Here is a 57,671-nt window from a genome sequence, read left to right on the forward strand (position 1 = left end):
GTGTGCTCCTGCTCGTCGGCGCGTAGCGGCGGCGCCGCCCGGGCGCCGCCGCCGCTACGCGCCGACGAGCAGGAGCACACCGAACGCGAGCATCACGACGGCGACCAGCCCGTCGAACACCCGCCAGGTCAGCGGCCTCTCGAACAGCGGCCGCAGCAGGCGTCCGCCGAACCCGAGGGCCCCGAACCACAGGCAACTCGCCGCGACGGCACCGATCGTCCAGAGCCACCGGTCGTCCGCACCCTGCTGGTTCGCCACCGACCCGAGGAACACCAGCGTGTCCAGGTAGACGTGCGGGTTCGCCCACGTGAAGACGAGCATGGTCAGCACGGCCGTCCGCATGGTCACCACCTGGCCGGGAGGCGCGGTGCGCGTCCGCCCCGCCGCCACCGTCGTGCCGGTGGTCGCGTCGACCCCCGCGCCTGCGCCCGCACCGGAGCCCACGACTCCGTCGTCGGCCGCCTCGTCGGCCACGCGCATCGCGTCCCCCGAGGGCCGCAGCGCACGCCGCGCCGCGAGCACCCCGTACGTGAGCAGGAACGCGGCACCGATGAACCGGATCACCAGGAGCGCCACGGGGAACCGCTCGACCACGGCGCCGACCCCGAGCACCCCGGCGACGATGAGCAGCGCATCCGAGACCGCGCACACCACGACGGCAGCGGCCACCACCCGGAGCCCGGCGCTCACGGCGAGTCGCAACAGGTAGGTGTTCTGCACACCGATCGCGACGATCAGTGCGAGGCCGGTGCCGAGGCCGGAGAGCAGGGGCAGGAGCGTGGTCACGGTCCGACGCTAGGGCCGCGTGCCGGTGTAGTACAGCTCACCTTCCTGCAGGGCCGTAAGCTCAGTTGCATGACCCGGTTCCAGCGCGAGCACCTCGAGACGCTGCTCGCCGCCGTCGACCACGGCACGCTCGACGCGGCGGCCCGTGCGCTGGCGATCACCCCGTCGGCGGTCTCGCAGCGGATCAAGTCGATGGAGCAGCAGGTCGGTCGGGTCCTGCTCCAGCGCACCACCCCGGTGCGCCCGACCGCGGACGGCGCAGTGGTGCTCCGGCACGCCCGGCAGGTCCGGCTGCTCGACGAGGAGACCTCCCGAGCCCTCGGCGGTGGATCGTCGGTGGTGCCGTCGATCCCGCTGGCCGTGAACGCCGACTCGCTCGGCACCTGGTTCCTCGACGCCCTCGCCCTCGTCCGGGCCGACACCGAGGTGGTGTTCGACCTGCACCGCGAGGACCAGGACCGCACCGCCGAGCTGCTCCGCGCCGGCACGGTGATGGGCGCCGTGACGGCCGAGGCGGACCCGGTGCAGGGCTGCTCGTCGGTACCGCTCGGCATCGACCGGTACCGGGCGGTGGCGTCCCCGGCGTTCGTCGCCCGCTACCTCGGCGACACCGGCACCGAGCGGCGGATGCTCCGGCGGCTCGACGAGGTCCCGCTCGTCGACTACGACCGCGACGACGACCTGCAGCAGGGGTACCTGCGACAGGTCCTCGGCCACGCTCCCGGCGGCCCGCGCCACTTCGTCCCGACCTCCGCCGACTTCGCCCGAGCGGTCACGCTCGGGTTCGGGTGGGGGCTGCTGCCCGAGGCGCAGTGCCTCGAGGCGATCGACCGCGGTGTCCTGGTCGAGCTGGCCCCGGGGCGGCACGCCGACGTGGCGCTGTGGTGGCAGCGCTGGAACCTGGCGTCACCCCTGCTCGAACGGGTCACCGACGCCGTCCGAGCGACCGCCGCGTCGCGCCTGCATCCCGCGCGTCAGGTCTGACAGCGCGGACACCAGTAGGTGTCGCGCAGGGTGAGTTCCGAGTCGCCGAGTTCGCCGTGCCGGATCGGTGTCCCGCACCGCAGACACGGCTTGCCGGCACGGCCGTAGACCCAGAACCGTCGCCCGGGGCGGTCGACGCCGGTGGTGACGCGGGCGCTGCGGTCGCGGTTCGCCAGGATCAGTCGGCTGGCGAGCGTGATCGTCCGCGCCGGGTCCGGCACCTGCCCGACCGGACGCGTCGGCAGCACCCCGCGCAGGAAGCAGAGTTCATTCCGGTACACGTTGCCGAGCCCGGCGAGCACCCGCTGGTCGAGCAGCGCCAGCCCGACCGGGCGTTCGGGGTCCTCGGTCAGGTTGGCGAGCGCGAGGTCGGCGTCCCAGTCGGGGCCGAGCAGGTCCGGCCCCAGGTGTCCGACGACCTCGGACTCCTGGTCGCGCGGTACCACCTCGAGCACCCCGAGGGCGAAGCCGACGGTGGAGATCCCCTCGGCGTCCAGGATCGCCCGGGCCTGGTGCGCCGGACGTCGCCAGCGGTCACCGGGCGCGTAGACGTCCCACCGGCCCTCCATCTTCAGGTGCGAGTGCACGGTCAGGTCGCCGATGCGGTGCAGCAGGTGCTTGCCGCGGGGGACGACCTCGTCGACGGTGCGGCCGACCAGGTCGAGCGTCGCGAACGCGGGGACGCGGAAGTCGCTCTTCGTCAGGACCTTGCCCGCCAGCGCGGTGTGCAGGCGGCGGGCAGCCCGGTAGACGGTGTCGCCTTCAGGCACGGGTCACCTCCGACGGGTGCGCGCGCGCAGTCCCGATGGCACGGGTCACCTCCGGCACGTGGTCGCTGCACTGCCGGGAGGCGCGGCTCGCCTCACACACGGAGCCGCAGCCCCTGCGGGGTCGCCGTGAACCCCGCGGCCCGGAGCGCGCCGCCGAGCGGCGTCTCGAGCACGAAGTCCCCGTCGACCCGTTCGACCGAGAGCTTCCGCAGCCCGGTCCGGACGATGCCGGCGATCGAGGCGGCGGCGGCAGCGAGATCGGCGGCGTCGTCGGTGAAGGTGAGCACCGACTTGCCGCCGCGCTCCACGTACACGGTCAGCTTGCCGTCGACGGTCGTGACGAGGGCACCCGCCTTGCGCCCGGGCCGGTGGCCCCGAGCCGTCTTCGCACCGCTGCCGACCGCGGTCTCAGGCGGGGCGGCTTCGACGTCGTCGACCACGAGACCGGGGTCGGCGTCGCCCGTCGGCCACGGCAACGAGGCCCCGAACGGGTTCGCCGGGTCGGTCGCGGCGAGCGTGAGCGCCTCGCGCTTCCGGTCCGGGTCGTCGCGCTCGTCGTCGCCGAGTTCGCGGGCGTAGGTGCGCAGCCGGTCGACGGTCGGGCCGGTGGCGAACTGCGCCGCGCCGAGCCCCTCGACGAAGTACCCGCGACGAGCCCGACCGGACTCCTCGAAGCGCGAGAGCACCCGGTACACCCCGGCGAAGCCGCCACGGACGCCTTCGACCTGCACGGCACCGCGGGTGACGACGCCGTAGCGTTCGAGCAGCTGTTCGGCGGTCGCCGCGGCCCGCACGGTCGAGTCGGACTCGGCCAGCGGCAGGAGCGACCAGCGACCCCCGACGGACGGCGGCCCGGACTGCGTCGGCATGGTCGGCCGCCGACGGCCGCGGTAGGCCCGAGCCCGCGGAGCGCTCGAGCTCTTCGCCTTGCCGCCGAGCATCGAGCGCAGCGGGGCGAACGTGTCGTTCGTGATCTGCCCGGCCCAGACCAGGTCCCACAGCGCGGTGGTGAGCGCCTGGTCGTCACTGCTGCCCACGGCCTGGCCCAGCTGCCGGAAGAAGTACGCGCCACCGCCGGCCAGGGCGCCGAGCACGTCCCGCTGCAGCTCGGTCGTCTCGTCACCTGAGGGCTCGGCGAGCGTCGTCGCCGCGGTGTCGGCCAGGTGCAGGCGCACCCAGCCGTCGTTGCCCGGCAGGGTGCCCCCGCCGGACCACAGGACCTCGCCGGTGGCGGTGAGTTCGTCGAGCATGCTCGTCGAGTAGTCGGTGACGCGCGACGGCAGTACCAGGGTCTCCCAGGCGCTGGCGGGCAGGGCGACCCCGGCGAGCTGGTCGATCACCTGCAGGACGCCGTCGACGCCACGGAGCCCACCGCGGGTCCCGGGGGTCTGCACGTGCTGCCACGCGGGCAGGAAGCGGGCGAGGGTGTCCGGCGAGACCGGTTCGACCTCGTGCCGCAGCGCTGCGAGTGACTTCGTGCGGATCCGTCGCAGGACCTCGGCGTCGCACCACTCGGCACCCTGGCGGTCGGGTCGGAACTCGCCCTCCACCACCCGGCGGTCGGCGACGAGTCGGCGCAGGGTGTCCTGCACGACGGCGATGCCCAGCCCGAGGCGACCGGCGGCCTCCTGCGCGGAGAACGGCCCGTGCGACCGGGCGTAGCGGCCGATCAGGTCGCCGAGGGGGTCGGCCACGGGCTCGACGAACGCCGTCGGCACACCGATCGGCAGCGGGACCCCGAGCGCGTCGCGCAGGCGGGCGGCGTCCTCGATCACGGCCCAGCGGGTCGCCCCGGCGTGCGAGAACGACAGCACTCGGCGGTCGCGCTCCAACACCTGGAGCGTGCTCCGCAGTTCGGCGGTGGCCGCTGGACGGTCGGCGGTGTCGGCGAGCCAGCTCCGGTCGACCGCTTCGTCGAGGTCGAGCGCGCCGACGAGCCGCAGCACGTCCACGAGTCCCTCGGCGTCACGGGCGCGGCGATCCGGCGACAGCCGCTGCAGGTCGCGCTCCACCGAGGTGATGACCGCCGGGTCGAGCAGCTCGCGCAGCTCCGCACGGCCGAGCAGCTCGCCGAGCAGGGTCGAGTCGAGCGACAGGGCCGCTGCCCGGCGTTCGGCGAGCGGGGTGTCCCCCTCGTACATGAAGGCCGCGACGTACCCGAACAGGATCGAGCGGGCGAACGGCGACGGCTGCTCGGTCTCCGTCTCGACCAGGCGGATCCGGCGTCCGGCGATGTCGTCGGCGATCCCGAGCAGGGCGGGCACGTCGTAGACGTCCTGCAGCACCTCGCGCACGGTCTCGAGCACGATCGGGAACGTCGGGTACTTCTGCGCGACCTCGAGCAGCTGCGAGGCCCGCTGCCGCTGCTGCCAGAGCGGCGACCGCTGCCCGGGGTTCCGACGGGGCAGCAGCAGGGCGCGCGCCGCACACTCACGGAACCGCGCGGCGAACAGTGCCGAGCCGCCGACCTCGTCGGTGACCAGGGCCTCGAGGTCGTCGCGCTCGAACACGAACAGGTCGGCACCCGGCGGCTCGGCGTCGGTCTCCGGGATGCGGACGACGATGCCGTCGTCGGCCGCCATCGCGTCACCGTCGATGCCGTGCCGTTCGCGCAGCCGTGCGGCGACCGCGAGGGCCCACGGTGCGTGCACCTGCATGCCGTAGGGCGAGTGCAGGATGAGCCGCCAGTCCCCGAGCTCGTCGCGGAACCGCTCGATGACGAGCGTGGTGTCGTTCGGCACGTGACCGGTGGCCGCGCGCTGGTCGCGCAGGAAGGTCAGCAGGTTGGTGATCGCGCGCTCGTCCAGTCCACCGGCGGCGACGCGGGCGCGGGCGTCGTCGTCCGAGGCGCCCTCGACCTCGCGGACGAACGCACCGGTGGCACGGCCGAGTTCGGCGGGCCGGCCGATGCCGTCGCCCTTCCAGAACGGCACGCGTCCGGGCTGCCCGAACGCCGGGCTCACGACGACGCGGTCGTGGGTGATCTCCTCGATCCGCCAGCTCGTCGCACCGAGGGCGAAGACGTCGCCCACGCGCGACTCGTAGACCATCTCCTCGTCGAGCTCGCCGACGCGGGACGCCTTCTCGCCGACCATGAAGACGCCGAACATGCCGCGGTCGGGGATCGTCCCACCGCTCGTCACCGCGAGTCGCTGCGCACCGGGGCGCCCGGTCAGGGTGCCGTGCACGCGGTCCCAGACCAGCCGTGGCCGGAGCTCGGCGAACTCGTCGCTCGGGTACCGGCCCGTGACCAGGTCGAGCGTCGCCTCGAACGCCGATCGGGGCAGGCCGCTGAACGGGGCACTCCGCCGCACGAGCTCGAACCAGTGCTCGACGTCGAGGGTGTCGATCGCCCCGGCCGCCACGGTGTGCTGCGCCAGGACGTCGAGCGGGTTCGCCGGCACCGAGATCGACTCGATCTGGCCCGTGACCATCCGCTCGACCGTGACCGCGCTGTTGACCAGGTCGGCCCGGTGCTTCGGGAACAGCACGCCGCGGGAGATCTCGCCCACCTGGTGTCCGGCACGACCGACGCGCTGCAGGCCGCTCGCGACCGAGGGCGGCGCCTCGACCTGGACGACCAGGTCGACCTCGCCCATGTCGATGCCGAGCTCGAGTGAACTCGTCGCGACGACGCACCGCAGCCGACCGGACTTCAGGTCGTCCTCGATGATCGCGCGCTGGTCCTTCGACACCGAGCCGTGGTGTGCGCGGGCGAGCACCGGGACGGAGGCGTCCGAGCCCCCGCCGCCCGTCTGCCCGGACCCGCCGATCAGCTGCGCCGGCGGTCGCTTGGCCCCCTGGGGTGCGACGGCGTGCGCCGAGGTGCGGGCCGGTGACTGCGGGCGGCCCCGCGCCACGGGCAGGCCGTCGTCGTCCGGGGACGCCCCCGCCGGCACCAGCACGCCGTCACCGGCGGCGGCGAGCACGCGTTCCTCGTGGATCTCGTTCAGTCGAGCAGTCAGCCGTTCGGCCAGCCGCCGCGAGTTCGCGAACACGATGGTCGAGCGGTGTTCCTCGATCAGGTCGACGACACGTTCTTCGACGTGCGGCCAGATCGACCCGTTCGTCGGCGACTCGGAGGCGTCCGCACCGACCGGCGGCGCCCCGAGCTCGGTCATGTCGTCGACGGGCACGACGACCCGCAGGTCGAAGGTCTTCTGCGCGGGCGGCGCGATGATCGTCACCGGTGCACGGCCGCCCAGGAACCGCGCGACCTCTTCCGGCGGGCGGACGGTCGCGGACAACCCGATGCGCTGCACGGGCTTGTCGAGCAGGTCGTCGAGACGCTCGAGCGACACGGCCAGGTGTGCGCCGCGCTTGGTCGAGGCGACCGCGTGGACCTCGTCCACGATGACGGTGTCGACGTTCACCAGGGTCTCGCGCGCCTGCGAGGTGAGCATCAGGTAGAGCGACTCGGGCGTGGTGATGAGGATGTCCGGCGGCTGGCGCAGGAGCTTCTGCCGGTCGGACGACGGGGTGTCACCGCTGCGCACACCGACCGTGACGTCGGGCGGTTCGGTGCCGAGGCGGCGTGCGGTCTGGGTGATGCCGACGAGCGGGCTCCGGAGGTTGCGCTCGACGTCGACGCCCAGGGCCTTGAGCGGCGAGACGTAGAGCACGCGCGTGCGCTGCTTCGCCGGTGGACGGTCCGTCGCGCTGATGAGCCGGTCGATCGACCACAGGAACGACGCCAGGGTCTTGCCGGAGCCGGTCGGGGCGATCACGAGTGCGTGGTGCCCGGTCGAGATGGCGTCCCACGCCCCGGCCTGCGCGGGCGTCGGTGCGTCGAAGGCGCCGCGGAACCACTCGGTGGTCGCGGGGGAGAAGCGCTCGAAGACGTCCGTCATGGTCCGTCCCATCCTGCCCGCCACCACCGACAGCAGGCCGAGCGCACGTACCCCTTGACAGAGCGATAGTTACCGATCTATCGTAAACACATCGCGATACGACGAAGACGATCAGGTCAGACCGGTCGCGAGCCGACTCAGCACGACGAAAGGACTCCTCATGCGCCCCTCGTATGACGACAACAGCAACACGTCCCCCCGCGACCAGCGCGGGTTCGGCCCGCGCGGCCCCCGCTTCGGCGGCGCGCGGCAGCACCACGGCGCCGGCTTCCCCGGCCGTGACCGCGGTGACCACGACCACGGCGGCCGCGGCTTCGGTGGCCGCGGGTTCGGCCCCGGCTTCGGCCCGGGCATGGGCTTCGGCCCCGGTTTCGGCGGGCCCGGTTTCGGCCGCGAACGCCGTCGCCGCGGTGACGTCCGTCTCGCGATCCTCGGTCTGCTGGCCGAGGGCCCGCAGAACGGGTACGCCGTGATCAAGACCATCGCCGAGCGCACCGGCGGCGCCTGGAAGCCGAGCCCCGGCTCGGTCTACCCGACGCTCCAGCAGCTCGTCGACGAAGACCTCGTGGTCTCGTCGGGCGACGGCCGCAAGACGCTCTTCGAGCTCACCGACGCCGGCAAGGCCGAGACCGAGGCCAAGGCCGACGAGATCGCTGCGGCACTCGACGGGGCCCCGGGCATCCCGGACGCCCAGCGCGAGTTCTTCGAGGCGCTCCGGAAGACCATGGGCGTCCTGCAGATGTACCGCAGCACCGCGACCGAGGAACAGGCCAAGGCCGCCACGGCCAAGGTGGACCAGCTCCGCAAGGACCTGCTCCAGATCCTCGCCGACTGACGGACGTCACCCATGACGGACAGGAGGCCCGGTGCCAGCTGGCACCGGGCCTCCTGTCCGTCGTCGTGCGCCTACACCGCGTCGACGAAGGCCGCCACGTCCGCCAGCTCCGCCGTCGACACGGCGTGCGGCAGGCCCGCGTAGGAACGGTCGGTCACGTCGGTGTGCGCTGCGGCCCACGCCTGCGTCCGGGCGGTGGCCTCGGGCGGGATCACCGGGTCGAGGTCGCCGTGCCCGAGGAACACCCGCGGCCGCACGGCCGACACGGCCTCGTCGCGGGAGTCCGTGACGCCCGGCACGACGAAGCCCGACAGCGACACCGCGAACGCGAACGCCGCGGGCCGGGCGCGCAGCAGCTGGAGCGCCATCGAGCCGCCCTGCGAGAACCCGAGCAACCCGATCCGCGGGTGGTCGGCGGCGACGGAGTCGATCCAGTCGAGCACCTCGACGGTCGCGGCGTCCACTGCCTCTGGTTCTGGGGAGCCGGGCGTGCCGAGCGGGTACCAGCTGAAGCCGGGCCCCCACGGCATCGGCGCCCGGAGCGACGCGACCGTCCACGCGGGTGGCAGCGCGGGGGCGAGGCCGAGCAGGTCGTGCTCGTTCGACCCGACCCCGTGCATCGCCACGAGCAGGGGCGTGCTCCGCCTGTCCGAGGTACTCCGGGTCCACTGCACCAGGTCCGCATCGATCATGTGGACAACGCTAACCATCCCCAACTCCCGCGCCTTCCGCCGAACTCGCCGCCGTCCCTGGTAGACACGGTGCATGTCCTCGCTGCGCACCCCCGATCCCGACTCCGGCTGGCTGTCCGACGAGGAGCTCGCGAACGTCCGCCGTCGTCTGCCGATCTGCTACGTCGAGGCGGTCCCCGTCCGCACCGACGGCCTCGGCGTCGTGACCGAGGTCGGCGTGCTGCTGCGGGTCTCCCCGAGCGGTTCGATCGCCCGCACCCTGGTGTCCGGCCGGGTGATGTTCGGCGAGTCGATCCGCACCGCGCTGTTCCGTCACCTCGAGAAGGACCTCGGGCCGATGGCGTTCCCGCAGCTGCCCTCGAGTCCGACGCCGTTCACCGTGGCCGAGTACTTCCCGCTGCCCGGCGCCTCGGTGTACACCGACGAGCGGCAGCACGCGATCTCGCTGGCGTACGTCGTCCCCGTCACGGGGACGTGCGAGCCCCGGCAGGACGCCCTCGAGCTCACGTGGATGACCCCGATGGAAGCCGCGTCCGACGCCGTCGCCGACGAGATGGAAGGCGGCCGCGGCACGCTGCTGCGGGCCGGTCTGGCATCGGTCGGCGCCCTGCACTAGCCCCGCGCACGACGAAGCCCCCGGGTCCGATCGGATCCGGGGGCTTCGCAGCGCGGTTGCGAACCGGCTTCAGTGCTTGTCGTCCTTGAAGCTGTCGGCGACGCCGTGCGCGGCGTCCTTGACGTCGGTGACGCCCTGCTTCGCCGAGGCCTTGCCCTGGTCGGTCTGGCCTTCGGCCTTCAGGCGGTCGTTGTCGGTCGCGTTCCCGACGGCTTCCTTGACCTTGCCTGCCGCCTTCTCAGCGGCGTTCTTGATGTCATCGATGCCAGCCATAGGCACTCCTTCCAGAAGCGGACGTGTTCCCCGTCAGCCGCTTGCGCGGCATCCGGTGAAGCAGACCGTACGCCCGGTGGAGTACCCCACCCCCAGCCCCCGCCAAGGTTCGCCAGCACACTCACGCAAAACACCGGTGTTCACGGATCACACCCCGGGATGCGGGGGTTCGAAACGTGAACACCGGTGTCGTGCGGGCATCGACGCGCTCAGGCCGCGTGGGTCAAGCGCGCAGGTCAGTGGCGGTCGGCAGCGCCGGCCGGACGGGAGGCGCGGCGCGAGCCACCACGACGGTTGCCGCCCGACTCGTTGCCGGACCGACCCGCGGCGTAGCCGCCCTCGGACGACCAGACGGCCGACGAGCCGCCGCGCACGACGTCGCTGCTGCCCGAGCGGCGGTTGCCGCCGCTGCGGCGGCCACCGGTCGAACCGGCGGCCGCGGCACCGGAGCGCCCGGCGCCCTCGGAACGTGCGCCACGGGCCGGACGGCCCTGACGGCCCCCGGCCGAACCGGCGGACTCGCCAGCCGAGCCGGAGCGCGCGGGCTGCGCCGCGCCTCCAGACCGACCGCCGCGACCACGGCGACGACCGCCACCGTCACCGGCGGACTCGGCCGAGCGCTGCTTGGGCTGACGCTGCTGGGTGGGCTGCTCCTCGGCCACGTGGCGGATCGGAGCGACCTCGCCGACGAGCGCGGTGACGGCCGGGGAGGTCGCCGAGACGTGCTGCGGCGTGACCTTGATCGCGGCTGCACGCATCATCTGCGCAACGTCGCGACGCTCGGCGGGCATCGTCACGGTGACGACGTCACCGGACGAACCGGCACGCGCCGTGCGTCCAGAGCGGTGCAGGTAGGCCTTGTGCTCGGTGGGCGGGTCGACGTGCACGACGAGCTCGACGTTGTCGACGTGCACACCGCGGGCGGCGACGTCGGTGGCGACGAGCACGAGGGCCTCACCGGAGGAGAACTTCGCGAGGTTGCGCTCACGGGCGCCCTGCGACAGGTTGCCCTGCAGGTCGACGGCCGGGATCCCCTGGCTGCTGAGCTGCTTGGCGAGGCGCTTGGCGTGGTGCTTCGTGCGCATGAAGAGGATGCGGCGACCGTTGCCCGAGGCGAGGGCGCTCACGAGGTGCTTCTTCGCGTCGGCGTCGGCGACCTCGAACAGGTGGTGGGTCATCGCCTCGACGGGGCTGTTCGCCTCGTCGACGGAGTGCATCACCGGGTTGTGCAGGAACTTCTTGACGAGCTTGTCCACGCCGTTGTCGAGCGTGGCGGAGAACAGCAGTCGCTGCCCGTTCTCCGGCGTCGCCTGCATGATCTTGGTGACGCCGGGCAGGAAGCCCATGTCGGCCATGTGGTCGGCCTCGTCGAGGACGGTGACCTCGATGTCGCCCAGGTTCACGTGACCCTGCTGCATCAGGTCGGCGAGGCGACCCGGGCAGGCGACCACGACGTCGACGCCGCCGCGCAGGGCGTCGACCTGACGACCCTGACCGACGCCACCGAAGATGGTCGTGGTGTTGAGGCCCATGGCCTTGGCGAGCGGGGCGAGGGCGACGTCGATCTGCGTCGCGAGCTCACGCGTCGGTGCGAGCACCAGGGCGCGAGGGCGACCGGCGCGGCGCTTGCGGCCGCTGGCGGCGAGGCGGGCGACGAGCGGGATCGCGAAGGCGATGGTCTTGCCGGAGCCGGTGCGGCCGCGGCCGAGGACGTCCTTGCCCTGCAGGGAGTCCGGGAGGGTGTCCGCCTGGATGGGGAACGCCATGTCCTTGCCCTGGTCGGCGAGGACGGAGACCATCGGCGCGGGGACGCCGAGGTCGGAGAAACGGATGTCTTCGGTGGTCATGGTGACCTTTCGAGCCGGAGCAGTCCGGCTGTGGGCGCGCTCTGAGGCAGCGCGCGGGCGGGATGCGCGCCAACGGATGTGGCTGGCGCAGTCGCCGCAGCAGAGAAGCCTGGGCACCTTCGTGAGGTGCTCGATCATCGACCAGAGTCCGGGGACAGGTGGTCGGGAGTTCGGGGCGTCCGTACGACGCACGAGGCGATCGGCGCCTCGAGTACGACCAGCATAGCGTGCACATCCCCGGAACAGCGAGGGCGGGGTCGTTCGCCCTGCGCGTGCGAGGATTCCGGGGTGCGCATGCGATCCGTCCTGTTGACCACCGCGATGGCCCTGGTGGCCGTCCTCGGCACCGCCGGCTGCGCCGAGGCCGCCACGACCAGCGCGGCCGGGAGCTATCGCAACCTGCCGACCTCGGGCCGCGTGGACTACCAGCTCGGCGGTGGGTACACCCCGCCCTCCGGCGTGACGATCGTCGAGCGCGACAGCACCGACCGCCCCGCGAAGGGCAAGTACAACATCTGCTACGTCAACGGGTTCCAGACGCAGCCCGAGGCCGCCCGCACGTGGAAGAAGTCGTACCCGTCGGCGATCCTCCGCGACCGCGCGGGCAAGCCGGTCTCCGACCCGGGGTGGCCGGACGAGATGCTCCTCGACACCCGGACCGCGGCCAAGCGTGCCCTGATCACGAAGGTGCTCGCGAAGACCGTCGCCCGCTGCGGTGACCGCGGGTTCGACGCCGTGGAGTTCGACAACCTCGACTCGTGGACCCGGAGCGGCAAGCGGCTCACCCGTGCCGGCAACCTGGCGCTCGCGAAGTCGCTCGTCGCCAAGGGGCACCGGCACGGCCTGGCCGTCGGGCAGAAGAACACGCCGCAGCTCGGGGCGTCCGGCCGGAAGCAGACCGGGTTCGACTTCGTCGTCGCCGAGGAGTGCGTGCAGTACCGGGAGTGCGCCGCGTACACGAAGGCCTACGGCAAGCGGGTCATCGACGTGGAGTACTCGGACACCCTCGAGCGCTCGTGGGGTTCGGTGTGCGGGCTGAAGAGCCGTCCGGCCATGACGATCCTGCGCGACCGCGACCTGGTGACCCCGAAGGACGACGCGTACGTGTACGAGCACTGCTGAGCGCTCGGGACGTTCCTTCCCAGAACGCCTGCAATGCCTGGTCGAATCGGGCGTACCGGGTCAGAACTTCCGACCGGGTACGCCCGGAACGACCAGGTACGCCCGGAAGCGCCAGCCCCGCCAGACTCGCCAGCGCCAGCGCCAGCGCAGCCACCCGCGCCCGCTACGCCGGCCAGGCCTCGCGCAACGCGGTCGCAGCCTGGTCCGCCGACAGCCCCGCCGAGCGCGCCGCAGCGGCCAGGGCACGAGCGGCCTCGGCCACCGCGTCCGGCACCGCCGCTGGCCGCACCACCCGGGTACCGGCGCCCCGTGCGGTGTGCACGAGCCCGGCCTCCTCGAGCAGCTGGTAGGCCTTCGCGACGGTGCCGGCGGCGAGCCCGAGCTCGTCCGCCAGCCCGCGCACGCTCGGCAGCCGTTCGCCGTCCACCAGGTACCCGGCGGTGATCTGTGCGGCGATCTGCGATCGGACCTGTTCGAACGGCGGCACGCGGCCACCGACGTCGAGGGCGACGAGTCCTGTCATGCGTTCCACCCTAGAAGTCGTACTGCTCGCCGACGGGGATCGGGACCGGCACGGTGTTGCCCGGAGGCGCGAGCGGGCACGCCCACGCCGGGTCGTACGCGCACGACGGGTTGTAGGCGAAGTTGAAGTCGAGCACGAGCGACCCGAGGTCGTCGCCGCCCAGGTCCGAGCCCTTGATGGTGTCGAGCAGGTAGCGCCCGCCGCCGTAGGTGCCGCGGGCCTTGCCGGCGCTGGCGTCCTTGACGGGGACGAACACCCCGCCCGCGTAGCCGCCGTGCTTCCAGACGTCGAGGGTGCCGACTCCGGGGACCCGCACGAGTCCGAGCCGGTCGAAGTGGACGACACCGTCGGTGCCGGTCTCGAAGTCGAACTCGGCGGGCTCCGTGGCCTCGATGCGGACCTGGAACCGCCACGCGGGGTCGTAGTCCGGCACCGGCAGGGACTCGAAGTCGCGGGCGTCCTCGTCGAGCAGCGGCGAGGCGGGATGCTCCGCGAACATCGCATCCCGCGTCTCGCGCCAGAGCGCGTGCGCCGTCTGGGGGTCGGGGGTGGCGCGGACACGGCGGTACAGGTCGAACGTCATCCGCCGCCAATCCGTCGTCGCCAGCGTGCTGCGCACGCGGTCGTCGGTCGTCGGCTCCTGGGGGCGCGTCTGGCTCACGTGGTCGAGGCTACGCCCGCTCCGCGGTGGACGGGAGGCCCGACCCGCGTCACGTCACTCGCCGTCGGTCCGCCAGGTGGGCGCGAGGGCGCGCATCCGGAACGCCCGCCACTGCCAGATGACCCACATGCCGGGCCACAGGGCGAGCCCGAGGACGGCCGGTCGCATCCGGTAGGTCAGGCGGTCGAGCAGCAGGGTCCGGCCACCCGGCGCGGGGACGACGGCCATCCGGTGCGACATCGTCATCCGCCCGAACAACCCGGACGTGCCGCCGCCGTTGTCGCGCTGCACGGGCACTCCCCGGACCTCGTACAGGTCGAGGTCGACGTGCGTGTCGCCGCTCGGTACCAGTCCGAAGGCGTCCGCGGTGATCGGGTGCGGGTGCCCCGGCTCCCAGCGCTCCGGGAACCCCTGGGGATCACGCGAGCGGTACGCCAGGAACGGCTTCGTCACCGCCACCATGACGGACGGGGACAGCAGGGCATCGCGCACGGCGTCGACCGGCGCATCGAGGACGATCCGGAGGCCGACATGCATGGCGGTGACGCTACGCCCGCGGGCTGGACGGTGCATCGTGGCGGTGCGAGACGACGCAGCGGGGACGACTCAGGCGTGCCGGGCCGACCGGCGGCGGGACCCCTCGGCGCGGTCGTGCCGCCGGAGCCGCTCGGCCAGCGAGAGCCGCACGGCCGGCCACTCCGACGCGATCACCGAGAACACCACGGTGTCGCGCAGCGTGCCGTCACGGCCGATCGCGTGGTTCCGGAGCACGCCGTCCTGCTTCGCGCCGAGGCCCGCGATGGCCGCCCGGGACTGCAGGTTGTGCCAGTGGGTGCGGAACTCGACCGCGATGCACTGCCAGGCCTCGAACGCGTGCGACAGCATGAGCAGCTTCGACTCGGTGTTGATCCCCGAGCGCTGCGCGGACCGGGCAAGGAACGTGCTGCCGATCTCGACGTGGCGGTTGCCCGGGTCGATGTTCATGAAGGTCGTCGCACCCACCACCCGGCCGGTCGGGCGGTCCCGCACGGCGAAGGGCACCATGCGTCCGGCCTCGTGCTCGGCGAGCCGCCGGTCGATCTCGGCCTCGACCTGTGCCGGGGCGGGCACGGAGGTGTACCAGGTGCGCCACAGATCGCCGTCCGCGACCGCCGCCCGCAGGTCTTCCGCGTGCTCCTGCCCGAGGGGCTCGAGCGTCACACGGTCGCCGGTCAGGGTGGGTACGGGGGCGATCTCCATGACCATGCATCCTAGGGTTGGCGACCCTGGTGGACCCCGGTCGGACGGCGACCCTGTGGAGAAGGACAGCATCGCCCGGGCGGCTATCGTGACGGACGTGGCAGAACGCACCCAGGAGAAGTACCAGGTCCGGTTCGCGTGGGGTCCCGGAGGTGCGGCACGGATCGCCCACGGCACCCACCTGCTCGTCTGGGTCGACGCCCTGCCGCCGACCCCCGACGCCGCAGCACAGCGGCGCGCGCTGCGGAACGTGACCGCCCAGCTGCCGCAGGGGCCGGAGGTCGTGCTCGGCCACCTCGGCAACGCGGCGGCGGTCGCGGAACGGGTGACGAGCCTCCAGGCCGCACGCGGTGACCGGTGCGTCGTCGCGATCGTGGCCGCCGGGCTGCACCACTCCGCAGTCCTCGACGACGCGGCCGAGGCGGCGGGGGAGTCCGTCGACGTGGCCGACGCACCCGACTTCGCCGTCGAGGACCTGCTCGCCGCCGGAGCCGTCGTCGACGCGCTCACCGAGGTCGGCATCGACCACACGTCACCCGAAGCCGCTGCGGCCTGCGCGGCGTACACGGGGCTGCGCCGTGCCGTGCGGCACCTGGTCAGCGCGTCCGAGGGAGCCGCCGTCCTGAGCCGCGACGACGTGCACGCGGCGCTCGCCGCGGGGCCGGACCTGCCCGTCCTGCGGGAATCGGGGGAGCGCGCGTAGCGTTCGCCCCGTCACGGAACCAGCGAGCGAAGGAGCAACGCCATGAAGGCAGTCGTCGGCGACACGGTGATCGCGGAGGCCCCCGAAGAGGACCTCATCAAGATCGAGGGCAACTGGTACTTCCCGCCGTCGAGCGTGAAGACCGAGCTCTTCACCGAGAGCCCCACCCAGTACCACTGCCCGTGGAAGGGCGACACCCAGTACTTCACGGTGAACGTCGACGGACAGGCGCTGCAGGACCGCGCCTGGTCGTACCCGACGCCGATCCCGTCGTCGTTCGAGCGCGTCGGCAAGGACTACTCGGGCTACGTCGCGTTCTGGAAGGACGTCCAGGTCGTCGAGTGACGACCGCCCGTCACCCTGACCGGCTGCGACTCAGCCGGTCAGGGTGAGCACGACCAGCGCGACGTTGAGCGCCACGATGACCGCCGCGATCACCCACGCCACCACGCGGGTGGTCGCGGCGTTCACGTCGGTCCCCATCACGCTCCGTCGCGACGTGTAGACCACCAGGGGCACGATCGCGAAGGCGATCCCGAAGCTCAGCACCACCTGGCTGACGACGAGCAGCATCGTCGCATCGATGTTCAGTGCGAGCAGCACGATCGCCGGCACCAGGGTGATCGCGCGCCGGGCAACGAGCGGGATCCGCACGTGCAGCAGGCCCTGCATGATCTCCGCGCCGGCCATGCAGCCCACCGAGGTCGAGGCCAGGCCGGACGCGAGCAGGCCCACGGCGAAGAGCACCCCGACGACCGGGCCGACGTTCTCGGCGATGGCGCGCTGCGCCCCGGGGATGGAGTCGGTGCCCCCGACGCCCGGCAGGGTGGCCGCGGCGAGGACGAGCATCGCGATGTTCACCCCACCCGCGACGATCAGCGCGAGCCCGACGTCCCACCGGGTCGCGACGAGCACCCGGCGACGCTCCGGCCCGGCGGGGACGTCCCCGTGGCGGTCCCGGGCGAGCGCCGAGTGCAGGTACACCGCGTGCGGCATCACGGTCGCGCCGAGCATCGAGGCCGCCAGCAGCACCGACCCGGAGCCCTCGAACCGCGGCACGAGCCCGGCGACCAGGTCGGCCGGAGACACCCGGGCGAACAGCAGCCCAGCGCAGAAGCCCACCGTCAGGATCGCGAGCATCGCCGTCACCACGGTCTCGAACAGGCGCGTGCCCCGGCGGCTGTGCAGGGTCAGCAGGAGCATCGAGACGAGCCCGGTGATGATCCCGCCGACCACGAGCGGTAGGCCGAAGAGCAGGTAGAGCGCCAACGCGCCGCCGATGACCTCGGCGATGTCGGTCGCGGCGGCGACGATCTCGGCCTGACCCCAGAACAGCAGGCGGGGGGTGCGCCGCATCCGCAGGCCGAGGTGCTCGGGCAACGACTTGCCCGTCACCACCCCGAGCTTGGCGGACAGGTACTGCACCACCACAGCGCTGGCGTTCGCGGCCACGAGCACCCAGAGCAGCAGGTACCCGTACTCGGCTCCGGCGGTCAGGTTGGCAGCGACGTTGCCCGGGTCGACGTACGCGATGGCCGCGACGAAGGCCGGTCCGAGCAGGGTGAGCCCGGCTGCGCGGCGACGCGGGGCACCGGATGGGTGCTCGTCGAGCCGGGGGCTGGCAGTGTCGGTCATGCACCGATCCTGCCAGAGAATTCGGCATGCCGAATCTTTTTCTTCGTCGGGTCGTGGTACTCGCCGGTCGCCGCTCGCGGATGCGTATGTCGGGTGGTCGCGATCGGTCGGCTGGGATGCCGCCAGCCGACGGTTGGTGACCGCTCGGCGGAGGTGAGCGGGGTGTCGTGGCCGCTCGCGGAGGGCGGACGGGAGGCCCGTGGCGGCGCCGCCCCGCGCCTCTCGGTCGGTGGCTGGTTGGGACTCACCCCTCCCGGACGACGAGAGGAGGGTGTCAGCTCGTGGTCACTCCGCGGCGCGGCGGGCGCGGTGCGCACGGACCTTCGCCCGGTTGCCGCACCGCTGCATCGAGCACCAGCGTCGAGTCCCACCGCGCGACGAGTCGTAGAACACCAGGCCGCAGTCCTCGGCCGAGCACCGGCTCAGCCGCGTCGGCCGGCCGTCGGCCTCGACGTCGTCGAAGCCGACCTCGGTGAAGAGCGCGACGGCGTCGCGCGCGACGCTCGACAGGGCCTGCGCCAGGCGGACCCGGTTGGCTCCGGCACGGCGTCGGCCACCCGGGAGGCTCGGGGGCACGTCCGGCAGGGCGGCGAACAGGTTGACGGTGTCGATGTCGTCGGGCGCGGGGCGCGTGCGGCCGGCCCCGGCACGCAGGCCCGCCGCCACGGCGGTGCGTTCCGCGGCGGTGCTCGCAGGCGCGGGGGCGGCGGCCACGGCGAGTCGGGCGATCGCGGCACGCAGGGCCCGGGCGTCCTGCAGCTCGCGGGCGCTGGCGCCGACGTCGATCGGCTCGGTGTGCTCGCTGAGCCACTCGTCCAGGTCGGCCGGGCTCGCGAGCAGCTCCCCGAGCTGCGATCGCGGACGGCGTCCGGTGGGGTCGTCGGCGAAGCCACCCGTGTGCGCGAAGTCGAGCGCGATCCGTCCGGCGTCGAAGAACCAGGAGGAACCGGCGTCCGTGCGGATGTGCTGCCCCGTGTGCATCCGCCCAGGCTAACGGGTTACCGGCGCGCCTCCGTGCGTCGGGACCCTCATGCGGTAGTCGACGCCATCGTGGCCGCGTCGTCGTCCGCGGTCCGGCGCCGCCAGGTGATGACGTTCCGGGCATCGAACCGCCGGGAACAACGGGCACAGGCCAGGGGACGGGTGGGCGTGCGGTACCGGAAGTGCTCGTGCCCCGCGGGGCAGGTGCCGATCCAGGGGGCGAGTTCGCTTGCGATCGGCCCGTCGTGCAGCCGGGAGCCGGTGTACCCGATCGCCGCGGCGGTGCGCTTCCACTTCGGTCCGTGTGCCGCCCGGGCGCCGGCGAGTGCGTGCGCGACCTCGTGCAGCAGGACCTGTTCGACGTCGTCGTCGGAGAACCGGGTGGCCAGGTGACGGCTCACCGTGATCCGCTTCCGCGCGAAGTCGCACTGACCGGCGCGGGTCTTGGCGTGGTCGAAGCCGAACGCCCACGTGCCGGCACCGAGGTGTTCGGCGATGAGCGCTTCGGCGCGGAGCCGGACGGTCTCGAGCGCGGTCACTGCTCGGCGCGCGGGTCGGCCTGGCCCTTCTTCGCTGCCCGGGCCGCGATCCGGCCCCAGATGTCGTCGGCCTCGGTCCGTGCGGCGTCGGGCGCACCGAGCACGCGGCGGCGGATCGGCGGGACCTGCTTCACCGGCTCGGCGACGCGGGTGGTGGGTTCCTCGTCCTCGGCACGGCGGGCGGCGACCTCGCGGGCGGTCCGTGGCTTGTCGGACGGTTCCGCCGGGTTGGTGATCGAGGCCCGCATGGCGGCTTCGACCGCGGTGCGCAGCGCGTCGGTGCGCTCGGACGGCGCGCCGGCCTGTCGGAAGGCCTGGTACGCCCGCGACAGGGCGGCGCGGGCCTCGTCGAAGCGGTCGTTCTCGAACAGCGACCAGCCCTCGATCTCGGCTGCGGCGCCCTCGAGTTCGGGCCACTCCTCGGTGGCGGCGGTGTCGCGGGCCATGGCGGCCTCGGTGGCGGCGCGGTCGTGCCGCCCGAGGTCGTGCAGGACGTGCGCACGACGGATCCGCGCGGCGACCTTGTCCTGGCGCTCCCCGGTGAACATCGCCAGGCGGAACACCTCTTCCGCGATGACGAGTGACTCGTCCAGACGACCGAGCAGGCGGAGGAGCTCGGCCCGTTCGGCGAGGGCGTCGGTGCTGCGGCTCTGGCCGAGGTCACGGAGCCGCTGGTGCACGGCGTCGACGTCGACCGCGGGTCGCAGGCTGATGGGCGCGAAGGTGCTGCCCGGGCTGACTCCGGCCGTCACGGGAGCCGCGTGGCGCGGTTCGCGGGAACGGTCGGACAGGTCGGGCTGCTGGCGGTCGTCGGGCGGGAGGGACATCGGTTCGAGGGTAGCCGCGGTCTCCCGGGAGCGGTCGGTGCGACGCGCTCAGGTTGCGCGGGTGCAGGCGTCCGCGCGTGCCCCGGGACGACGAACGGCCCGCCGTGCCGGAGCACGACGGGCCGTTCCGAGTGGTCGATCAGGAGTTGGCGGCCACCGCGGCGGCAGCGGCCACGCCGACGTAGGTGACCAGCGTCGCGATCGTGGCCACGACGGCCAGGATGATCGCGAAGATGCCCCAGCCGCGACCACGCTTGGTCACGGCGGCGATGATGCCCTGCACGAGCGCCCAGAGCCCGAGGATCGCGGCCACGCCGGCGATCACCGCACCGACCCCGATCTGCGAGATGACGGCCGGGTCGTTCATGAGCTGACGCTGCAGCTCCTGCTGGTCCGGGGTCGCACCGCTGCTCGGTACGAGGTTGTTGATCGCGTCGCTGTTGGCGAGCGCCGACCCCATCACGTACCCGCCGATGACGCCGATGACGAGCGCGGCGAGTCCGAGGAAGAACGCCACGACACCGAGGGTCTTCTTCTTGGGCTTCGGCTCGTCGTGGCTCTGCCAGGCCGGAGCACCGGCGTGCGCGGGCGCGGCGGCGTACGGCTGCTGGTCGTGGTGCTGGTCGTGGCGCTGCTGGTCGTTCCAGCTCGGCGTGCTCGACGGCTGGCCGTACTGCTGCTCGCCGTTCGGCTGGCCGTACTGCTGACCCTGCCCGGACTGCTGCCCGTACTGCTGCTGCTGGCCCTGCCCGTACTGCTCGCCGTACTGCGGGGTCGAGGTCGGCGCCGGGTCCACCCGCTCGCCGTACCGCGGGGCCTCGGCGTCGGGCTGCTGCTGCTGGGCGTCGCCCCAGCGCGGCGCCTGGCCGTCGCCCGTCCGGTCCTGGTCGTTCCGGTCGTCGTTCGTCATCAGGGTTCCCATCGCTCGGTCGCGCACCTGCGCGGTCGTTCAGACCATCCTGACAGCCGGACCCGCCGAGTGCCCGAAGTCCGTCCCCGGCGGTGCCCTGTGCCGGCATCAGCCCCCGAACACGCTCCGGTTCGGCTCCGGCGACGCGACCGCCGTCTGGTCGGTGACGATCGGCGCCCCGGCGATGAACGCCTTGAGCTCCGCACCGTGCACGACCTTCGCCGGCATCGGGTCGGACGAGTACCGCCTCGGCATGTCCGCCACCGGCAGGTCGGTCGGCGACCCGAGCAGCACGATGTTCCCGAACCGCCGGCCCTTGAGCATGCCGGTGTCCGCGACCGCGGCGACCGACGGCAGCACCGACTGCAGCGTCGACGCCTGCCCGCGGGCGAAGGCCAACCCGGCACCGTCGGCCACGTTCACCGCGACGATGCCCGTCGGCGACAGGAACGCGGCGACCTCGCGGTAGAACTCGACGCTCGTCACGTGGGCGGGGATCTGCGAACCGCCGAAGACGTCCACCACCGCCAGGTCCACGGTGCCGCGGAGTCCGGCGGGCAGCTTGCCGAGGACCTCCCGGGCGTCGCCGTACCGCACCCGGATCGAGGCACCGCGGGGGAACGGCAGGGCCTCGCGCACGTGCTCGACCAGGTCGCGCTCGAGCTCGATCACCTGCTGCCGCGAACCCGGACGGGTCACCGCGACGTAGCGGGGCAGGGTGAGGGCGCCGGCGCCCAGGTGCAGTGCCGTGATCGGGCCGTCCGGCAGCAGGTCGATCGCGTGCCCGATCCGCCGGATGTACTCGAACGCCAGGTGGGTCGGGTCCTCGAGGTCCACGTGCGACTGCGGGGTGCCGTCCACCACCAGGGTGAAGGACCCCGGTCGGTGCCGGTCCGGCTCCACCACCGAGTACCCCGCACCGATCCGGAACCCGTCGAACGCATCAGCCATGCCGTCAATGGAACACCACCGCGATCACCACCCGCGTCCCCACCCCTGGTTGGTGTGCCCGCGGAGCACCTGGAACGAGGCTGATCACACCGGTCGGGAACGCCCCGCCGGACCACCTCGAAAGGCACACCATGTCGGTCCAGCTCCTCGCGAACGTGCTCATCGGCCTCGCCCTCGTCGGCCTCCTGGCCTACCGGCAGGCGACCTGGCGGTCCCTCGACCCGGCGCGCATCTGGCGGGGACCGCTCGTGATGGCGATCGTCGGCGTGGTCGTCCTCGCACAGACCACGGCGACCGTCACCACCACCGACGTCGTGTTCCTCGGCCTCGAGGCCCTGCTCACCGTCGGCGTCGGCCTCGCGATGGGGGCCATGACCCGGTTCCGCACGGTCACGACGCCGGACGACAAGGGCCGCACGCTGCAGTCCCGCACCGGGTGGCTCGGCGCCGCGCTCTGGATCGTCCTGATCGCCGCCCGCGTCGGGCTCGACGTCCTCGGCGGCCACCTCGGTGCGCACCTGCTCACCTCGACCGGCACGATCCTGCTCGTGCTCGCCCTGAACCGTGCCGCCCGTGCCCTGGTCGTCGACCAGCGCATCCCCCGCGGCGGCGACCGGTCGGCGGCCGCCCGCCGCGGCATGATGGTGCGGTGAGCCTGCCGACCGACCCGGACCGGACCGACCCCGCCGGGGTCCGGTCCGCCTCGGTGCTCTCCTGGGGACTCAACGCCGTCGGGATCGCCGTGGTCGCCTTCTGGTTCGTGCGGAACGGCCTCCTGCTCCACCACCCCGCGTGGGTCTGGGCCGTCGGGGCCGTGGCGCTCGCCGCCTGGGCCGTCCGCGAAGGGGCACGCACGCCCCGCGTCCTCGTCGCCGCAGCCGGCGTGATGATCGCCGCCGGATCGCTCACCGTGGTGCCGACCGACTCGCTGCTGGTGGTCCCGGTGATCGTCGGGCTCGTCATCCTCGGAGCAGACCTGCGTCTGCCGGTCTGGACGGCCGCGGTCGCCGCGCTCGCCGCCGTCGTGGTGGTGGCCGTCACCGCGACGCTCGAGCAGACGTCGGTGCAGTTCGTCCTCGGCGTGAGCGGCGGGCTGCTGCTCGGCGTGCTCGTCGGCTTCAGCCGTCGGCAGGTCCGGATCACGACGGCGCAGGCCCGCGAGACCGAGCGGCAGCAGCAGCGCGCACGGCTCCTCGCCGACCGGTCGCGGGCGTCCCGGGACATCCACGACGTCCTCGCCCACTCGCTCGGCGGTCTGGTGCTGCAGCTCGACGCGGTCGAGGCCCTGCTCGAGGCCGGCCGCGTCGACGAGGCCACCCGCCGAGCCGGCGAGGCCCGCGCGCTGGCCGCGGACGGCCTGGCCGAGGCACGGCGTGCGGTGCACGCGCTCCGCGACGAACCGCAGCCCGGCCAGCCGGAGCCGACCCGTGCCTCCAGTCCGTCCGCCGACCACGCGTCGGGCCTGACGGCCCTGCTCGACGCACACCGTTCGTTCGGCGGCGAGGTCGTCGTGCAGGGTGACGCGACCCTCGCGGTCCTCGACGACGCCCACCGTGCCGCCGTGGTCCAGGTCGTCCGGGAGGCCCTCAGCAACGCCCGCAGGCACGCTCCCGGCCGCCCCGTGTCCCTGTCCGTGATCCGGGACGGCGACGCCGTGGACGTCGTCGTGGCCAACCCGCTGCCGAGCGGCGGGCAGGGGGTGCTCGGGATGCGCGAGCGGTTCGCGGAACTCGGCAGCGAGGCCACGGTGGAGGCCGAGCGTTCCGACGACGAGTTCGTCGTCGCCATGCACCTGCCCGTCGACGGCACGCGCGACGCGGACGCTGCGGACGCTGCGGAGGACGACCGCTCGTGACCATCCGGGTGCTCGTGGTCGACGACCAGGCCATCGTCCGCGACGGCCTGGTGACGGTGCTGTCGCTCGTGCCCGACCTGCAGGTCGTCGGGCAGGCGGCCGACGGTGCCGAGGCGATCGCCGCCGTCGACCGGCACGTGCCCGACGTCGTCCTGATGGACCTGCGGATGCCGGGGGTCGACGGGCCGACCGCCACCGCGCGGATCGTCGCCGAGCACCCCGGGGTCGCGGTCCTGGTGCTGACGACCTACGCCGACGACGACTCCATCACCACCGCGCTGCGGGCGGGAGCCCGCGGCTACCTGACGAAGGACGCCGGACGAGCGGAGATCGCGACCGCGGTGCGGGCGGTGGCCGCCGGGCAGTCGACCTTCGACGCGACCGTGGGGGCGCGGCTGGTGGCGCGCCTCGCCGGTGGTGCCGGTGCAGGTGCCGGTGTCGCTGCTGGTTCCGCGGCGCCTGCGTCACCCGATCCCGGTCCGTCGCTCGGTGCTCGGTTCCCGGACCTCACCCCGCGCGAAGTGGACGTCCTCGAGCGGATCGCGGACGGCCGGACGAACCCACAGATCGCCGCCGAGCTGTTCCTGACGGTGCCCACCGTGAAGTCGTACGTGAACCAGGTGTTCGCGAAGCTCGGGGTCCGGACCCGGGCCGAGGCCGTCGCCCGCGTCCTGCGCTGACCACCCGCAGCACCCCGTCGTCCCCGGGCGACGCACTGCGGACACGTGAATGCGTACACATGGACGACCAGCGGACACCAAGACTCGTTGCGTACCGTTGACGCCTGTCGTCACGGCGCCAGAGCGTCGATGCGTGTGTGCCCCACACTCCACGCGTCCGCCCGGACACCGTGACCACGACGTGCCCGTGAGCGCCCCCACCGCTCGAGCGTGCGCGCCGTCGGCGTGCTGCTGCGCGCCACCCCTCCGGCCACCCGCGCGCGCTGGCCGTCGAACGCACCGCACCCGATGACGAGTGCACCACTGCTGATCCGCCGCAGGAGACCTCCGTCATGACCGCCGACACCATGAGCGTGCCCACCGCACGCCTCACCACCCCGGACACCCACCGGTCCGGAACCCGACCCACCCGGGTGATCCGAGCCTCCCGGCCGACCCGTGCCGCCCATCCGTCCAGCGCCGCCCTGCCGCTCCACGCCGACCGCGAGACGGCACCCACCTGGATGCGGGTCGTCGGTACGGCGCTGCTCCTCGGCGGCGCCGGGCTGTCCGCCGCCGTGCTCGGCTGGCCCGGGGACGCGCCGGAGGTCGCCCTGCTGGTGCCGGCCCTGCTCGCCGTCGCCCTCGGGTCGCTGCTCCTGCTCGCCCGGGCCGGGTTCACCGTCACCGAGCGGCACGTGACCCTGCACTTCCGTCCGCTCCCGCCGCGGCGCATCCCGCGCCGGCGGATCACCGACGTCCGCCTGGTCGAGGCGGACGCGGCCACCTACGGCGGTGTCGGCCTGCGGATCCGTCGTGGCGAGCGTGCGCTCATCCTCACGCCGGGGCTCGGGATCGAGCTCACGGACGACCGGGGCCGGGTCACGTTCGTCCGCACGCGTCGACCGGAGGACGCGTTCCGTGCGCTGGCCGGACTGCCGGGCGGGCCGGGAGGCGCGGATCGCGTCGAGCGCGAGCGGCTGGGTTGAGCAGGGACCCGGCTGAGCAGGGGAATGGAAGCGGCGTGTGGCGGCTTATACACGCCACTGCCGAATCCGGTCAAGCCGGGACTGGACAGCGCGCCACGGAGCGAACTATGATGACAGTTCGCGCTCCCTGGCATCCGTGTCGTCATATTGCGGTCGACGCAGAGTTCTGAGACAGAAACTCATCTCGCCCTGGTGCAGCCGGACCCGTATATGGCGGCGGGTACCGCTCACGGAGATCATCCCACACGTGCACCGACGTTCCGCGTCAAGGCACGCGTCGGCGTGGTCGCAGGGCTTGCATCTCAGGGTTCGCCGAGCGATCAATCCACTCACCTACACACTGCTCGTCAGTGTCGGCCCGACGGGGCCTACCGGAGGTCACACCCTTGGCTGCTGCGCCCAACGCATCCACCAACCCCAAGAACGGTCGCAACCACTCGCGACTCTCGTTCGCCAAGATCACGGACACCCTCACGGTTCCTGATCTGCTCGCACTCCAGACGGAGAGCTTCGACTGGCTCGTCGGCAACGACGTCTGGAAGGCCCGCCTCGCCGAAGGGCAGGAGCAGGGTCGTACCGACCTCGCGCTGCACTCGGGGCTCGAGGAGATCTTCGAGGAGATCTCCCCGATCGAGGACCTCGGCGAGACCATGCAGCTCTCGTTCACCGCGCCGGAGCTCGAAGACCCGAAGTACTCGATCGACGACTGCAAGGAGCGCGGCAAGACCTACGCCGCTCCGCTGTACGTCAACGCCGAGTTCATGAACCACATGACGGGTGAGATCAAGACGCAGACGGTCTTCATGGGCGACTTCCCGCTCATGACCGAACGCGGCACGTTCATCATCAACGGCACCGAGCGCGTCGTCGTGTCGCAGCTCGTCCGTTCGCCCGGCGTGTACTTCGAGCGCCAGCAGGAGAAGACCTCCGACAAGGACATCTACTCGGCGCGGATCATCCCGTCGCGTGGTGCCTGGCTCGAGTTCGAGATCGACAAGCGCGACCAGGTGGGCGTGCGCATCGACCGCAAGCGCAAGCAGTCCGTGACCGTCTTCCTCAAGGCCCTCGGCCTGACGAGCGAAGAGATCATGGACGAGTTCCAGGGCTTCGCATCGATCGAGTCGACCCTCGAGAAGGACGCCGTCCTCACGAAGGAAGAGGCGCTCAAGGACATCTACCGCAAGCTCCGTCCCGGCGAGCAGGTCGCTGCCGAGGCCGCGCGTGCGCTCCTCGACAACTTCTACTTCAACCCGAAGCGCTACGACCTGGCGAAGGTCGGCCGCTACAAGGTCAACCGCAAGCTCGGCATGGACGCCCCGCTGTCCGACTCGGTGCTCACCGTCAAGGACATCGTTGCGACGATCAAGTACCTGGTGTCGCTGCACGCTGAGCGCACCACGATCGACGGCGTCCGTGACGGCGAGCCGGTGCAGCTGCGCCTCGACGTGGACGACATCGACCACTTCGGCAACCGTCGCATCCGCGCCGTCGGCGAGCTCATCCAGAACCAGGTCCGCACGGGTCTGTCCCGCATGGAGCGCGTCGTCCGCGAGCGCATGACCACGCAGGACATCGAGGCGATCACCCCCCAGACGCTCATCAACGTGCGTCCGGTCGTCGCCGCGATCAAGGAGTTCTTCGGAACGTCCCAGCTGTCGCAGTTCATGGACCAGAACAACCCGCTCGCGGGCCTGACGCACAAGCGTCGTCTCTCGGCCCTCGGCCCGGGTGGTCTGTCCCGTGAGCGTGCCGGCGTCGAGGTCCGTGACGTCCACCCGTCGCACTACGGCCGCATGTGCCCGATCGAGACCCCGGAAGGCCCGAACATCGGCCTGATCGGTTCGCTCGCTTCCTTCGGTCGGATCAACTCCTTCGGCTTCATCGAGACCCCGTACCGTCGCGTCGTCAACGGCGAGGTCACGAAGACCATCGACTACCTCACCGCTTCGGAAGAGGACGACTTCGTCGTCGCGCAGGCCAACGCCCCGCTGACGAACGACTTCCACTTCGCCGACGACAAGGTGCTCGTCCGCAAGAAGGGTGGCGAGGTCGAACTCGTCGCCAAGGACGAGGTCGACTACATGGACGTCTCCCCGCGCCAGATGGTGTCGGTCGCGACGTCGCTCATCCCGTTCCTCGAGCACGACGACGCGAACCGCGCCCTCATGGGTGCGAACATGCAGCGTCAGGCCGTCCCGCTGCTCCGTTCCGAGTCGCCGCTCGTCGGTACCGGTATGGAGGGCTACACGGCCATCGACGCCGGCGACGTCGTCACCGCCGACAAGGCCGGTGTCGTCTCCGAGGTCTCGGCCGACGCCGTCACCCTGCAGCTCGACGAGGGCGGCACGCAGACCTACTACCTGCGCAAGTTCGACCGCTCCAACCAGGGCACGAGCTACAACCACCGCGTCATCGTCTCCGCAGGCGAGCGCGTGGAGCAGGGCGAGGTCATCGCCGACGGTCCCGCGACGGAGAACGGCGAGCTCGCGCTCGGCAAGAACCTCCTCGTCGCGTTCATGCCGTGGGAGGGCTACAACTACGAGGACGCGATGATCCTGTCGCAGAACCTCATCAAGGACGACACGCTCTCCTCGATCCACATCGAGGAGTACGAGGTCGACGCCCGCGACACCAAGCTCGGCAAGGAGGAGATCACCCGTGACCTCCCCAACGTCAGCCCGGACCTGCTGGCCGACCTCGACGAGCGCGGCATCATCCGCATCGGTGCCGAGGTCCGCCCCGGCGACATCCTCGTCGGCAAGGTCACGCCGAAGGGCGAGACCGAGCTGAGCGCCGAGGAGCGTCTGCTCCGTGCCATCTTCAACGAGAAGTCGCGCGAAGTCCGCGACACCTCGCTCAAGGTGCCCCACGGTGAAGAGGGCACGATCATCGGCGTCAAGGTGTTCGACTCGCAGGACGGTGACGACGAACTCGGCTCTGGTGTCAACCAGCGCGTGGTCGTCTACATCGCCCAGAAGCGCAAGATCACCGCGGGTGACAAGCTCGCCGGTCGTCACGGCAACAAGGGCGTCATCTCGACCATCCTCCCGGTCGAGGACATGCCGTTCCTCGCCGACGGCACCCCCGTCGACATCGTCCTCAACCCGCTCGGCGTCCCCGGCCGCATGAACTTCGGCCAGGTGCTCGAGATCCACCTCGGGTGGCTCGCCAAGCAGGGCTGGAACGTCGAGGGCATCCAGGACTGGGCCGAGAACCTGCCGGAGGCAGCGCACAGCGCCGAGCCCGGCACCAAGGTCGCCACCCCGGTGTTCGACGGTGCGTACGAGCGCGAGATCGAGGGCCTCCTCGACTCGACCCTCCCGAACCGCGACGGCGAGCGCCTGATCGGCTCGTCCGGCAAGGCGCAGCTCTTCGACGGCCGCTCCGGCGAGCCGTTCCCGGAGCCCGTCTCGGTCGGCTACATGTACATCCTCAAGCTGCACCACCTGGTCGACGACAAGATCCACGCGCGTTCGACCGGTCCGTACTCGATGATCACGCAGCAGCCGCTGGGTGGTAAGGCGCAGTTCGGTGGACAGCGATTCGGTGAGATGGAGGTGTGGGCGCTCGAAGCGTACGGTGCCGCCTACGCCCTCCAGGAGCTCCTGACGATCAAGTCCGACGACATCCTCGGCCGCGTGAAGGTCTACGAGGCGATCGTCAAGGGCGAGAACATCCAGGAACCCGGCATCCCCGAGTCCTTCAAGGTCCTCATGAAGGAGATGCAGTCGCTCTGCCTGAACGTCGAGGTCCTCTCGGCCGACGGCCAGGCGGTCAGCCTGCGCGACAACGATGACGAGGTCTTCCGCGCTGCGGAGGAGCTGGGCATCAACATCTCCTCGCGGTTCGAGTCGTCCTCCGTCGACGACATCTGATCCCGCCCGTACATCGAAGCCTGAATCAGCAAGAGAGAAGAACATTGCTCGAAGCAACTTCCTTTGACGCCATTCGGATCGGCCTCGCGACCGCCGAGGACATCCGTCAGTGGTCGTACGGCGAGGTCAAGAAGCCGGAGACCATCAACTACCGCACCCTGAAGCCCGAGAAGGACGGTCTGTTCGGCGAGCAGATCTTCGGTCCTTCCCGCGACTGGGAGTGCGCCTGTGGCAAGTACAAGCGTGTCCGGTTCAAGGGCATCGTCTGCGAGCGCTGCGGCGTCGAGGTCACCAAGTCCTCGGTCCGTCGTGAGCGCATGGGCCACATCGAGCTCGCTGCCCCCGTCACGCACATCTGGTACTTCAAGGGCGTCCCGTCGCGCCTCGGGTACCTCCTCGACATGGCGCCGAAGGACCTCGAGAAGGTCATCTACTTCGCGGCGTACATGATCATCGACATCGATGAAGAGGGCCGTCACGCGGACATGCCGGGTCTCGAGAACGAGATGCGTCTCGAGATCAAGACCCTCGAGGGCCAGCGCGACTCGATCATCGCTGACCGCCTCAAGAAGCTCGAGGACGACCTCGCAGCCCTTGAGGAAGAGGGTGCGAAGGCCGACGTCAAGCGCCGCACCAAGGACACCGCCGAGAAGGAGATGTCCCAGGTCCGCAAGTCGTTCGACGAGGACATCACCCGTCTCGAGCGTGTGTGGGAGGACTTCCGCAACCTCAAGGTGGGCGACCTCAAGCCCGAGGACGCCGTCTTCCACGAGCTCCAGGACCGGTTCGGGATCTACTTCGACGCCTACATGGGCGCCGAGGCGATCAAGCTCCGGCTCGAGGCGTTCGACCTGGCCGCCGAGGCCGAGGCACTGCGTCTGCAGATCGCCGAGGGCAAGGGCCAGAAGAAGATCCGCGCGATCAAGCGTCTGCGCGTCGTCAGCTCCTTCCTCGCCACCGGCAACTCGCCGGCCGCGATGGTGCTCGGCGTCGTGCCGGTCATCCCGCCGGAGCTGCGCCCGATGGTGCAGCTCGACGGTGGCCGTTTCGCCACGTCGGACCTCAACGACCTCTACCGTCGTGTGATCAACCGCAACAACCGTCTCCGCCGCCTGCTCGACCTCGGTGCCCCCGAGATCATCGTGAACAACGAGAAGCGCATGCTGCAGGAAGCCGTTGACGCGCTGTTCGACAACGGTCGTCGTGGTCGTCCGGTCACGGGTACCGGCAACCGCGCCCTGAAGTCCCTGAGCGACATGCTCAAGGGCAAGCAGGGTCGTTTCCGCCAGAACCTGCTCGGCAAGCGCGTCGACTACTCGGGCCGTTCGGTCATCATCGTCGGCCCGCAGCTGAAGCTGCACCAGTGCGGTCTGCCCAAGCAGATGGCGCTCGAGCTCTTCAAGCCGTTCGTGATCAAGCGCCTCATCGACCTGTCGCACGCGCAGAACATCAAGTCGGCCAAGCGCATGGTCGAGCGTTCGCGTCCGCAGGTGTGGGACGTGCTCGAGGAGATCATCCGCGAGCGCCCCGTCCTGCTGAACCGTGCGCCGACGCTGCACCGTCTGGGCATCCAGGCGTTCGAGCCGCAGCTCGTCGAGGGCAAGGCCATCCAGCTCCACCCGCTCGTGTGTGCTGCGTTCAACGCGGACTTCGACGGTGACCAGATGGCCGTGCACCTGCCGCTGTCGGTCGAGGCCCAGGCCGAGGCCCGCATCCTGATGCTCGCCTCGAACAACATCCTGAAGCCGTCCGACGGCCGTCCGGTGACCCTGCCCGCACAGGACATGATCATCGGTCTGCACCACCTGACGACCGTCCGCGAGGGCGCCGTCGGTGAGGGCCGTGCGTTCTCCTCGGTCGCCGAGGCGATCCTGGCCAACGACCAGCACACGCTGCACCTCAACGCGATGGCGAAGATCCGCATGACGGGTGTCCACTTCGCCGAGGGTGAAGCTCCCGAGGGCTACGAGCAGGGCGACACCGTGCTGCTCGAGACGACCCTGGGCCGTGCGCTCTTCAACGAGACCCTGCCGGCGAACTACCCGTTCGTCCAGAAGGTCACCGACAAGGGCGTGCTCTCCGCGATCGTCAACGACCTCGCAGAGCGCTACTCCAAGACCGAGACGGCCGCTGCGCTGGACCGGATCAAGGACGCCGGCTTCTACTGGGGCACCCGCTCCGGTGTGACCGTCGCCCTGTCGGACGTCGTGACGCCTCCTCGCAAGAAGGAGATCATCGCGGGCTACGAGATCCAGGCCGCCAAGGTGCAGGGCGAGTTCGACAAGGGTCTGATCACCGACTCCGAGCGTCGCGCCGACCTGATCAAGATCTGGACCGAGGCCACGAACGAGATCGCGCAGGAGATGCGCGACAACTTCCCGGTCGACAACACCATCAACCGCATGGTGTCGTCCGGTGCTCGTGGTAACTGGCTCCAGGTCCGCAACATCGCCGGTATGCGTGGTCTGGTGAACAACCCGAAGGGCGAGATCATCGCCCGCCCGATCATCAACTCGTACCGCGAGGGCCTGACCGTGGCGGAGTACTTCATCGCCACCCACGGTGCTCGTAAGGGTCTTGCCGACACCGCGCTCCGTACCGCGGACTCCGGGTACCTCACCCGTCGTCTCGTGGACGTCTCGCAGGACGTCATCATCCGCGAGGACGACTGCGGCACGACGCGTGGCCTCGAGCTGCCGATCGCGACCGTGGACGCCGACGGCAAGCTCGTCCGCGACCCGCGCGTCGAGAACACCGTGTACTCCCGCACCCTGGCCACCGAGGCCGTGGACGCGCAGGGCACGGTCGTGGCAGAGGCTCGCGAGGACGTCGGTGACGTGCTCCTCGAGAAGTTGCTGGCAGCCGGTGTCGAGAGCATCAAGGTGCGCTCGGTCCTGACCTGCGAGTCGGCCGTCGGTGTCTGCGCGAAGTGCTACGGCCGTTCGCTCGCCACCGGCAACCTGGTCGACATCGGTGAGGCAGTCGGCATCATCGCCGCGCAGTCCATCGGTGAGCCCGGTACCCAGCTGACGATGCGTACCTTCCACACGGGTGGTTCGGCCTCGGCCGACGACATCACCCAGGGTCTGCCGCGTGTCACGGAGCTCTTCGAGGCGCGTACCCCCAAGGGCGCGTCCCCGATCGCCGAGGCCCCCGGCCGCGTCGTGGTCGAGGACACGGACAAGGGTCGTCGGATCATCCTCACGCCGGACAACGGCGACGAGCCGTTCATCTACCCGGTGCTCAAGCGTGCGACGCTCCTCATCGAGGACAACCAGCACGTCGAGCTCGGCGAGCAGTTCATCGCCGGCACCGTCGACCCGAAGGAAGTCCTCCGGGTCAAGGGTGTCCGAGAGGTCCAGAAGCACCTGGTCAACGGTGTGCAGGACGTCTACGGCTCGCAGGGTGTGCCGATCCACGACAAGCACATCGAGGTCATCGTCCGCCAGATGCTCCGCAAGGTCACCGTCGTCGACCACGGCGACACCGACCTGCTGCCGGGTGAGCTCGTCGACCGGTCGCGCTACAACGCGCTGAACCGTGCGGCGCTGCAGGAGGGTCGCAAGACCGCCTCGGCTCGCCAGGAGGTCATGGGCATCACGAAGGCGTCCCTCGCGACCGAGTCGTGGCTGTCCGCCGCTTCCTTCCAGGAGACCACCCGCGTGCTCACGCAGGCGGCCATGGAGGGCAAGCAGGACCACCTCGTCGGCCTCAAGGAGAACGTCATCATCGGTAAGCTCATCCCCGCCGGGACGGGCCTCAGCCGGTACCGTGACGTGGACGTGAACGCGACCGAAGAGGCGAAGGCGGAGCGGTACCCCAACCGCATCTTCGCTGACGACTCGTCGTTCTCGGACGCCGACCTGAGCTTCGTCGACTTCGACAGCTTCTCGTCGGACGACTTCACGCCGGGCACGTACAACTGAGCCTGATGTGATCCCACGAAGGCCCCGTCTCCGCAAGGAGGCGGGGCCTTCGTCGTGTCGTCACCACGTGACGGCCTGGAGGCGCGGTGCGGGGCCGCCACGGGCCTCCCGTCCGCCGTGGGGTCGCGGCTAGAGCGCGCGGCCCGCGCCGTTGTCGCGGCCGGAACCGCGTCCGGTCTCGTCGACCAGCGAGAACAGGCTCAGCACGTTGCCGTCGGGGTCGCGGACGTCGAACCAGTCGACCGCACCGTCGACGCACTCGACGGGGCCGATGTCGATGCCGAGCGCGCCGATTCGTGCGTGCTGCGCGGCGACGTCGTCGACGCCGAAGCGGACGCTGACCGGGTTCTCCTCGGCCTGCTCGTCGACGTAGAGCTGGATCCAGATGCCGCCGACCTCGTACTCGGCGACGCCGTCCTCGGGCTCGAGGTCCGGCTCGGTGCGCTCGAAGACCGCGCCGTACCAGAGGCAGGACGCCTCGATGTCGCTGACGGGCAACCCCACGGTCACGCTCGTGATGTCCATGTCTCATCATGTGCCCGGGTGGGGGCGCGCGTCGAGAGGGATTCCGCGGCGCCGCGCTGTCCGGCCCGCGTCGGACGACGGCCTCGTTCCTCCACACCCCCGTGTGACACCGACGTTCTCCACGGACCGCTCGCCAGGACTCCGGCAGCCGTGCGGGGTCCGGGAGGCTGGCGGACATGCACCCTCCGACGGCCACCGCGAACCGGCCCAGGCGTCCCCCGGACCGGGGCCGAACCGGTCGTGGACCCCAGTTCTGGGTGCAGCCGGACCCCCTCCGCCCCCTCTTTCTGGGACTGCGGTCGGCGAGGGCCCCAGAAGTAGCGTGGTCGGGCGCCACATCCCTGGTGGCGCATCACCCGACGACGTCTCGCCGTGCGCGAGTCCAAGGAGGCACGGGACTCATGGCGACCCTGTCCGAGATCCTCATCCTGAACGGCGCCCTGCCCATCGAGCACCTCGATGCGATGACGGGTGACGAGGACCTCGACGAGCGCGCCATCCGTGGCCTGGTCGACCAGGGCGTCGTGAGCGAGGCCCAGTTCATCACCGCCCGGGCCGCGTCGAACAACTCACGCACCGTCCCGCTGAGCGACTACCCCGTCGACGGCACCGCGGTGTCGATCCTGCCGGCGGCCCTGTGCCGTCGTCACGGTGTGCTCGGCGTCGGGTTCGAGGGCGACCTGCTCATCCTCGCGATGGTGAACCCCACGAACGTGCTCGCCATCGACGACGCCCGGACGGCGTCTGGTCGCGCGATCAAGCCGCTGCAGGTCGAGGAGCGTGACCTCGTCGCTGCCCTCGACCGGTACCTGCGTGCCGACGACGAGCTGAACGACCTGACGTCGTCGCTGGAAGAAGAAGCATCGACGACCTCGAAGGCGCAGATCGACATCGCCGACGGCGCCCTCGACGACGTCCCGATCGTCCGGTTCGTGAACCTGCTCGTGTCGCAGGCCATCCAGGACCACGCGTCCGACATCCACATCGAGCCCGGCGAGCACGAGGTCCGGATCCGGTACCGCATCGACGGCGTGCTGCACGAGATGGCGCCGGCGCCGAAGAACATCCAGAACGGCGTGATCAGCCGCCTGAAGATCATGAGCGACATCGACATCGCCGAGCGTCGCAAGCCGCAGGACGGCCGCATGTCCGTGCGGCACGGCGGCCGGCAGATCGACCTCCGTGTCGCGACGCTGCCCACCGTGTGGGGCGAGAAGGTCGTCATGCGGATCCTCGACAACACGAACACCTCGCTGACCCTCAAGGACCTCAACCTCCTCGAGCAGAACTTCCAGGCGTACCAGCGGTCCTACTCGAAGCCGTACGGCATGATCCTGGTCACCGGTCCCACCGGTTCGGGCAAGTCGACGACGCTGTACACGACCCTCAACGCCGTGGCGAAGCCCGAGATCAACGTCATCACGGTGGAGGACCCGGTCGAGTACCGGATGGCCGGCATCAACCAGGTGCAGGTCAACCCGAAGGCCGGCCTGACGTTCGCCTCCGCGCTCCGCTCGATCCTCCGCTCCGACCCCGACGTCGTGCTGCTCGGTGAGATCCGCGACCACGAGACCGCCCAGATCGCGATCGAGGCGTCGCTGACCGGGCACCTCGTGCTCTCGACCCTGCACACCAACGACGCCCCGTCGGCCGTGACCCGTCTGACCGAGATGGACATCGAGCCGTTCCTGGTCGGGTCCGCCCTCGACTCCGTCGTCGCCCAGCGACTCGCCCGTCGGCTGTGCGACCGGTGCAAGGCGCCCGCCGTGTACGAGATCGAGCAGCTCCGGGCGCTCGGGTTCCTGGCCCCCGGCGACGAGATGCCCGCGTTCTTCGCCCCGGTCGGCTGCGCCGTCTGCTCGAACACCGGGTACCGCGGCCGCATCGCCCTGCACGAGGTCATGACCGTGACCGAGGAGATCGAGCGGCTCGCCGTCGGTCGTGCCTCGAGCGCGGAGATCAGTCGCGTCGCCCAGCAACAGGGCATGCTCACGCTCCGCCAGGACGGCTTCGAGAAGGTCAAGCTCGGCATGACGAGCGTCGACGAGATCCTGCGCGTCGTCGCGTGACCGGGGAACAGGACGAGCAGATGACCGACTCCGTGTACGACATCACCATGCCCGGCGACGAGCCCGTCGCCGGATGGCACCCCGGCACCCCGGGCGCCGAGGTCGGCTCTCGCCGTGCCGCGCGTCTGGCCGCGGCAGCCGCTACCCCGCCCGAGCAGGTCTACGACCTGACGGACGACTCGGCGGTGTGGCCCGCGCCCACCGGCACGGCCGTGGCGAGCCCGGTTGCCGGCCCCGTGGGTGGTCCGGTCGCTGCGCCCGTGGCGCAGTCCGCCACCGCTCCGGCGACGCCGCCCGCCGCGGTGCCGTCGTCGACCGCCACCTACGGGTACGCCGAGCCGGCGACCCAGCAGCTGCCGGCCATCGCCTACAGCGGCGCGCACCACGCCACACCGGCTGAGCCTGCTCCGACCCCGGCCCTCGCCGCGGCGTCGGCCGGTGACATCGACTTCGCCCGGCACGCACGAGAGGTCGCCGACCCCGACCTCATCACCGCACTTGCACAGGTCGTCTACCAGGGGGCCTCCGACCTGCACGTCACGGCCGACGCCCCGCCCACCGTCCGCGTCGACGGCTCGCTCCGGCCGGCCGTGCCCGGAGGCGCGTGGTCGCGTGGCAAGGTCATCGCGGCGCTCAAGACGCTGCTGTCCGTCGAACAGGCCGGGCAGTTCGACCACGACCAGGAGCTCGACTTCGCGTACTCGCTGTCGCCGGAGTACCGCTTCCGCGTGAACTACTACCAGCAGCGCGGCAACTGGGGCGCCGCGTTCCGCATCATCCCCACCAGGATCAAGACGCTCAAGCAGCTCGGCATCCCCGCGCACGTCGGTGACTTCGCCGGCCTGCCCCGTGGCCTGGTCCTCGTCACCGGCCCGACCGGCTCGGGCAAGTCGACCACCCTCGCCGCGCTCATCGACCTGGTCAACGAGAGCCGTGCCGACCACATCGTGACGGTCGAGGACCCGATCGAGTTCATGCACGACCACAAGCGGTCGATCATCAACCAGCGCGAGGTCGGCGCCGACACCCACTCCTTCGCCTCCGCGCTCAAGCACGTGCTGCGGCAGGACCCCGACGTCATCCTGATCGGTGAGCTCCGCGACCTCGAGACCATCTCCGTCGCGCTCACCGCCGCCGAGACCGGTCACCTGGTGTTCGCCACCCTGCACACGCAGAGCGCACCCGGCACGATCGACCGCGTCATCGACGTCTTCCCACCGCACCAGCAGGGGCAGATCCGCACCCAGCTCGCGGCCACCCTGCAGGGTGTCGTCTGCCAGACCCTCGTCCCGAAGGCCAACGGCGTCGGCCGGGTCGTCGCCACCGAGATCATGACCATCACCCCGGCCATCGGCAACCTCATCCGCGAGGGCAAGACGTACCAGATCACCTCTGCCATGCAGGCCGGCCGTGACCTCGGCATGCACACCATGGACCAGGACCTCGCCGAACTGGTCAACGTCGGCACGATCTCGCGCAAGGCCGCGATGGAGAAGGTGCACGACGAAGAGGGCTTCGACCGGCTCGTCCAGCGCGTCGAGTCCCCGTCCGACTCCTCGGCCGCCGCGATCGCCGCCAGCGGCATCGACTTCGGCGACAAGTTCTCCGGAGGCTACTGATGTCACTCGCGTTCGACTACCGCGGGCGTGACGGCGCCGGGAAGCTCGTCAAGGGTCGCCTCGACGCCGCGTCCGAGGGAGCCGTCGTCCAGCGCCTCCGGGGGATGGGCGTCTCACCGATCGCCATCACCGAGGCCAAGGCCGGCACCGGGCTCCAGACCGAGATCAAGATCCCCGGGTTCGAGAAGGGCGTCGGCCTCAAGGACCTCGCGATCATGTCGCGGCAGGCCTCGACGATGCTCACCTCGGGGCTCTCGCTGCTGCGGACCCTGACGATCCTGTCCGACCAGACCGAGAACAAGAAGCTCAAGGACATCCTCGGCAAGGTCCGCGACGACGTCGAGCGCGGCGTCTCGTTCTCCGACGCCGTCGCGAAGTACCCGGTCGACTTCCCGCCGATCATGATCAACATGATCCGTGCGGGGGAGACCGGCGGGTTCCTCGACCAGGCCATGGACTCCATCGCGACGAACTTCGAGAAGGAGCACAAGCTCCGCTCGACGATCAAGTCGGCGATGACCTACCCGGTGGTCGTGCTCGTGATGTCGCTGGTGGCGGTCGCCATCATGCTCATCTTCATCGTCCCGATCTTCCAGGACATGTTCTCGTCGCTCGGCGGCACGCTCCCGCTGCCGACGCAGATCCTCGTGACGCTGTCACACGCCATGCGGTACGTCGCGATCCCGCTCGCGATCGTCGTCGTGCTGGCGTGGCTCTGGTGGCGAGCGAACAAGAACACCGAACGCGTCCGAGCGTTCATCGATCCGATCACCCTGAAACTGCCGGTCTTCGGCCCGTTGCAGAAGAAGATCGTCATTGCTCGGTTCGCTCGCAACTTCTCGAACATGATCGGCGCCGGCGTTCCCATTCTGCAGGCATTACGGATCGTCGGGGAAGTGTCGAACAACTTCGTCGTGAAGCGCGCGCTCGACAATGTCGCAGAGGCCGTGCGGAAAGGTGAATCAATCGCGGTGCCGCTCGCCGCACAATCGGTTTTCCCGGCAATGGTGACGCAGATGGTCGCGGTCGGTGAAGACGCCGGTTCCCTCGAGATCATGCTCGAGAAGATCGCGGTGTTCTACGACGCCGAGGTCGAGGCGACCACCGACGCCCTCACCTCGCTGATCGAGCCGCTGCTCATCGCGTTCCTTGGCGTTGTGGTGGGTGGGATGATCATCGCGCTCTACATGCCGATCTTCCAGATCACCAACGTCGTGCAGAACGCTTCCTAGTCATTCCACCCCCATGCGGGGGCATTGTCGATATCAATCCTCCCCCGCACTGGGGGTGTTTTGTGCCCAGCATGGCCCCCGTTCTCGGGATTGGCCGCTCGATGTGCCCCCAATACGCTGATCTGCGGCGGCCGAGCAAGCCCCGAAATCATTCCCCCGACATTCCCCGCAGAATGGAAACAACCATGTACTTCGCTCTCATGGGCAAGCTCGACGCTCGCCGCAAGGGTCTCCTGAAGGACGGCGAGAAGGGCTTCACGCTCATCGAGCTCCTCGTCGTCGTCATCATCATCGGCATCCTCGCCGCGATCGCCATCCCGGTGTACATCGGCGTGCAGAACAACGCGAAGGACTCGTCGGTGAAGTCTGATGTGTCGAACGCGAAGACCGCTGTCGTGAGTATCGTCACGTCCGGCGACGGGGCGTTCCCGGCAGATGCTGATGTGAGCCTGACGTCGGACGCCTACAAGGCCGCGGGCGCGACCAAGGGACCCAGCACGACCGCTCTTATCTACAAGAAGACCGCGACCGGCTTCTGTGTCCAGGGCACGAGCTCGACCGCCAAGGTCTTCTCCGCCAACGAGACCGACGGCGTGAAGACCGGGGCCTGCTGACACTCGCTGTGAACCGTGTGGGCGCCGCCTCGTCGAGGCCGGCGCCCACACGAGCATCGGAACGACCACTCCATTCAGAAGGGACGCCATGATCTCGCGCATCGCCGAGCGACTGCGTTCCGCACGGGACAACGAGGACGGCTTCACCATCATCGAGGTGATGGTCGCGATGACGATCTTCGCCCTGATCGCCGCCGGGATCGCCGCCGGGATCGCCGCTTCTCTCGTGCTCTCGAAGGACACCCGTGCACGCGAAGTGGCGTCGACGATCGCGATGGAGGACATCGACGACCTCCGGGACACCCCGAGCATCTTCAACGTGAAGAGCGGGACCGCCACCAAGCAGGTCGGCAACCAGGTCTTCGACCTGACCCGCAAGGTCTCGTGGACCCGGTCGTCCGGCGCGGCCACCGCCTGCGGCACGGGCGACGGCAGCCTGTCGTACAAGGCCGTGACGGTCACGGTGCGGTGGAAGACCAGTGCTGCAGCGTCCGGGACCCAGCAGGTCGAGATGTCGAGCGCCATCGCTCCACTCACGAACATCAACTCGGACACCACGGGTTCGATCCTCGTCGGCGTGACGAACGCGAACGGGATCGGCGTCTCCGGGGTCGTGCCGACCGTGAGCGGTGGCCCCGCCGGGGTCACGTTCCCGGCGACGGACGCGGAGGGCTGCACCTACGTGGCCGGCGTCGTGCCCGGGACCTACAAGGTGTCGGTCGCCCGCACCGGGTACATCGACTCGACCCAACAGCTGAGTCCGTCATCGCAGTCGGTGACGGTGTCGGTCGGGAGCTCCGGTGCTGCCGCCTTCACCTTCGACAAGGTGACGACTTACTCGTTCAAGTACGTGACCTCGCCGGCATCGTCCGCGATCCTGCCGACGAACCTGCCCTTGTCGATCACCAACGGGACGTCGGGCACGACCGTGTTGAACCCCGCCCCGACGAGCGCGGCCCTGTTCCCGTTCCCCTCGGGGTACCAGGCGGTGGCCGGTCTGTACTCCGCAGACGTGTCGTCCGACGCCGCAGCGACCTGCCTGGGCCCGGAACCAGGTGCCTGGACGACCGCCAACAAGGCCGGCAAGAAGGGGACGGCGACGGAGTTCAAGGACGCGACCGGGCCGATCCCGATCAGCATGGGAGCGATCACGCTCGCCAAGCCGGACAAGGCGCTCTTCATCACCGCGAAGACCACGACGGCCGTGAACGGCGATCCCGGCTGCGCGAAGGGGATGACCCTGAGCTTCCCGAAGCCGACGTCCGACAGCATGACGATCGCCCTGCCGTGGGGAACCTGGAAGCTGTTCACGGGCGGCACCGCAGGCGCGGCGACGACGCCGCTCACGCTCACCGCCACCAACACCGCGATGGTCAGCAACGGTGCCGTCACCGATGGCGTCGTCCTCGTCGACCCGAGGCCGGCCAGCTGATGCGCGCGCTCCTCCGTCGTCTGCGTGGCGATCAACGCGGGATCACGCTCGTGGAGCTCCTCGTCGCCATGCTCGTGACGTCGCTGCTGCTCACCCTGGTCGGGAGCTTCTTCGTGTCGATCTCGAAGGCGCAGCGCACGGTGTCCTCGGTCAACGACAGCACCCGACAGGGCACCACGTCGATGACGCAGCTCAGCCGGTACCTGCGTGAGGCATCTCGTTGGCAGGTGAGCAAGACGGTCAGCGCGCCCGCGTTCGTGAGCGCCACTGGCCGGAGCGTGCAGTTCTACTCGGGTGTCGACCTGTCGAGCGCGCGGGCCGGGCTCACCAAGGTGACGGTCGACGTCGTGTCGAACCGGCTGCGCATGCAGCTGCAGCGGGGCGACTGCCCGACCGGCGGGTACTGCACGTTCACCGGCGCCACCCGGACGCTGTGGCTCGCCGACGTGGTCCGTGCCGGCACGCTCTTCTCGTACGTCGACGCGGACAACGGACCCGTGTCCGCGCCGGCGAACGCCACCTACGACACGATCCGGTCCGTCCGCGTAGCACTGACCGTGGGGTCGACCGGCGGCGCGACCGTCAACGACAGCACGTTCCAGGCCACCATCAACCTGCGCAACCTCGACTACGGCGCAGCCACGGAGTCATGATGCTCATCCGGATCCTCCGAGGCCTGCGCGCCCGAGACGACGAACGCGGGGTCGCCCTCGCGGCCGTCATCGGGATCGGTGCGGTGCTCATGATCGTGCTGTCCCTCGTCGTCGCCACCGCGACGAGCGGTGCGACCAAAGCGACGACCGACACGAACTACAACAAGGCGATCGCGGCCGCGTACGCGGGTCTCTCCGACTACCAGGGCCGCCTCGCAGCCGACAACGCCTACGTCAAGTACGGCGTGCGCACCGCGTTCTCGTCGACGAGCACGTACACGGCAGATCCGGCGAACAAGGCCTTCGGCACCACGAAGGACGGCTCGTGGGCGAACGTGGTCGGGAGCACCGACCAGTCCTACCGGTACGAGGTCGACAACTCCGACTACTCGACGACCGGCAAGGTCCGCCTGCGCGTGACGGGGAAGGCCGGTGCCACGACGAGGACCATCGTCGTGGACCTCCGCGGCGACGGCTTCGTCAACTACCTGTACTTCACGAACTACGAGTCCCAGGACCCGAGCCTGACGAACGCCGGCTGCGTCTCGAACCACCGCAACGACGACGACTGGAGCTCCAGCAGCAGCTGTGAAGCCGTCACATTCGCCAGCGGTGACGTCCTCGACGGGCCGGTCCGGTCGAACGACGTCATCACCGCCTGCGGAGCGACGTTCAACTCGAGCGTGCAGGACACGGGGCCCGCCGACTTCTTCTACACGAGCAAGGCGACGACCATCGACTCCGCCTGCCGCTCGTCCACGAAGTTCATCGGCGGGAAGATCAAGAACGTCGGGACGCTCCCCATGCCGAGCACCAACGCGAACATGAAGCAGGAGGCACGGACCGACATCCCCGAGAAGGTGGCGAAGCCCGGGTGCCTGTACACCGGTCCGACGTCCATCACCTTCCTCGCCGCGGGCAAGATGCGCGTGGTCTCACCGTGGACCATCTCCACACAGGTCAAGGGCAACGCCAACGGCAGCGCCATCGCACCGGGCCCGGGGAACGACGCCCTGTGCGGCTCGGTCGCTGCCCTCCGGGGAACCGGTGCCGTCGTCCCCACGCTGCCCGCGAACCTGGTCTACGTGCAGAGCGTGCCGTCGACGGTCGGAGACCCGAACTACTGGGCGTCCAGCGCCACACCGTCCGGCACGGTCAACGGGACCGTGAACGCGGGTTCGCCGGTCTACTGCCAGCAGACGGTCAAGTCGGGGACCTCGACGACTTCGGACTACGGCAACGGCCTGGGGTACCCGCTCAACGGCGAGTTCACCGGAACGCGCGGGGATGCCGGGTACTACGGGTGCCGCAGCGGTGATGCCTTCGTGTCCGGATCCTTCGGCGGACAGATGACCCTCGCCGCGGAGAACTTTCTGTACGTGACCGGAAACATCGTCTACCAGAACGGCCGGACCTCCGACGACATGCTCGGGCTCGTCGGGCAGAAGGCGGTCTCCGTCTACAACCCCGTGTCGTGCTCGAGCTACTCCGGCTGGTCGAACACGGTGTGCAACACGGGCAGCAGCTCCTACTCGACGAACACGGCGCCGACCAAGAACATCGAGATCGACGCGGCCATCGCCAGCAACCTCGGCACGTTCAACGTCCAGAACAGCCAGTACGGGTCGAACCTCGGCATCCTCACGATCTACGGATCGATCGCCCAGCAGTTCCGCGGCTCGGTCCGCACCTCGTACGGCAACGGCCTGCTGACGGGGTACGCGAAGGCGTACTCGTACGACAGCAGACTCAAGTCCTCCGCCCCGCCCAAGTTCCTGCAGCCGGTCTCGACCACGTACGGCGTGACGACCGAGACCGAGTCGGCCACGGCCTTCCGCGCCGACGGCACCCCGACGGGGAAGTGACCGTGGCTTCCTTCGCCTCGGTCGCGCCCCTCGTCGCCGCGCTGGTCGGTGTGCTCGGTCTCGCGATCGGGTCGTTCCTGAACGTCGTCGTGTACCGGGTGCCCGCGGGCATGTCCGTCGTCGCGCCGGCCAGCTCCTGCCCCGGATGCGGTCACGCGATCCGAGGTCGCGACAACGTGCCCGTCGTCTCCTGGATCGTCCTGCGCGCCCGGTGCCGTGACTGCGGCGCGCCCATCTCGGCCCGGTACCCGCTCGTCGAAGCCGCCACGGGCCTCCTGTTCGTCGCGGTGACGCTGCTCTCGGTCCTCGCACCGTGGTCGCCGCTGGTGGCACCGGACGGCGTCTCCGGATCGATCCACGGAGCGGTCCTGCTCGTCGCGCTCCTGTACCTGATGGCGATCAGCATCTCGTTGACGCTCATCGACCTCGACACCCACACGTTGCCGAACCGGATCGTGCTGCCGGCCTACGTCGTGCTGCCCGTGCTCCTGCTGGCGGCGTCGGCGGCGTCCGGCGACTGGGGCGCCGCGCTCCGGGGGCTCATCGGCCTGGTCGTCCTCGGCGGCGTCTACCTCGTGCTCGCGCTGGCGGTGCCCGGCGGGATGGGGCTCGGCGACGTGAAGCTCGCCGGCGTGCTCGGCCTCGTGCTGGCGTACCTCGGATGGGGACCCCTCGCAGTGGGTTCTTTCGCGGCGTTCCTGCTCGGAGGTACCTTCGCAGTCGTCCTCTTGGTCGTGCGCCGGGCGGGCCGTCGCAGCGGGATCCCGTTCGGCCCCTGGATGCTCGCGGGTGCCTGGCTCGGCATCGCCGTCGGTGCCCCCGCATGGGACGGCTACCTGCGCCTCCTCGGACTCGCCTGACGCCTCGTCGCGCGCTGACCCACCAGACCGACCCGAAGACGGTCACGGAAGGACCACCCATGTCGAAGAGCATCGTGGGCGTCGACATCGGCGCCGCCGCGATCCGTGCTGTCGAGGTCCAGGACGCCGACAAGCCGAGACCGACGATCCTGCGGTTCGCCGAGGTGCCCGTGCCCCCGGGCGCGACGAAGCAGGGGGAGGTGCTCGAGCCCAACACGGTCGCGGGTGCGCTCCGACAGCTCTGGTCGCTCGGGCGCTTCCGCTCGAAGGACGTCGTGCTCGGCATGGGCAACCAGCGCGTGCTGTCGCGCGACCTGACGGTCCCGAAGGCCCCCATCGCGCAGATCCGCGAATCGTTGCCCTTCCAGGTGCAGGACATGCTCCCGGTGCCCGTGGGCGACGCCATCCTCGACTTCTACCCGACCAGCGAGGAGACGGGGGAGAACGGCCCCACCGTGAGCGGTCTCCTCGTCGCCGCCGTGAAGGACGCCGTGCTCGCCAACGTCCGCGCGGTCCAGAACGCCGGGCTCAAGCCGGTCGGTGTCGACCTCATCCCGTTCGCCCTGGCACGTGTCCTCGCGCCGGCGAACAGGCCGGGCACCGTGGCCATCGTCGAGTGTGGCGGCAACACGACGACCGTCGTCATCGTCACCGACGGCGTCCCGAAGTTCGTCCGCATCGTGCCGACCGGCGGCGATGACATCACGCGGCTCCTCGCCGGCCGGCTGACGATCGACGAGGGAGCGGCCGAAGCCGTCAAGCGCCACCTGGGCATGGATCCGGAGCGGGCGCGGACCGGCGACGACGCGCTCGCGGTCGCGGCAGTCCGCGAGACGATGGGCGAACTGCTCTCGAGTCTCCGCAACACCGTCAACTACTTCGTCAACACCCACCCTGCCGAGCCCGTGGGCGAGATCCTGCTCTGCGGCGCTGCAGCTGCGCTCCCCGGTTTCGCCGCAGCGCTCTCGGAGTTCACCCGGACGCCCGTCCGGTTCGGGGCGCCGTTCGCCAACGTCGCGCTCGCGAAGTCCATCCGGGTCGAGGACCTGCACGCGCACGGCGCATCGATCGCCGTGGCATGGGGACTCGCCGCGGGAGGGAAGGCAGCATGAGCCAGTCGACCAAGTCGAAGCCCTCGCGCTCTGGACGGAGTCGCCGCCGAGGAGCGGCGCCCGACCCCGCCCTGCGAGTCGCCGCCGAGACCGCGGAGCGCGTCAGGCGTCAGCGTCGGACCACCCCCAGCGAGATCGTCGTCGGGGGCCGCCCCAGCGTCGACCTCCTGCCCACCGAGGTCCTCGCCGACCGACGCAGCAGCCGTGTCGTCCGTCGGATGTGGGCGGGCGTCGTCCTCGTGGCGATCGTGGTCGGGATCGCGACCGCCGGAGCCAGCCTCCTGTCCAGCCAGGCCCACGACGACCTGACCCACGCGCAGGACGAGACCCTGTCACTCCTGCAGCAGCAGGCGAACTACCGCGAGGTCCGGGACACGGAGGCCGGTACCGCGCTGCGTGAAGCCGCGCAGTCGGTCGGCGGGGCCACGGAGATCGCCTGGCAGCCGTACCTCGCTTCGCTGAAGGCATCGCTCCCGGCGGGAGTCGAGATCACCGGCGTCGCGATCGACTCGGCCACGCCGCTGGAGGCCTACGCGCAGGCTGACACCCCGCTCCAGGGGCAGCGTGTCGCGACCCTGACCATCGACGCGCAGAGCCCGACGCTGCCGTCCGTTCCGTCATGGCTCGATGCCGTCAAGGGGCTCAAGGGCTTCGTCGACGCGACCGCGAACTCGGTCACGCTCGACCCGACGACGGGCACGTACACGGTGAACATGACGATCCACGTCGACCAGGCCGCCTTCGACGGCAAGTACCAGGACAAGGGCGAGTGAGATGACCCGCAACCGACTCAACATGCTCCTCGCCGTCGTGGCGATGGTCGTGGTGGCACTCGCCGGGTTCTTCCTCGGCGTGCAGCCACATCTCGCACAGGCCGCGAGCGACCGTACCGACCAGGTGTCGGTGGACGCGACGAACCGGACGACGGCGGCGGAACTCGGCCGGCTCAAGGACCGCGCGAAGTCCCTGCCGGCGATGAAGGCGGAACTCGCGGAGCTCACCACCTCGGTGCCGTCGAGTGCGAACATGTCCTCCTTCTACGGTGCAGTCGACGGCGTGGCAGCCCGGGCGGGCGTGAAGGTGTCCGCGATCACGACGTCCGACGCTGTGGCGTACACCGCCCCCGTCGCAGCCTCGACTGCCGCGGGCACCGAGGACTCGTCGGCCTCCGCGACGAACGAGGCGACGGACCGGGCGACGCCCGAGCCGACCGCCGCATCCACCGGCGCCGCGACGGCGCCGGTGACCGACCCGGCGATCTCGGCCGCGAACTTCTCGGCCATCCCCGTCTCCGTGTCGGTCGACGGGTCGTTCGACCAGGCCCTGTCCTTCGTCGGGGGCATGCAGGACGGCGCTCGACTCTTCCTGGTCACCACGGTGTCGTCCTCCATCTCGCAGGACTCGACCGACCCGGCCGCGGCGGCTGCGACGACGTGGACGTTCGGTGGCTACGTGTACGTCTTGACCGCCGACTCGGACACAGCTGCGAAGGGCTGACCCGACCCCCACGGACTGGGGTCGTCCGCGCCACGCCGACCCCACTTCCGCGACACCCGTCGTTGTGATTACGATGCACCAGACGCCGTGATCGCGGCTGCTCATCCCCTCTCGAACGGTCGGCTCGAACCGGCCGTTCCTCGTCGTGCCCGGAGTCGCGCGTGTTGGTCGGAATCGTGGAATTCCTCGGTTGGTTCGGCGCAGTAACCGTTCTAGCTGGTTACATCTTGTTCTCCACCGGCAAGATCCCGAACGGCCCGCTCTACCAGCTGTTCAACCTCGTCGGCGGGCTTGCGGTGGCCATCAACGTCGCCGCGCACCACGCCGTCCCCTCGACCATCGTCAACGGGATCTGGGCGATCGTCGCCGTCGTCGTCCTGGTGAAGATGGGCCGAGCGCGCCGCGCGGCGAAGCGCGACGGATCCGTGTCCACCGAGCCGCCGGTCCTGCATGCTGAACCGGCCGCGACCACCGGGGTCCTGCCGGTCATCGGTCCGGCGCTGCGTGACCACGAGCCGGAGGAGGCCGCTGGTGCGGACGGCACCACGGGCCTCCAGTCCGACGTCCCGACGGACGAGACGGACGAGACGGACGAGACGGCCGCGACGATGCCGGATTCCGCGCCCGCGCCCGCCCCCATGACGGAGACCGTCCCGATCATCACGGCGACGATCGCGCTCGCCCTGGTCGCCGCAGCGCAGGAGCAGTCCGACCGGGCGGACCGTCGCGAGCACGCGGACGACACGGACCACGCCGAACCCGCTCGCTGACCAGCCGGTCGACGATACGATCGGCGCATGTCCCGGTGGTTGATCGCGACGATGACGTCCGTCCTCTTCATCGCGCTCGTGATCGCCGTCACGGGCTTCGAAGCCCTGCTCGCCGACGTCGAGGTCATCTCGCAGCCCGACGCCACCCCGTACCTCGGGCCCGCGATGGTGGTCGGTGGCGCGGCCGTGGTCTTCCTCGCGACCGCGGCCGGCGTGCGCGACGGCAACCCCGGGGTCACCGCGCTGGTGGCCGCAGCGACGGTCTACCTGGTCATGCTCGGCGTCGGAGCCGTGGGCTACGCGCTCGTCCGTTCGGACGCGACGGAGCTCCTCGTCTTCCCCGCGGGGTACGCCCTCGGGCCGTTCGTGGTCGGGTCCGTCGTGGTGGCGCTCCTGTCGGTGCTCGGCGGGATCACGATGGCTCGCCACCAGGCACGGACCGATGGCGGCTCGGGCGCGGCCGGGACGGCACGTCTGGACGGGCCTGACGAGCGCTCCGGGCACAACCGGACGAACGCGGGCGAGGAACCCGCCGGACGGTAGTGTTCGCAGGGCACGACGCACACGCAACGGGGGAACGATGAGCGACCAGCACGCGCAGGATCCGGTCCAGCAGGGCGGCTGGGGTGCCGTCCCGCCGGTGGCCTCGATCCGTGGGACCGACGGAATGTCCGAGGCAGCGGCCCAGGGGTTCGGTCCGGGTCCCGGCGCAGGAGCCCCCGGATTCCCCGGGATGCCCGGGATGCCCGGGGTGCCCGGACCGGTGCCGCAGCGTCCTCGCCGGAAGCTCCGCCGCGGTCAGCTCATCGGCATCATCTCGGGCGGCACGGCGGTCGTCCTGCTGCTCGTCGCCGGTGTCGTCGGGTACTCGGTCGGTTCCTCTTCGCACTCAGCGGACCGCCCGGTGCGGGCGTTCCTCGACGACCTGACGGCCGGACGCGTGGCCGACGCCCTCGACGACGCGGGCATCGAACGCGAGAAGACCGACGTGCTGCTCGGCGAAGCCGCCTACGCGAAGGCGTCGGACAAGGTCACCGGCTACCGCGTCGCCGCGACGCGCACGGACGGCGACACCGCGACGGTCCGCGCGTACCTGCGCCAGGGCGGGCAGGACGTCGCTGCGACCTTCACGCTGGACAAGACCGGGACGGACTGGGGTGTGTTCCCGATCTGGGAGCTGCAGGCCCCCGAGCTCGGATCGGTCGCCGTCGCCGTGCGGGGGCCGTCCGGTGCGGCGGTCACCGTCGCCGGCCGGAACGTGGAGACCGCGAGGGACGGCACGGTGAGCCTCCGAGCACTGCCCGGCACGTACGACGTCGCCTTCGACGGCGGCAAGTGGACCACGGCCCGAGGGGGAACGGCGAGCGTCAGCGGGTTCGGGCGGTCGACCTCGAACCCGGTGCAGATGACCACGACCCTGACCGCCGCCGGGCAGCAGGCCGCCAAGCGGGCGGTGGACGACTGGGTGGACGGCTGCATCGCCTCCACCGACGCCGCCCCCGCCGGGTGCAGCTTCTACGCGTACGGGCAGAACCCCGCGTACACGTACTCGAACCAGAAGTGGACGCTCGAGACGCGGCCGACGGTCCGGGTCGGCAGCTGGACGACGAACGGCTGGTTGATCACGACGACGGCGCCCGGCCGGGCGAAGTACACGGCCGACATCTCGGGTGCTGCCGGCACCGGAACGGCCTCCGCGGGGCCGCTCAACGTGAACGCGAGCGGGTACGTCACGGGCTTCTCGAGCGACGGCGCCACGTTCCGCTCGGCAGTGGGCAACGGGTCGTCCGACACCGGCTCATGACGGTGTCGGTTCCCGGGGTGACCCGGATTGATTTCGTCCCGTTACGCGGGTAGTCTCTACCGGGTGTGCGCCCTCGGGCGCGCCCGAAAAGTCCGGCGAGCGGGATCGCCCAGCCGGACCACTCCGTCCCCCACTCGAACACCCGCCGTCCGGCGGTGCTCAGCGTGGGACGAGGAAGCCGGCGGAACGCGCCGGCCAGAGAGCACGAGCGAAGAACCAGGAGAACAGTTGCCTACTATTCAGCAGCTGGTTCGCAAGGGTCGTACGCCGAAGGTCACCAAGACCAAGGCGCCCGCCCTGAAGGCGAACCCCCAGCAGCGTGGTGTGTGCACCCGCGTCTACACCACCACCCCCAAGAAGCCGAACTCGGCACTGCGCAAGGTCGCTCGTGTCAAGCTCTCGAACGGCACCGAGGTCACGGCCTACATCCCCGGTGAGGGCCACAACCTCCAGGAGCACTCGATGGTGCTCGTCCGCGGCGGTCGTGTGAAGGACCTCCCGGGTGTGCGGTACAAGATCATCCGTGGCGCCCTGGACACCCAGGCAGTCAAGAACCGTAAGCAGGCTCGTAGCCGCTACGGCGCGAAGAAGGGTTGAGTTAGATGCCTCGTAAGGGTCCCGCCCCCAAGCGTCCCGTCGTCGCCGACCCGGTCTACGGTGCGCCGATCGTCAGCCAGCTCGTCAACAAGATCCTGCTCGACGGCAAGAAGGGCCTCGCCGAGCGCATCGTCTACGGTGCACTCGAGGGCGTTTCCGCCAAGAACCAGCAGGACGCCGTCGTGACGCTGAAGAAGGCGCTCGACAACGTCCGTCCGACCCTCGAGGTCCGTAGCCGCCGCGTCGGTGGCTCGACCTACCAGGTCCCGGTCGAGGTCAAGCCGCACCGCGCGAACACCCTCGCGCTCCGTTGGCTCACCTCGTACGCCAAGGCCCGTCGCGAGAAGACGATGACCGAGCGTCTCATGAACGAGATCCTCGACGCGTCGAACGGTCTCGGTGCCGCGGTCAAGCGCCGCGAGGACACGCACAAGATGGCCGAGTCGAACAAGGCCTTCGCCCACTACCGCTGGTAGTCCCGGCACCGTCCGGGCGCCGGTGGCCAAGAACCCCGGCGCCCGGACGGCCGCCAACCTCTCCTACAACTCTTCCGGAGGAACCCTGTGGCACAGGACGTGCTCACCGACCTGAACAAGGTCCGCAACATCGGCATCATGGCGCACATCGATGCCGGCAAGACCACGACGACCGAGCGCATCCTGTTCTACACGGGCATCACGCACAAGATCGGTGAGGTCCACGACGGCGCTGCCACGATGGACTGGATGGCGCAGGAGCAGGAGCGCGGCATCACGATCACGTCGGCCGCGACGACCTGCTTCTGGGACAACAACCAGATCAACATCATCGACACCCCCGGTCACGTGGACTTCACGGTCGAGGTGGAGCGTTCGCTCCGCGTCCTCGACGGTGCGGTCGCCGTCTTCGATGGCAAGGAGGGCGTCGAGCCCCAGTCCGAGACCGTCTGGCGTCAGGCCGACAAGTACGACGTCCCGCGTATCTGCTTCGTCAACAAGATGGACAAGCTGGGCGCCGACTTCTACTACACCGTCGACACCATCGTGAACCGCCTCGGCGCGGAGCCCCTCGTGCTCCAGCTGCCGATCGGTTCCGAGAGCTCGTTCGAAGGCGTCGTCGACCTCGTCCAGATGCGTGCACTCACCTGGCGCGGCGACGCCAAGGGTGACGTCGCGATGGGCGCGAAGTACGAGATCGAAGAGATCCCGGCCGACCTGCAGGACCGCGCCGCCGAGTACCGCGAGAAGCTCATCGAGCGCGTGGCCGAAGCGGACGACGTCCTCATGGAGCGCTACCTCGAGGGCGACACCGACTTCTCGGTCGCCGAGATCAAGGCAGCCATCCGTGCCCTCACGGTGAGCAGCACGCTCTACCCGGTCCTCTGCGGTTCCGCGTTCAAGAACCGTGGTGTCCAGCCGATGCTCGACGCCGTCATCGACTACCTCCCGTCCCCGCTCGACGTGCCGCCGATGATCGGCCACGACGTCAAGGACGAGGAGAAGGAGATCATCCGCAAGCCCGACGCGTCGGAGCCGTTCTCGGCCCTCGCGTTCAAGGTCGCGGTGCACCCGTTCTTCGGTCGTCTGACCTACGTGCGCGTCTACTCCGGCTCGATCGAGTCCGGTGCCCAGGTCATCAACTCGACCAAGGGCAAGAAGGAGCGCATCGGCAAGATCTTCCAGATGCACTCCAACAAGGAGAACCCGGTCGCCAATGTGACCGCTGGCCACATCTACGCGGTCATCGGCCTCAAGGACACCACCACCGGTGACACCCTGTGCGACCCGACCAACCAGGTCGTCCTCGAGTCGATGACGTTCCCGGAGCCGGTCATCGAGGTCGCCATCGAGCCGAACACGAAGGCCGACCAGGAGAAGCTCTCCACGGCCATCCAGAAGCTCGCCGAAGAGGACCCGACTTTCCGCGTCGAGCTCAACGCCGAGACCGGTCAGACGACGATCAAGGGCATGGGCGAGCTCCACCTCGACATCCTCGTCGACCGCATGAAGCGTGAGTTCCACGTCGAGGCGAGCGTCGGCAAGCCCCAGGTGGCCTACCGCGAGACGCTCACCAAGATCGTCGAGCGCTACGACTACACCCACAAGAAGCAGACCGGTGGTTCCGGCCAGTTCGCGAAGGTGCAGATCGCGCTCGAGCCGATGGAGGTCACGAGCGAGAAGGTCTACGAGTTCGTCAACGCGACCTCCGGTGGCCGTGTCCCGCGCGAGTACATCCCGTCGGTCGACGCCGGTATCCAGGACGCCATGCAGGTCGGCATCCTCGCGGGCTACCCGACGGTCGGCGTGAAGGCCATCCTCAAGGACGGCGCGGCGCACGACGTCGACTCGTCCGAGATGGCGTTCAAGATCGCCGGTTCGATCGCCTACAAGGAAGCGGCTCGCAAGGCCGGTCCGGCGATCCTCGAGCCGATCATGGCCGTCGAGGTCCGTACTCCTGAGGAGTACATGGGCGACGTCATCGGTGACCTGAACTCCCGTCGTGGCCAGATCGCCTCGATGGAGGACGCCTCGGGCGTCAAGGTGGTCCGCGCGAGCGTGCCGCTGTCCGAGATGTTCGGCTACGTCGGCGACCTGCGGTCGAAGACCTCTGGTCGTGCGGTCTACTCGATGACCTTCGAGACCTACAGCCAGGTCCCGGCCAAGGTCGCCGAGGAGATCATCGCGAAGAACGCGGGGGAGTAGCGCTCAGCGCTTCTCCACAGGCGGGGGCGCCCGGCGACGGGCCCCTCGCCACCAAGTAAAGTACAGACACACACCGCGCACCAACGGTCCCGAGCCCATCCAGGGCCGGCCGGGGGTGACGCTTCCGAGTCCTGAGGAGGACCCACAGTGGCCAAGGCCAAGTTCGAGCGCACCAAGCCGCACGTCAACATCGGAACCATCGGTCACGTCGACCACGGCAAGACCACGCTCACGGCGGCGATCACCAAGGTTCTGCACGACCAGTACCCGGACCTCAACGAGGCCCGCGACTTCGCGCAGATCGACAACGCTCCCGAGGAGCGCCAGCGCGGCATCACGATCAACATCTCGCACGTCGAGTACCAGACCGAGAAGCGTCACTACGCGCACGTCGACGCCCCCGGTCACGCCGACTACGTGAAGAACATGATCACGGGTGCGGCACAGATGGACGGCGCGATCCTCGTGGTCGCCGCCACCGACGGCCCGATGCCCCAGACGCGCGAGCACGTCCTGCTCGCCCGCCAGGTCGGCGTTCCCTACATCGTCGTCGCACTGAACAAGTCCGACATGGTGGACGACGAGGAGATCCTGGAGCTCGTCGAGCTCGAGGTCCGCGAGCTCCTCGGCTCGCAGCAGTTCGACGAGGACGCCCCCGTCGTGCAGGTCTCGGCGCTCAAGGCGCTCGAGGGCGACGAGAAGTGGGTCAAGTCGGTCCAGGACCTCATGGCCCAGGTCGACGAGCACGTGCCGGACCCGGTGCGCGCCACCGACCAGCCGTTCCTGATGCCGATCGAGGACGTCTTCACGATCACCGGTCGTGGCACGGTCGTCACCGGTCGCGTCGAGCGTGGCACGCTCAACCTGAACGCCGAGGTCGAGATCGTCGGCATCCGCGCGACGCAGAAGACCACGGTCACGGGCATCGAGATGTTCCGCAAGCTGCTCGACCAGGCGGTCGCCGGTGACAACACCGGTCTGCTCATCCGTGGCCTCAAGCGCGAGGACGTGGAGCGCGGCCAGGTCGTCGTGAAGCCGGGTTCGGTCACGCCGCACACCGAGTTCCAGGCGAACGCGTACATCCTGACCAAGGACGAGGGTGGGCGTCACAACCCGTTCTACGCGAACTACCGCCCGCAGTTCTACTTCCGCACCACGGACGTCACCGGCGTCATCACGCTGCCCGAGGGCACCGAGATGGTCATGCCCGGCGACACCGTCGCCATGACGGTCGAGCTGATCCAGCCGATCGCCATGGAAGAGGGCCTCCGTTTCGCCATCCGTGAGGGTGGTCGTACGGTCGGTGCCGGTACGGTCGAGAAGATCATCAAGTAACTCCGGTTCCTTGCGACAGCGGGGTCGGGCCTTCGGGCCCGGCCCCGCTTCGTCGTACGCGGCCACTGGCGGGCCGTACAGAGCGCCGGACAGGAGGCCCGGGGCGGCGCCCGCCACGGGCCTCCTGTCCGCCCCGTGACCCGTCACAGGCGTCACGGAGTTGGCTCGACCGCGTGACCCGCCTCCGCAGATCCGCGACCTCCGGTCGCGGCTACCACCGCGTCCGTTCCGGACGCGGTTTCTCGTTCCGCGACCCCGACGGCAACACCGTGACGGACCCGGACGAGCGCCGTCGACTCGAGGAGTTCGTGATCCCGCCGGCGTGGGACGACGTCTGGATCTCCCCGTACGAGAACGGCCACATCCTGGCGACGGGCACGGACGGTGCAGGGCGCCGCCAGTACATGTACCACCCGTCCTGGCGCGAACGGATGGACCGGATCAAGTACGACCGGGCGCTGGCACTGGCCGAGTCGTTGCCGGTCGCCCGCCGCGGTGTCACGCAGGACCTCCGTCGCCCCGAGCCGGACCGCCGCCGTGCGCTGGCCGCAGCGTTCCGCATGCTCGACCAGGGGTCCCTCCGGGTCGGGTCGGAGCGGTACGCCACCGAGCACGGCAGTCGTGGGCTGTCCACGCTGCTGTGCGCGCACGCCCACGTGTCGGGCGACGACATCGAGCTCGACTTCCCCGGCAAGAGCGGGCAGGAGTGGTCGTCGTCGATCCACGACCACGACCTGGCGCGGGTCATCGCCGGCATGAAGCGTCGCGGCCCCAACGCGCGGTTGCTCTCGTTCCGCGAGCGTCGCGGTGCGGAGTGGGAGCCGCTCTCCGCCGAGGACATCAACGCGTACGTCAAGGAACGTGCGGGCGACGAGTTCACCGCGAAGGACTTCCGGACCCTGCACGGGACGGTCGCGGCCGCGGTCGACCTGGCGAAGACCGGACCGCAGTCGTCCCAGGCCAAGCGGAAGAAGGCCGTCTCGCACGCGGTGAAGGCCGCCAGCGACGAGCTCGGCAACACCCCGACGGTGTGCCGGCAGAGCTACATCGACCCCCGGTTGCTCGACGCGTACGACCACGGGGAGACCATCGATCCGAACCGCCTGGCGTCCGCCGAGGCCGAGGTCCGGGCGCTGCTCTACCGACAATGACCCGGGGGCCGTCCGGATGACGTAGCGTTGGTCGACGTGCCGGACCACCCCCACACGGCACGGAAGGACCCACAACAGTCGTGACCGACGAGTGCATCCACGGATTCCCCACCGAGCTCTGCGACATCTGCGCACCCCGGCAGCGCGAGGCGTCGGAGATCCCAGCCACCCCGGCACCCCGCCGGACCCGCATCACCACCAACCTGCGCGTCGACCCGCCGGCCTCCGGGCCCGGGACGTCGCTCCGGTCGCCGACGTCGCTCCGTTCGTCGTCCGCCGACCTGCCCGAAGCACGTGAGTTCGCAGCGCTCCGCGCCCACCACGTCACCCACATCGACAACCTCGACGGCATCGTCGGCGCCGGCGCGATCCTGGCGTCCGACCAGGCCGAGCCGGTCGTGGACGTCAGTTCCGCCGACACCCGCGCTGCCCGCGCCGAGGCCGAGGCGCCCGACGGCTCCTCGATCGCCGGCCACGTGCCGTTCACGCTGTCGCCCGACGCCACCCGTTGGGACGAGCTCCGTACGGGCGCCGAGGGCGAGCGCTGGTCGGACGCCGCCCGCCGCACCCGGGCGATCGACTACGTCGTGCTCGTCGTGCCGGTCTCCGCGTTCGGTGCCTCGGTGATCGTCGCCGACCAGGACGCCGACGCCGACGACGTCCGGTTCGCCGTCGGTCCCGACGCCGGCACGAACCTGATCCGTCGCACCGACTTCACGGACCCGGAGATGCACGGCCTCGAGCTGCTCGCCGGACCGAGCGTGCCGTTCACGTCGGTCGCGGTCATCGGCGTGCCGAACGACAAAGCCCGGCAGACCGTCCGCGCCGTGCTCGCTGACCACGGTGGACACGCTCCGCGAGTGGCCGTGTTCCCGCCGTGGTTCGTGCCCCCGGTGACCGCCGAGTGACGGTCTCCTGACCCGTGTCGACGCACCCTCCGGACCCCGTCCGGAGGGTGCTCCGCGTTGCGGGGCCGAGCCGGGCCTCCAGGCCGTCCGATCCGCGTGGATCCGGGCAAGCGAGCCGGCGGGACACGCCCGGCAATTCGCGACACGCCCGGGTTGCACGTGGGCCAGGGCTATGCGAGACTTGTCCGGTTCCGAATTCCCCGTGGGTGTACGCCCACAGGATCACTGCTCTGGCAGTGCACAACCCCCTTGTTCAGCAGGGCTGGGTTGGGCCGCAGGCAGCAGAACACGACTCCCCGAAGGGTGACGGACGCGGTGTACCACTGCTGCGCCCGGAGCACGAGGCAGTCGATTGCCCACGCTGGACGGCCACGGTCGCCCGCGAGGTTGACAGGTGAACAGCGGTCATCCCCAGTGGATGCGGCCGGTTGGTTCAGGAAAACAGCACGGTCCGCAGGAATGCGGAACCGAGCGGCGTCAGGCGGCCAGAGGGTGCGCGGCGCAGAGAGGACAAGAGACACATGGCGGGACAGAAGATCCGCATCCGGCTCAAGTCGTATGACCACGAGGTCATCGACACGTCGGCCCGGAAGATCGTCGACACGGTGACCCGTGCCGGTGCAACCGTGGTCGGCCCGGTGCCGCTCCCCACCGAGAAGAACGTGATCGCAGTGATCCGTTCCCCTCACAAGTACAAGGACTCGCGCGAGCACTTCGAGAAGCGCACGCACAAGCGGGTCATCGACATCGTCGACCCGACGCCGAAGGCCGTTGACTCGCTCATGCGACTCGACCTGCCGGCAGACGTCAACATCGAGATCAAGCTGTAAGGGGGCTGACCAATGGCGAACTCAACCAAGACCGTCAAGGGCCTCCTCGGCAAGAAGCTCGGGATGACCCAGGTGTGGGACGAGAACAACAAGTTCATCCCCGTCACCGTGATCGAGGTCGGCCCGAACGTGGTCACCCAGATCCGCAACGCTGAGCGCGACGGCTACGAGGCGATCCAGATCGCCGCCGGCGCCATCGACCCGCGCAAGGTCAACAAGCCGGCCGCTGGCCACTTCGAGGCCGCTGGCGTGACCCCGCGTCGCACCCTCACCGAGATCCGTACCAACGACTCCGCTGAGTACACGCTCGGCCAGGAGCTCACCGTGGACGGCACGTTCACGGCGGGCCAGAAGGTCGACGTCGTCGGTACCTCCAAGGGCAAGGGCTTCGCCGGTGTCATGAAGCGCCACGGCTTCCACGGCGTCGGCGCCTCGCACGGTGCGCACCGCAACCACCGCAAGCCCGGCTCGATCGGTGCTTCCTCGACCCCGTCGCGCGTCTTCAAGGGCATGCGCATGGCTGGTCGTATGGGTGGCGACCGCGTGACCGTCCTCAACCTCACGGTGCACGCCGTCGACGCCGAGAAGGGTCTGCTGCTCGTCAAGGGCGCCGTCCCCGGTGCTCGTGGCCGCTCCGTCTTCGTCCGCACCGCCGTGAAGGGTAAGTGATCATGGCCACCACGACCGCAACCACGATCGACGTCCTCGACGCATCGGGTGCCAAGTCCGGCACCGTCGAGCTCCCCGCAGCTCTCTTCGACGTCGAGACCAACGTCCCGCTGATCCACCAGGTCGTCACCGCGCAGCTCGCAGCCGCGCGTCAGGGCACCCACAAGACCAAGAACCGTGGCGAAGTCCGCGGTGCCGGTCGCAAGCCGTTCAAGCAGAAGGGCACCGGCCGCGCCCGTCAGGGTTCCGTCCGTGCTCCGGAGCACACCGGCGGTGGCGTCGTCCACGGGCCGACCCCGCGCGACTACTCGCAGCGCACCCCGAAGAAGATGATCGCCGCTGCTCTGCTCGGCTCGCTCTCGGACCGCGCCCGCGGTGGCCGCATCTCCGCTGTGGAGGG

General features: G+C 70.3%; 52 protein-coding genes (1 of these 52 running past the window's edge). 35 read left to right on the top strand and 17 right to left on the bottom strand.

Annotation, left to right across the window (positions count from 1 at the left end; genetic code table 11):
• Positions 1–54: 54 nt before the first annotated feature.
• Positions 55–786, bottom strand: a complete 732-nt coding sequence (locus DEJ04_RS05205) for a LysE/ArgO family amino acid transporter (protein ID WP_111046445.1) — start codon at positions 784–786, stop codon at positions 55–57.
• A 69-nt stretch (positions 787–855) separates the two neighbouring features.
• Between DEJ04_RS05205 and DEJ04_RS05210 the strand changes: the two genes are divergently transcribed.
• Entirely contained in the window at positions 856–1,770 is a 915-nt protein-coding gene (locus DEJ04_RS05210; protein WP_111046446.1) for a LysR family transcriptional regulator ArgP, read from the top strand.
• Here DEJ04_RS05210 and DEJ04_RS05215 read toward each other — a convergent pair.
• Positions 1,761–2,540 carry an Fpg/Nei family DNA glycosylase gene (locus DEJ04_RS05215; RefSeq protein WP_111046447.1) on the bottom strand — a complete coding sequence of 260 codons (780 nt, stop codon included), beginning with the start codon at positions 2,538–2,540 and terminating at the stop codon, positions 1,761–1,763. The genes DEJ04_RS05210 and DEJ04_RS05215 overlap by 10 nt on opposite strands.
• Positions 2,541–2,632: 92 nt before the next feature.
• Entirely contained in the window at positions 2,633–7,390 is a 4,758-nt protein-coding gene (locus tag DEJ04_RS05220) for a DEAD/DEAH box helicase (RefSeq protein WP_111046448.1), read from the bottom strand.
• 160 nt (positions 7,391–7,550) lie between these two features.
• Here DEJ04_RS05220 and DEJ04_RS05225 point away from each other — a divergent pair, with 160 nt between their 5' ends.
• Positions 7,551–8,225: a PadR family transcriptional regulator gene (locus DEJ04_RS05225; RefSeq protein ID WP_111038468.1), complete on the top strand. Its 675-nt coding sequence runs from the start codon at positions 7,551–7,553 to the stop codon at positions 8,223–8,225.
• Positions 8,226–8,296: 71 nt separating this feature from the next.
• On the opposite strand, the gene DEJ04_RS05230 is transcribed toward DEJ04_RS05225, so the two are convergent.
• Positions 8,297–8,917 (bottom strand): alpha/beta hydrolase, encoded by a 621-nt coding sequence (locus DEJ04_RS05230; protein ID WP_111046449.1) that lies wholly within the window; start codon positions 8,915–8,917, stop codon positions 8,297–8,299.
• Between the two features lie 73 nt (positions 8,918–8,990).
• On the opposite strand from DEJ04_RS05230, the gene DEJ04_RS05235 reads away from it, so the two are divergent.
• Positions 8,991–9,533 carry an NUDIX hydrolase family protein gene (locus tag DEJ04_RS05235; RefSeq protein ID WP_111046450.1) on the top strand — a complete coding sequence of 181 codons (543 nt, stop codon included), beginning with the start codon at positions 8,991–8,993 and terminating at the stop codon, positions 9,531–9,533.
• A gap of 69 nt (positions 9,534–9,602) precedes the next feature.
• On the opposite strand, the gene DEJ04_RS05240 is transcribed toward DEJ04_RS05235, so the two are convergent.
• Together DEJ04_RS05240 and DEJ04_RS05245 are read right to left on the bottom strand one after the other, a co-directional pair.
• The gene (locus tag DEJ04_RS05240) at positions 9,603–9,806 is read right to left on the bottom strand and encodes a CsbD family protein (RefSeq protein WP_111023260.1); all 204 of its coding nucleotides are present in this window, start codon (positions 9,804–9,806) and stop codon (positions 9,603–9,605) included.
• 236 nt (positions 9,807–10,042) lie between these two features.
• Positions 10,043–11,653, bottom strand: a complete 1,611-nt coding sequence (locus DEJ04_RS05245) for a DEAD/DEAH box helicase (protein ID WP_111032224.1) — start codon at positions 11,651–11,653, stop codon at positions 10,043–10,045.
• A 294-nt stretch (positions 11,654–11,947) separates the two neighbouring features.
• Between DEJ04_RS05245 and DEJ04_RS05250 the strand changes: the two genes are divergently transcribed.
• Positions 11,948–12,775, top strand: coding sequence for an endo alpha-1,4 polygalactosaminidase (locus DEJ04_RS05250; RefSeq protein ID WP_258371319.1), 828 nt, complete (start codon positions 11,948–11,950; stop codon positions 12,773–12,775).
• Positions 12,776–12,938: 163 nt separating this feature from the next.
• On the opposite strand, the gene DEJ04_RS05255 is transcribed toward DEJ04_RS05250, so the two are convergent.
• From DEJ04_RS05255 to DEJ04_RS05270, 4 genes are all read right to left on the bottom strand, one after another.
• A complete protein-coding gene (locus DEJ04_RS05255) occupies positions 12,939–13,298 on the bottom strand; it encodes a GntR family transcriptional regulator (RefSeq protein ID WP_035809483.1) in 360 nt (119 codons plus the stop codon).
• A gap of 10 nt (positions 13,299–13,308) precedes the next feature.
• Positions 13,309–13,881 (bottom strand): DUF1684 domain-containing protein, encoded by a 573-nt coding sequence (locus DEJ04_RS05260; RefSeq protein ID WP_051597091.1) that lies wholly within the window; start codon positions 13,879–13,881, stop codon positions 13,309–13,311.
• A 132-nt stretch (positions 13,882–14,013) separates the two neighbouring features.
• Positions 14,014–14,496: a hypothetical protein gene (locus tag DEJ04_RS05265; protein ID WP_071406185.1), complete on the bottom strand. Its 483-nt coding sequence runs from the start codon at positions 14,494–14,496 to the stop codon at positions 14,014–14,016.
• A gap of 69 nt (positions 14,497–14,565) precedes the next feature.
• Entirely contained in the window at positions 14,566–15,204 is a 639-nt protein-coding gene (locus DEJ04_RS05270) for a GNAT family N-acetyltransferase (protein WP_071406184.1), read from the bottom strand.
• A 91-nt stretch (positions 15,205–15,295) separates the two neighbouring features.
• On the opposite strand from DEJ04_RS05270, the gene DEJ04_RS05275 reads away from it, so the two are divergent.
• Positions 15,296–15,901: a 2-phosphosulfolactate phosphatase gene (locus tag DEJ04_RS05275; RefSeq protein WP_258371315.1), complete on the top strand. Its 606-nt coding sequence runs from the start codon at positions 15,296–15,298 to the stop codon at positions 15,899–15,901.
• Between the two features lie 42 nt (positions 15,902–15,943).
• Entirely contained in the window at positions 15,944–16,246 is a 303-nt protein-coding gene (locus tag DEJ04_RS05280; protein WP_111046451.1) for a DUF427 domain-containing protein, read from the top strand.
• Between the two features lie 30 nt (positions 16,247–16,276).
• Here the strand turns inward: DEJ04_RS05280 and DEJ04_RS05285 are convergent, their stop codons facing one another.
• The 6 genes from DEJ04_RS05285 to DEJ04_RS05310 all read right to left on the bottom strand — a co-directional run bounded on the left by DEJ04_RS05285 (position 16,277) and on the right by DEJ04_RS05310 (position 21,744).
• A complete protein-coding gene (locus DEJ04_RS05285) occupies positions 16,277–17,536 on the bottom strand; it encodes an Nramp family divalent metal transporter (RefSeq protein WP_111046452.1) in 1,260 nt (419 codons plus the stop codon).
• A gap of 285 nt (positions 17,537–17,821) precedes the next feature.
• The gene (locus DEJ04_RS05290) at positions 17,822–18,517 is read right to left on the bottom strand and encodes a CGNR zinc finger domain-containing protein (protein ID WP_027466753.1); all 696 of its coding nucleotides are present in this window, start codon (positions 18,515–18,517) and stop codon (positions 17,822–17,824) included.
• Between the two features lie 47 nt (positions 18,518–18,564).
• Entirely contained in the window at positions 18,565–19,056 is a 492-nt protein-coding gene (locus DEJ04_RS05295; protein WP_111023268.1) for a SprT-like domain-containing protein, read from the bottom strand.
• The gene (locus tag DEJ04_RS05300; protein WP_071406181.1) at positions 19,053–19,883 is read right to left on the bottom strand and encodes a hypothetical protein; all 831 of its coding nucleotides are present in this window, start codon (positions 19,881–19,883) and stop codon (positions 19,053–19,055) included. Before DEJ04_RS05300 ends, DEJ04_RS05295 begins: the two co-directional genes overlap by 4 nt.
• Before the next feature lie 139 nt (positions 19,884–20,022).
• A complete protein-coding gene (locus DEJ04_RS05305; protein WP_146248644.1) occupies positions 20,023–20,793 on the bottom strand; it encodes a DUF308 domain-containing protein in 771 nt (256 codons plus the stop codon).
• Between the two features lie 108 nt (positions 20,794–20,901).
• Positions 20,902–21,744, bottom strand: a complete 843-nt coding sequence (locus tag DEJ04_RS05310; RefSeq protein ID WP_110863235.1) for a spermidine synthase — start codon at positions 21,742–21,744, stop codon at positions 20,902–20,904.
• A gap of 131 nt (positions 21,745–21,875) precedes the next feature.
• Between DEJ04_RS05310 and DEJ04_RS05315 the strand changes: the two genes are divergently transcribed.
• From DEJ04_RS05315 to rpoC, 6 genes are all read left to right on the top strand, one after another.
• Positions 21,876–22,397: a hypothetical protein gene (locus DEJ04_RS05315; RefSeq protein WP_111046454.1), complete on the top strand. Its 522-nt coding sequence runs from the start codon at positions 21,876–21,878 to the stop codon at positions 22,395–22,397.
• Complete coding sequence (locus DEJ04_RS05320) at positions 22,394–23,599, top strand: sensor histidine kinase (protein ID WP_111046455.1); 1,206 nt, start codon at positions 22,394–22,396, stop codon at positions 23,597–23,599. The genes DEJ04_RS05315 and DEJ04_RS05320 overlap by 4 nt, the downstream gene beginning before the upstream one ends.
• The gene (locus DEJ04_RS05325; protein ID WP_111046456.1) at positions 23,596–24,279 is read left to right on the top strand and encodes a response regulator transcription factor; all 684 of its coding nucleotides are present in this window, start codon (positions 23,596–23,598) and stop codon (positions 24,277–24,279) included. Before DEJ04_RS05320 ends, DEJ04_RS05325 begins: the two co-directional genes overlap by 4 nt.
• A 332-nt stretch (positions 24,280–24,611) precedes the next feature.
• The gene (locus tag DEJ04_RS05330) at positions 24,612–25,247 is read left to right on the top strand and encodes a hypothetical protein (protein WP_111046457.1); all 636 of its coding nucleotides are present in this window, start codon (positions 24,612–24,614) and stop codon (positions 25,245–25,247) included.
• 386 nt (positions 25,248–25,633) lie between these two features.
• On the top strand, positions 25,634–29,122 hold the full coding sequence (gene rpoB, locus DEJ04_RS05335) for a DNA-directed RNA polymerase subunit beta (protein WP_071406174.1): 3,489 nt from the start codon (positions 25,634–25,636) through the stop codon (positions 29,120–29,122).
• 44 nt (positions 29,123–29,166) lie between these two features.
• Positions 29,167–33,048 (top strand): DNA-directed RNA polymerase subunit beta', encoded by a 3,882-nt coding sequence (gene rpoC, locus DEJ04_RS05340; protein WP_110863230.1) that lies wholly within the window; start codon positions 29,167–29,169, stop codon positions 33,046–33,048.
• Between the two features lie 129 nt (positions 33,049–33,177).
• Here the strand turns inward: rpoC and DEJ04_RS05345 are convergent, their stop codons facing one another.
• A complete protein-coding gene (locus DEJ04_RS05345; RefSeq protein ID WP_071245506.1) occupies positions 33,178–33,573 on the bottom strand; it encodes a VOC family protein in 396 nt (131 codons plus the stop codon).
• A gap of 401 nt (positions 33,574–33,974) precedes the next feature.
• Here DEJ04_RS05345 and DEJ04_RS05350 point away from each other — a divergent pair, with 401 nt between their 5' ends.
• The 23 genes from DEJ04_RS05350 to rplD form a co-directional block, all read left to right on the top strand.
• Positions 33,975–35,642 carry a GspE/PulE family protein gene (locus DEJ04_RS05350; RefSeq protein WP_111023276.1) on the top strand — a complete coding sequence of 556 codons (1,668 nt, stop codon included), beginning with the start codon at positions 33,975–33,977 and terminating at the stop codon, positions 35,640–35,642.
• Positions 35,643–35,662: 20 nt separating this feature from the next.
• Positions 35,663–37,261: a type IV pilus twitching motility protein PilT gene (locus DEJ04_RS05355; RefSeq protein ID WP_284176636.1), complete on the top strand. Its 1,599-nt coding sequence runs from the start codon at positions 35,663–35,665 to the stop codon at positions 37,259–37,261.
• Positions 37,261–38,493, top strand: coding sequence for a type II secretion system F family protein (locus DEJ04_RS05360; protein ID WP_111023277.1), 1,233 nt, complete (start codon positions 37,261–37,263; stop codon positions 38,491–38,493). Before DEJ04_RS05355 ends, DEJ04_RS05360 begins: the two co-directional genes overlap by 1 nt.
• 185 nt (positions 38,494–38,678) lie before the next feature.
• Positions 38,679–39,107, top strand: a complete 429-nt coding sequence (locus DEJ04_RS18800; protein WP_309148012.1) for a prepilin-type N-terminal cleavage/methylation domain-containing protein — start codon at positions 38,679–38,681, stop codon at positions 39,105–39,107.
• An 88-nt stretch (positions 39,108–39,195) separates the two neighbouring features.
• Positions 39,196–40,539, top strand: coding sequence for a carboxypeptidase-like regulatory domain-containing protein (locus DEJ04_RS05370; RefSeq protein WP_111046458.1), 1,344 nt, complete (start codon positions 39,196–39,198; stop codon positions 40,537–40,539).
• Positions 40,539–41,192 (top strand): PilW family protein, encoded by a 654-nt coding sequence (locus DEJ04_RS05375; RefSeq protein WP_111046459.1) that lies wholly within the window; start codon positions 40,539–40,541, stop codon positions 41,190–41,192. The genes DEJ04_RS05370 and DEJ04_RS05375 overlap by 1 nt, the downstream gene beginning before the upstream one ends.
• On the top strand, positions 41,189–43,057 hold the full coding sequence (locus tag DEJ04_RS05380) for a hypothetical protein (protein WP_146248645.1): 1,869 nt from the start codon (positions 41,189–41,191) through the stop codon (positions 43,055–43,057). Before DEJ04_RS05375 ends, DEJ04_RS05380 begins: the two co-directional genes overlap by 4 nt.
• Positions 43,054–43,917 carry an A24 family peptidase gene (locus DEJ04_RS05385; protein ID WP_111046461.1) on the top strand — a complete coding sequence of 288 codons (864 nt, stop codon included), beginning with the start codon at positions 43,054–43,056 and terminating at the stop codon, positions 43,915–43,917. Before DEJ04_RS05380 ends, DEJ04_RS05385 begins: the two co-directional genes overlap by 4 nt.
• Positions 43,918–43,976: 59 nt before the next feature.
• Positions 43,977–45,029 (top strand): type IV pilus assembly protein PilM, encoded by a 1,053-nt coding sequence (gene pilM, locus DEJ04_RS05390; protein WP_111046462.1) that lies wholly within the window; start codon positions 43,977–43,979, stop codon positions 45,027–45,029.
• On the top strand, positions 45,026–45,802 hold the full coding sequence (locus tag DEJ04_RS05395; protein ID WP_111046463.1) for a hypothetical protein: 777 nt from the start codon (positions 45,026–45,028) through the stop codon (positions 45,800–45,802). Before pilM ends, DEJ04_RS05395 begins: the two co-directional genes overlap by 4 nt.
• A gap of 1 nt (position 45,803) precedes the next feature.
• Positions 45,804–46,526 carry a hypothetical protein gene (locus DEJ04_RS05400; protein WP_111046464.1) on the top strand — a complete coding sequence of 241 codons (723 nt, stop codon included), beginning with the start codon at positions 45,804–45,806 and terminating at the stop codon, positions 46,524–46,526.
• Between the two features lie 227 nt (positions 46,527–46,753).
• Entirely contained in the window at positions 46,754–47,296 is a 543-nt protein-coding gene (locus DEJ04_RS05405) for a hypothetical protein (protein WP_111046465.1), read from the top strand.
• A gap of 27 nt (positions 47,297–47,323) precedes the next feature.
• A complete protein-coding gene (locus tag DEJ04_RS05410; RefSeq protein ID WP_111046466.1) occupies positions 47,324–47,839 on the top strand; it encodes a DUF6121 family protein in 516 nt (171 codons plus the stop codon).
• A gap of 37 nt (positions 47,840–47,876) precedes the next feature.
• Positions 47,877–49,100, top strand: coding sequence for a hypothetical protein (locus DEJ04_RS05415; RefSeq protein ID WP_111046467.1), 1,224 nt, complete (start codon positions 47,877–47,879; stop codon positions 49,098–49,100).
• 228 nt (positions 49,101–49,328) lie between these two features.
• Positions 49,329–49,697, top strand: a complete 369-nt coding sequence (gene rpsL, locus DEJ04_RS05420; protein ID WP_017885540.1) for a 30S ribosomal protein S12 — start codon at positions 49,329–49,331, stop codon at positions 49,695–49,697.
• A gap of 5 nt (positions 49,698–49,702) precedes the next feature.
• Positions 49,703–50,173, top strand: coding sequence for a 30S ribosomal protein S7 (gene rpsG, locus DEJ04_RS05425; RefSeq protein WP_017885539.1), 471 nt, complete (start codon positions 49,703–49,705; stop codon positions 50,171–50,173).
• Positions 50,174–50,260: 87 nt separating this feature from the next.
• Positions 50,261–52,378: an elongation factor G gene (gene fusA / locus DEJ04_RS05430; RefSeq protein ID WP_027466735.1), complete on the top strand. Its 2,118-nt coding sequence runs from the start codon at positions 50,261–50,263 to the stop codon at positions 52,376–52,378.
• 147 nt (positions 52,379–52,525) lie between these two features.
• Complete coding sequence (tuf, locus tag DEJ04_RS05435) at positions 52,526–53,713, top strand: elongation factor Tu (RefSeq protein ID WP_027466734.1); 1,188 nt, start codon at positions 52,526–52,528, stop codon at positions 53,711–53,713.
• A gap of 173 nt (positions 53,714–53,886) precedes the next feature.
• Entirely contained in the window at positions 53,887–54,864 is a 978-nt protein-coding gene (locus DEJ04_RS05440; RefSeq protein WP_027466733.1) for a DNA topoisomerase IB, read from the top strand.
• A gap of 80 nt (positions 54,865–54,944) precedes the next feature.
• The gene (locus tag DEJ04_RS05445) at positions 54,945–55,772 is read left to right on the top strand and encodes a DarT ssDNA thymidine ADP-ribosyltransferase family protein (RefSeq protein WP_084741336.1); all 828 of its coding nucleotides are present in this window, start codon (positions 54,945–54,947) and stop codon (positions 55,770–55,772) included.
• Between the two features lie 521 nt (positions 55,773–56,293).
• A complete protein-coding gene (rpsJ, locus tag DEJ04_RS05450; RefSeq protein ID WP_017885534.1) occupies positions 56,294–56,602 on the top strand; it encodes a 30S ribosomal protein S10 in 309 nt (102 codons plus the stop codon).
• A gap of 12 nt (positions 56,603–56,614) precedes the next feature.
• Positions 56,615–57,271 (top strand): 50S ribosomal protein L3, encoded by a 657-nt coding sequence (rplC, locus tag DEJ04_RS05455; RefSeq protein WP_027466731.1) that lies wholly within the window; start codon positions 56,615–56,617, stop codon positions 57,269–57,271.
• A gap of 2 nt (positions 57,272–57,273) precedes the next feature.
• On the top strand, positions 57,274–57,671 hold the 5' portion of the coding sequence (gene rplD, locus DEJ04_RS05460; RefSeq protein ID WP_027466730.1) for a 50S ribosomal protein L4. It continues 262 nt past the right edge of the window; 398 of the gene's 660 nt are visible here — the first part of the coding sequence; the start codon lies at positions 57,274–57,276; the stop codon falls past the right edge of the window.

This window comes from Curtobacterium sp. MCLR17_044, from assembly GCF_003234435.1.
Classification (GTDB): Bacteria; Actinomycetota; Actinomycetes; order Actinomycetales; family Microbacteriaceae; genus Curtobacterium; species Curtobacterium flaccumfaciens.

Excerpts from the sequence above, each read along its gene's own strand:
- DEJ04_RS05310 (WP_110863235.1), bottom strand. The coding sequence starts at position 21,744 with ATGGCTGATGCGTTCGACGGGTTCCGGATCGGTGCGGGGTACTCGGTG.
- DEJ04_RS05270 (WP_071406184.1), bottom strand. The coding sequence starts at position 15,204 with ATGGTCATGGAGATCGCCCCCGTACCCACCCTGACCGGCGACCGTGTG.
- DEJ04_RS05370 (WP_111046458.1), top strand. The coding sequence starts at position 39,196 with ATGATCTCGCGCATCGCCGAGCGACTGCGTTCCGCACGGGACAACGAG.
- DEJ04_RS05280 (WP_111046451.1), top strand. The coding sequence starts at position 15,944 with ATGAAGGCAGTCGTCGGCGACACGGTGATCGCGGAGGCCCCCGAAGAG.
- DEJ04_RS05305 (WP_146248644.1), bottom strand. The coding sequence starts at position 20,793 with ATGACGAACGACGACCGGAACGACCAGGACCGGACGGGCGACGGCCAG.
- DEJ04_RS05345 (WP_071245506.1), bottom strand. The coding sequence starts at position 33,573 with ATGGACATCACGAGCGTGACCGTGGGGTTGCCCGTCAGCGACATCGAG.
- DEJ04_RS05220 (WP_111046448.1), bottom strand. The coding sequence starts at position 7,390 with ATGACGGACGTCTTCGAGCGCTTCTCCCCCGCGACCACCGAGTGGTTC.
- DEJ04_RS05210 (WP_111046446.1), top strand. The coding sequence starts at position 856 with ATGACCCGGTTCCAGCGCGAGCACCTCGAGACGCTGCTCGCCGCCGTC.
- DEJ04_RS05415 (WP_111046467.1), top strand. The coding sequence starts at position 47,877 with ATGAGCGACCAGCACGCGCAGGATCCGGTCCAGCAGGGCGGCTGGGGT.
- rpsG (WP_017885539.1), top strand. The coding sequence starts at position 49,703 with ATGCCTCGTAAGGGTCCCGCCCCCAAGCGTCCCGTCGTCGCCGACCCG.
- DEJ04_RS18800 (WP_309148012.1), top strand. The coding sequence starts at position 38,679 with ATGTACTTCGCTCTCATGGGCAAGCTCGACGCTCGCCGCAAGGGTCTC.
- DEJ04_RS05330 (WP_111046457.1), top strand. The coding sequence starts at position 24,612 with ATGACCGCCGACACCATGAGCGTGCCCACCGCACGCCTCACCACCCCG.
- DEJ04_RS05355 (WP_284176636.1), top strand. The coding sequence starts at position 35,663 with ATGACCGACTCCGTGTACGACATCACCATGCCCGGCGACGAGCCCGTC.
- DEJ04_RS05260 (WP_051597091.1), bottom strand. The coding sequence starts at position 13,881 with ATGACGTTCGACCTGTACCGCCGTGTCCGCGCCACCCCCGACCCCCAG.
- pilM (WP_111046462.1), top strand. The coding sequence starts at position 43,977 with ATGTCGAAGAGCATCGTGGGCGTCGACATCGGCGCCGCCGCGATCCGT.
- DEJ04_RS05380 (WP_146248645.1), top strand. The coding sequence starts at position 41,189 with ATGATGCTCATCCGGATCCTCCGAGGCCTGCGCGCCCGAGACGACGAA.
- DEJ04_RS05250 (WP_258371319.1), top strand. The coding sequence starts at position 11,948 with ATGCGATCCGTCCTGTTGACCACCGCGATGGCCCTGGTGGCCGTCCTC.
- DEJ04_RS05360 (WP_111023277.1), top strand. The coding sequence starts at position 37,261 with ATGTCACTCGCGTTCGACTACCGCGGGCGTGACGGCGCCGGGAAGCTC.
- DEJ04_RS05255 (WP_035809483.1), bottom strand. The coding sequence starts at position 13,298 with ATGACAGGACTCGTCGCCCTCGACGTCGGTGGCCGCGTGCCGCCGTTC.
- DEJ04_RS05225 (WP_111038468.1), top strand. The coding sequence starts at position 7,551 with ATGCGCCCCTCGTATGACGACAACAGCAACACGTCCCCCCGCGACCAG.
- DEJ04_RS05350 (WP_111023276.1), top strand. The coding sequence starts at position 33,975 with ATGGCGACCCTGTCCGAGATCCTCATCCTGAACGGCGCCCTGCCCATC.
- DEJ04_RS05245 (WP_111032224.1), bottom strand. The coding sequence starts at position 11,653 with ATGACCACCGAAGACATCCGTTTCTCCGACCTCGGCGTCCCCGCGCCG.
- rpsJ (WP_017885534.1), top strand. The coding sequence starts at position 56,294 with ATGGCGGGACAGAAGATCCGCATCCGGCTCAAGTCGTATGACCACGAG.
- DEJ04_RS05235 (WP_111046450.1), top strand. The coding sequence starts at position 8,991 with ATGTCCTCGCTGCGCACCCCCGATCCCGACTCCGGCTGGCTGTCCGAC.
- DEJ04_RS05230 (WP_111046449.1), bottom strand. The coding sequence starts at position 8,917 with ATGATCGATGCGGACCTGGTGCAGTGGACCCGGAGTACCTCGGACAGG.
- DEJ04_RS05300 (WP_071406181.1), bottom strand. The coding sequence starts at position 19,883 with ATGTCCCTCCCGCCCGACGACCGCCAGCAGCCCGACCTGTCCGACCGT.
- DEJ04_RS05375 (WP_111046459.1), top strand. The coding sequence starts at position 40,539 with ATGCGCGCGCTCCTCCGTCGTCTGCGTGGCGATCAACGCGGGATCACG.
- DEJ04_RS05265 (WP_071406185.1), bottom strand. The coding sequence starts at position 14,496 with ATGCATGTCGGCCTCCGGATCGTCCTCGATGCGCCGGTCGACGCCGTG.
- DEJ04_RS05395 (WP_111046463.1), top strand. The coding sequence starts at position 45,026 with ATGAGCCAGTCGACCAAGTCGAAGCCCTCGCGCTCTGGACGGAGTCGC.
- DEJ04_RS05285 (WP_111046452.1), bottom strand. The coding sequence starts at position 17,536 with ATGACCGACACTGCCAGCCCCCGGCTCGACGAGCACCCATCCGGTGCC.
- DEJ04_RS05240 (WP_111023260.1), bottom strand. The coding sequence starts at position 9,806 with ATGGCTGGCATCGATGACATCAAGAACGCCGCTGAGAAGGCGGCAGGC.
- DEJ04_RS05400 (WP_111046464.1), top strand. The coding sequence starts at position 45,804 with ATGACCCGCAACCGACTCAACATGCTCCTCGCCGTCGTGGCGATGGTC.
- DEJ04_RS05315 (WP_111046454.1), top strand. The coding sequence starts at position 21,876 with ATGTCGGTCCAGCTCCTCGCGAACGTGCTCATCGGCCTCGCCCTCGTC.
- rplC (WP_027466731.1), top strand. The coding sequence starts at position 56,615 with ATGGCGAACTCAACCAAGACCGTCAAGGGCCTCCTCGGCAAGAAGCTC.
- DEJ04_RS05410 (WP_111046466.1), top strand. The coding sequence starts at position 47,324 with ATGTCCCGGTGGTTGATCGCGACGATGACGTCCGTCCTCTTCATCGCG.
- DEJ04_RS05290 (WP_027466753.1), bottom strand. The coding sequence starts at position 18,517 with ATGCACACGGGGCAGCACATCCGCACGGACGCCGGTTCCTCCTGGTTC.